The 57025-nt window shown below is 71.8% G+C and carries 46 protein-coding genes (1 of these 46 cut by a window edge); 32 read left to right on the forward strand and 14 right to left on the reverse strand.

Annotated features, from left to right (window positions below):
• Nucleotides 1-102: 102 nt before the first annotated feature.
• On the reverse strand, nt 103-2151 hold the full coding sequence (locus tag ACTIE5_RS16760) for a hydantoinase/oxoprolinase family protein (RefSeq protein ID WP_439550846.1): 2049 nt from the start codon (nt 2149-2151) through the stop codon (nt 103-105).
• Nucleotides 2148-3800: a hydantoinase B/oxoprolinase family protein gene (locus ACTIE5_RS16765; protein WP_439550847.1), complete on the reverse strand. Its 1653-nt coding sequence runs from the start codon at nt 3798-3800 to the stop codon at nt 2148-2150. The genes ACTIE5_RS16760 and ACTIE5_RS16765 overlap by 4 nt, the downstream gene beginning before the upstream one ends.
• Before the next feature lie 150 nt (nt 3801-3950).
• Here ACTIE5_RS16765 and ACTIE5_RS16770 point away from each other — a divergent pair, with 150 nt between their 5' ends.
• The 6 genes from ACTIE5_RS16770 to ACTIE5_RS16795 all read left to right on the forward strand — a co-directional run bounded on the left by ACTIE5_RS16770 (nt 3951) and on the right by ACTIE5_RS16795 (nt 15614).
• Complete coding sequence (locus ACTIE5_RS16770; RefSeq protein WP_439550848.1) at nt 3951-5495, forward strand: hypothetical protein; 1545 nt, start codon at nt 3951-3953, stop codon at nt 5493-5495.
• A 21-nt stretch (nt 5496-5516) separates the two neighbouring features.
• Entirely contained in the window at nt 5517-7013 is a 1497-nt protein-coding gene (locus tag ACTIE5_RS16775; RefSeq protein ID WP_439550849.1) for an AMP-binding protein, read from the forward strand.
• Complete coding sequence (locus ACTIE5_RS16780; RefSeq protein WP_439550850.1) at nt 7010-8428, forward strand: DHA2 family efflux MFS transporter permease subunit; 1419 nt, start codon at nt 7010-7012, stop codon at nt 8426-8428. Before ACTIE5_RS16775 ends, ACTIE5_RS16780 begins: the two co-directional genes overlap by 4 nt.
• Nucleotides 8429-8527: 99 nt before the next feature.
• A complete protein-coding gene (locus tag ACTIE5_RS16785; RefSeq protein WP_439550851.1) occupies nt 8528-13669 on the forward strand; it encodes an MG2 domain-containing protein in 5142 nt (1713 codons plus the stop codon).
• Nucleotides 13669-15339, forward strand: a complete 1671-nt coding sequence (pbpC, locus tag ACTIE5_RS16790) for a penicillin-binding protein 1C (protein ID WP_439550852.1) — start codon at nt 13669-13671, stop codon at nt 15337-15339. Before ACTIE5_RS16785 ends, pbpC begins: the two co-directional genes overlap by 1 nt.
• Nucleotides 15225-15614, forward strand: coding sequence for a hypothetical protein (locus ACTIE5_RS16795; protein WP_439550853.1), 390 nt, complete (start codon nt 15225-15227; stop codon nt 15612-15614). Before pbpC ends, ACTIE5_RS16795 begins: the two co-directional genes overlap by 115 nt.
• Nucleotides 15615-15620: 6 nt before the next feature.
• Here ACTIE5_RS16795 and ACTIE5_RS16800 read toward each other — a convergent pair whose 3' ends face one another.
• Complete coding sequence (locus ACTIE5_RS16800) at nt 15621-16256, reverse strand: RluA family pseudouridine synthase (protein ID WP_439550854.1); 636 nt, start codon at nt 16254-16256, stop codon at nt 15621-15623.
• Between the two features lie 61 nt (nt 16257-16317).
• Here ACTIE5_RS16800 and ACTIE5_RS16805 point away from each other — a divergent pair, with 61 nt between their 5' ends.
• Nucleotides 16318-17232, forward strand: a complete 915-nt coding sequence (locus tag ACTIE5_RS16805; RefSeq protein ID WP_439550855.1) for a PfkB family carbohydrate kinase — start codon at nt 16318-16320, stop codon at nt 17230-17232.
• Between the two features lie 30 nt (nt 17233-17262).
• Here the strand turns inward: ACTIE5_RS16805 and ACTIE5_RS16810 are convergent, their stop codons facing one another.
• The 3 genes from ACTIE5_RS16810 to ACTIE5_RS16820 form a co-directional block, all read right to left on the reverse strand.
• Entirely contained in the window at nt 17263-19833 is a 2571-nt protein-coding gene (locus ACTIE5_RS16810) for an ATP-binding protein (RefSeq protein ID WP_439550856.1), read from the reverse strand.
• A 12-nt stretch (nt 19834-19845) separates the two neighbouring features.
• On the reverse strand, nt 19846-20811 hold the full coding sequence (locus tag ACTIE5_RS16815; protein WP_439550857.1) for a response regulator: 966 nt from the start codon (nt 20809-20811) through the stop codon (nt 19846-19848).
• A 332-nt stretch (nt 20812-21143) separates the two neighbouring features.
• The gene (locus ACTIE5_RS16820; RefSeq protein ID WP_439550858.1) at nt 21144-22010 is read right to left on the reverse strand and encodes a branched-chain amino acid aminotransferase; all 867 of its coding nucleotides are present in this window, start codon (nt 22008-22010) and stop codon (nt 21144-21146) included.
• Nucleotides 22011-22130: 120 nt separating this feature from the next.
• On the opposite strand from ACTIE5_RS16820, the gene ACTIE5_RS16825 reads away from it, so the two are divergent.
• From ACTIE5_RS16825 to ACTIE5_RS16835, 3 genes are all read left to right on the forward strand, one after another.
• Nucleotides 22131-22415, forward strand: a complete 285-nt coding sequence (locus ACTIE5_RS16825; protein WP_439550859.1) for a UxaA family hydrolase — start codon at nt 22131-22133, stop codon at nt 22413-22415.
• A 13-nt stretch (nt 22416-22428) separates the two neighbouring features.
• The gene (locus ACTIE5_RS16830) at nt 22429-23604 is read left to right on the forward strand and encodes a UxaA family hydrolase (RefSeq protein WP_439550860.1); all 1176 of its coding nucleotides are present in this window, start codon (nt 22429-22431) and stop codon (nt 23602-23604) included.
• Nucleotides 23605-23726: 122 nt separating this feature from the next.
• A complete protein-coding gene (locus ACTIE5_RS16835) occupies nt 23727-24308 on the forward strand; it encodes an HD domain-containing protein (RefSeq protein WP_439550861.1) in 582 nt (193 codons plus the stop codon).
• Here the strand turns inward: ACTIE5_RS16835 and ACTIE5_RS16840 are convergent.
• Complete coding sequence (locus ACTIE5_RS16840) at nt 24305-26164, reverse strand: AI-2E family transporter (RefSeq protein ID WP_439550862.1); 1860 nt, start codon at nt 26162-26164, stop codon at nt 24305-24307. The two genes, ACTIE5_RS16835 and ACTIE5_RS16840, sit on opposite strands and share 4 nt — an antisense overlap.
• Nucleotides 26165-26321: 157 nt before the next feature.
• Between ACTIE5_RS16840 and ACTIE5_RS16845 the strand changes: the two genes are divergently transcribed.
• The 5 genes from ACTIE5_RS16845 (at nt 26322) to ACTIE5_RS16865 (ending at nt 31470) form a co-directional block, all read left to right on the forward strand.
• A complete protein-coding gene (locus ACTIE5_RS16845; protein WP_439550863.1) occupies nt 26322-27254 on the forward strand; it encodes a hypothetical protein in 933 nt (310 codons plus the stop codon).
• An 82-nt stretch (nt 27255-27336) separates the two neighbouring features.
• Nucleotides 27337-28329, forward strand: coding sequence for a Bug family tripartite tricarboxylate transporter substrate binding protein (locus tag ACTIE5_RS16850; protein WP_439550864.1), 993 nt, complete (start codon nt 27337-27339; stop codon nt 28327-28329).
• 20 nt (nt 28330-28349) lie between these two features.
• Nucleotides 28350-29378, forward strand: coding sequence for an Ldh family oxidoreductase (locus ACTIE5_RS16855; RefSeq protein WP_439550865.1), 1029 nt, complete (start codon nt 28350-28352; stop codon nt 29376-29378).
• A 17-nt stretch (nt 29379-29395) separates the two neighbouring features.
• Complete coding sequence (locus ACTIE5_RS16860) at nt 29396-30562, forward strand: 2OG-Fe(II) oxygenase (protein ID WP_439550866.1); 1167 nt, start codon at nt 29396-29398, stop codon at nt 30560-30562.
• The gene (locus ACTIE5_RS16865; protein ID WP_439550867.1) at nt 30559-31470 is read left to right on the forward strand and encodes a TrmH family RNA methyltransferase; all 912 of its coding nucleotides are present in this window, start codon (nt 30559-30561) and stop codon (nt 31468-31470) included. The genes ACTIE5_RS16860 and ACTIE5_RS16865 overlap by 4 nt, the downstream gene beginning before the upstream one ends.
• Before the next feature lie 2 nt (nt 31471-31472).
• On the opposite strand, the gene ACTIE5_RS16870 is transcribed toward ACTIE5_RS16865, so the two are convergent.
• A complete protein-coding gene (locus ACTIE5_RS16870; RefSeq protein WP_439550868.1) occupies nt 31473-32771 on the reverse strand; it encodes a hypothetical protein in 1299 nt (432 codons plus the stop codon).
• A gap of 164 nt (nt 32772-32935) precedes the next feature.
• Between ACTIE5_RS16870 and ACTIE5_RS16875 the strand changes: the two genes are divergently transcribed.
• The 7 genes from ACTIE5_RS16875 to ACTIE5_RS16905 all read left to right on the forward strand — a co-directional run bounded on the left by ACTIE5_RS16875 (nt 32936) and on the right by ACTIE5_RS16905 (nt 40008).
• Complete coding sequence (locus tag ACTIE5_RS16875; RefSeq protein ID WP_439550869.1) at nt 32936-33925, forward strand: Bug family tripartite tricarboxylate transporter substrate binding protein; 990 nt, start codon at nt 32936-32938, stop codon at nt 33923-33925.
• 242 nt (nt 33926-34167) lie between these two features.
• Nucleotides 34168-35460 carry a flavin monoamine oxidase family protein gene (locus ACTIE5_RS16880; protein WP_439550870.1) on the forward strand — a complete coding sequence of 431 codons (1293 nt, stop codon included), beginning with the start codon at nt 34168-34170 and terminating at the stop codon, nt 35458-35460.
• Entirely contained in the window at nt 35460-36575 is a 1116-nt protein-coding gene (locus tag ACTIE5_RS16885) for an ABC transporter permease (RefSeq protein ID WP_439550871.1), read from the forward strand. The genes ACTIE5_RS16880 and ACTIE5_RS16885 overlap by 1 nt, the downstream gene beginning before the upstream one ends.
• A gap of 89 nt (nt 36576-36664) precedes the next feature.
• On the forward strand, nt 36665-37402 hold the full coding sequence (locus tag ACTIE5_RS16890; RefSeq protein WP_439550906.1) for an ABC transporter ATP-binding protein: 738 nt from the start codon (nt 36665-36667) through the stop codon (nt 37400-37402).
• Nucleotides 37402-38415: an MlaD family protein gene (locus tag ACTIE5_RS16895; protein ID WP_439550872.1), complete on the forward strand. Its 1014-nt coding sequence runs from the start codon at nt 37402-37404 to the stop codon at nt 38413-38415. Before ACTIE5_RS16890 ends, ACTIE5_RS16895 begins: the two co-directional genes overlap by 1 nt.
• Nucleotides 38412-39008: a hypothetical protein gene (locus tag ACTIE5_RS16900; RefSeq protein WP_439550873.1), complete on the forward strand. Its 597-nt coding sequence runs from the start codon at nt 38412-38414 to the stop codon at nt 39006-39008. The genes ACTIE5_RS16895 and ACTIE5_RS16900 overlap by 4 nt, the downstream gene beginning before the upstream one ends.
• Nucleotides 39009-39348: 340 nt before the next feature.
• The gene (locus ACTIE5_RS16905) at nt 39349-40008 is read left to right on the forward strand and encodes a DUF2939 domain-containing protein (RefSeq protein ID WP_439550874.1); all 660 of its coding nucleotides are present in this window, start codon (nt 39349-39351) and stop codon (nt 40006-40008) included.
• A 44-nt stretch (nt 40009-40052) separates the two neighbouring features.
• Here the strand turns inward: ACTIE5_RS16905 and ACTIE5_RS16910 are convergent, their stop codons facing one another.
• Genes ACTIE5_RS16910 through ACTIE5_RS16920 form a run of 3 tightly spaced genes read right to left on the reverse strand, consistent with a single transcriptional unit; the run spans nt 40053 to nt 42838 of the window.
• Nucleotides 40053-40250, reverse strand: coding sequence for a DUF2783 domain-containing protein (locus tag ACTIE5_RS16910; protein WP_439550875.1), 198 nt, complete (start codon nt 40248-40250; stop codon nt 40053-40055).
• Nucleotides 40247-41851, reverse strand: coding sequence for an FAD-dependent oxidoreductase (locus ACTIE5_RS16915; protein ID WP_439550876.1), 1605 nt, complete (start codon nt 41849-41851; stop codon nt 40247-40249). Before ACTIE5_RS16915 ends, ACTIE5_RS16910 begins: the two co-directional genes overlap by 4 nt.
• Before the next feature lie 6 nt (nt 41852-41857).
• Nucleotides 41858-42838, reverse strand: a complete 981-nt coding sequence (locus ACTIE5_RS16920; protein ID WP_439550877.1) for an MBL fold metallo-hydrolase — start codon at nt 42836-42838, stop codon at nt 41858-41860.
• A 194-nt stretch (nt 42839-43032) separates the two neighbouring features.
• Between ACTIE5_RS16920 and ACTIE5_RS16925 the strand changes: the two genes are divergently transcribed.
• The 3 genes from ACTIE5_RS16925 (at nt 43033) to ACTIE5_RS16935 (ending at nt 45451) form a co-directional block, all read left to right on the forward strand.
• A complete protein-coding gene (locus tag ACTIE5_RS16925) occupies nt 43033-43767 on the forward strand; it encodes a Crp/Fnr family transcriptional regulator (protein ID WP_439550878.1) in 735 nt (244 codons plus the stop codon).
• Between the two features lie 221 nt (nt 43768-43988).
• Nucleotides 43989-44651: a hypothetical protein gene (locus ACTIE5_RS16930; protein WP_439550879.1), complete on the forward strand. Its 663-nt coding sequence runs from the start codon at nt 43989-43991 to the stop codon at nt 44649-44651.
• Complete coding sequence (locus ACTIE5_RS16935) at nt 44651-45451, forward strand: FkbM family methyltransferase (protein ID WP_439550880.1); 801 nt, start codon at nt 44651-44653, stop codon at nt 45449-45451. The genes ACTIE5_RS16930 and ACTIE5_RS16935 overlap by 1 nt, the downstream gene beginning before the upstream one ends.
• On the opposite strand, the gene ACTIE5_RS16940 is transcribed toward ACTIE5_RS16935, so the two are convergent.
• Nucleotides 45429-46727, reverse strand: a complete 1299-nt coding sequence (locus ACTIE5_RS16940; protein ID WP_439550881.1) for a sensor histidine kinase — start codon at nt 46725-46727, stop codon at nt 45429-45431. The two genes, ACTIE5_RS16935 and ACTIE5_RS16940, sit on opposite strands and share 23 nt — an antisense overlap.
• A complete protein-coding gene (locus ACTIE5_RS16945) occupies nt 46724-47398 on the reverse strand; it encodes a response regulator transcription factor (RefSeq protein ID WP_439550882.1) in 675 nt (224 codons plus the stop codon). The genes ACTIE5_RS16940 and ACTIE5_RS16945 overlap by 4 nt, the downstream gene beginning before the upstream one ends.
• 116 nt (nt 47399-47514) lie before the next feature.
• Between ACTIE5_RS16945 and ACTIE5_RS16950 the strand changes: the two genes are divergently transcribed.
• The 3 genes from ACTIE5_RS16950 (at nt 47515) to ACTIE5_RS16960 (ending at nt 51269) form a co-directional block, all read left to right on the forward strand.
• Nucleotides 47515-49017: a DegQ family serine endoprotease gene (locus tag ACTIE5_RS16950; protein WP_439550883.1), complete on the forward strand. Its 1503-nt coding sequence runs from the start codon at nt 47515-47517 to the stop codon at nt 49015-49017.
• A 73-nt stretch (nt 49018-49090) separates the two neighbouring features.
• Nucleotides 49091-49951 (forward strand): isocitrate lyase/PEP mutase family protein, encoded by an 861-nt coding sequence (locus tag ACTIE5_RS16955; protein ID WP_439550884.1) that lies wholly within the window; start codon nt 49091-49093, stop codon nt 49949-49951.
• Between the two features lie 82 nt (nt 49952-50033).
• Nucleotides 50034-51269, forward strand: coding sequence for an MFS transporter (locus ACTIE5_RS16960; RefSeq protein ID WP_439550885.1), 1236 nt, complete (start codon nt 50034-50036; stop codon nt 51267-51269).
• Here the strand turns inward: ACTIE5_RS16960 and ACTIE5_RS16965 are convergent.
• Nucleotides 51266-52162: a LysR substrate-binding domain-containing protein gene (locus ACTIE5_RS16965; RefSeq protein ID WP_439550886.1), complete on the reverse strand. Its 897-nt coding sequence runs from the start codon at nt 52160-52162 to the stop codon at nt 51266-51268. The genes ACTIE5_RS16960 and ACTIE5_RS16965 overlap by 4 nt on opposite strands.
• Nucleotides 52163-52239: 77 nt before the next feature.
• On the opposite strand from ACTIE5_RS16965, the gene ACTIE5_RS16970 reads away from it, so the two are divergent.
• The 4 genes in view from ACTIE5_RS16970 to ACTIE5_RS16985 are tightly spaced (each overlapping or abutting the next) and all read left to right on the forward strand, a layout consistent with a single transcriptional unit that may run on beyond the window.
• Entirely contained in the window at nt 52240-53892 is a 1653-nt protein-coding gene (locus tag ACTIE5_RS16970) for a hydantoinase B/oxoprolinase family protein (protein ID WP_439550887.1), read from the forward strand.
• Nucleotides 53889-54857 carry a Bug family tripartite tricarboxylate transporter substrate binding protein gene (locus tag ACTIE5_RS16975; protein ID WP_439550888.1) on the forward strand — a complete coding sequence of 323 codons (969 nt, stop codon included), beginning with the start codon at nt 53889-53891 and terminating at the stop codon, nt 54855-54857. The genes ACTIE5_RS16970 and ACTIE5_RS16975 overlap by 4 nt, the downstream gene beginning before the upstream one ends.
• Entirely contained in the window at nt 54854-56929 is a 2076-nt protein-coding gene (locus ACTIE5_RS16980) for a hydantoinase/oxoprolinase family protein (RefSeq protein ID WP_439550889.1), read from the forward strand. The genes ACTIE5_RS16975 and ACTIE5_RS16980 overlap by 4 nt, the downstream gene beginning before the upstream one ends.
• Nucleotides 56926-57025: the beginning of a branched-chain amino acid transaminase gene (locus tag ACTIE5_RS16985; protein WP_439550890.1), read on the forward strand. It continues 857 nt past the right edge of the window; the window shows 100 of its 957 coding nt (coding positions 1-100); the start codon lies at nt 56926-56928; its stop codon lies beyond the right edge, outside the window. Before ACTIE5_RS16980 ends, ACTIE5_RS16985 begins: the two co-directional genes overlap by 4 nt.

Consider the following 57025-nt stretch of genomic DNA (forward strand, 5'->3'; position numbering starts at 1 on the left):
CCGCCAGGGGGGAGACCCCCCTGGACCATCGTCAATTGCTGGGTTCCAAGGGCCCCCTTGCGTCTGACGGTCGGTGCCGGGGGGCCGAGCCCCCTTGCGGCCTTACCCCACCATCACCTCCAGCCACCCCCGCGCATCCAGCCGCGCCACATCCCCCGGCAGCAGCAGCACCGTCGTCGTATCGCTCTCCACGATCGCCGGCCCCGCCACGGGTTGCCCCGGCGCCAGCGTCGTGAAGGCGAAGACCGGCAACTCCGCCACGGCACCCTCCACGAAGGCGCGGCGCGTCACGACAGGCGTGGCGGGCGGGCCATCGGGCAGTAGCGGCGCGGGCAGGGGGGGCAGGCGGCCCACCGCGGCCACGCGCGCCGTCACCAGCACCACCTCCTCCCCCCGCAGCGCATAGGTGAACAGCGCCTCATGCCGCGCATGGAAGGCATCCGTGAGCGCGGCGGGCAGGCCCGAAGCGGGCCAATCCACGGCGTCCAGCGGCACGCCGACCTCGAAGACCTGTTCGCCATAGCGCATGTCGGCGCTGCGGCGGATGGCGGGGTCGCCCGCCATCCATTGCGCCATGCGGTCCCGGGCCGCGGCTTCCAACTCGGCGAAGAGCGCGCGGATCGCGGGTTCATCCGGCAGCCCCGCGGCCCCCACGAGGCTGCGGCTGACCTCGTAGCGCAGGTCGGTCTGCAACATCCCCCAGGCGGAAAGCCCCGCCGCCAGCAGCGGCACCGCGACCCTCGACATGCCGAGGTCCCGCGCGACCGCGCTGGCATGCAGCCCCGCGGCGCCGCCGAAGGACAGCAGGGTGAAGCCCCGCGGATCGACGCCGCGCCGCACGGTGGCCACGCGGATGCCATCCGCCATGGCGACATTGGCCAGCGCATGGATGCCCGCCGCACAGGCCATCCGGTCCAGCCCGAGGCGCCCCGCCAGCCGGTCCACCGCCGCTTCCGCCGCCGCCCGGTCCAGGCTGCGCGCCCCGCCCAGGAAGCGGTCGGGGTCCAGGTAGCCCAGCACCAGATTGGCATCCGTCACGGCGGGTTCCTGCCCGCCGCCGCCATAGCAGGCCGGCCCCGGCACGGCGCCGGCGCTGCGCGGGCCGACGCGCATCATGCCCCCCGCGCCGACATGGGCGATGGACCCGCCGCCGGCGCCGAGCGTCACGATGTCGAGGCTCTCCAGCGCGATGCGCTCCCCCCCCACCACGCGGCCGCGCCCGAGTGCGGCTTCCGCATCCTCGATCAGCGCGACATCGGTGGAGGTCCCGCCGACATCGAAGGTGACGAGGTTGCGGCCCAGCCCCGCCCGCGCCAGCGCCAGCCCCGCCGCGACACCGCCCGCGGGGCCGGACAGCGCCGTGCCCGCCGCCAGCCGCGCGGCCTCCGCCACCGGGGCCACGCCGCCATGGGAGAGAATGACGAACAACGGCCCGTGGAACCCCCCCTCCGTCAGCCTGGTTTCCAGCCGCGCGAGATACCCCGCGACGATGGGGCCCACGGCCGCGTTCACCACGGTGGTGGAGAAGCGCTCGAATTCCTTGATCTGCGGCAGCACGTCGGATGAGAGGGTGACATAGACGCCCGGCATGGCGGCGCTGACCGCCGCGCCGGCGGCCTGTTCATGCGCGGGGTCGCGCCAGGAATGCAGCAGGCACACCGCGACACCGGCGACGCCTTCCGCCTTCAGCGTGGCGATGGCGGCATCCAGGGATGCGGCGTCCAGCGCCGTCTCCACCGTCCCATCGGGGCGGATGCGTTCGCGCAAGAGCAGGCGCAGGCGGCGCGGCACGAGCGGCGCCGGGACGGGCAGGCGAAGGTCGTAGCGTTCGGGCTTGAGGCCCTCCCGCATCTCGATCACGTCGCGATGGCCTTCCGTCGTGATCATGCCGATGCGCGCGGTGCGGCGTTCCAGCAGGGCGTTGGTGGCGACGGTGGTGCCGTGCACCAGGCGCTCCGTCACTTCCAGCATCTCCGCCACCGTGACGTGCAGCATCGAGGCCAGCACGGCGAGGCCATCCAGCACGCCGCGGGACTGGTCATCGGGCGTGGTGGCGGCCTTGGCGAGCAGCGTCGCGCCATCCGCGCCGACGCAGACCACGTCGGTGAAGGTGCCGCCGACATCGACGCCGATGCGATAGGGACCCATCATCGGGGGAGATACCCTTCCGCCTTGTCGGCCTCGATCGCCGCGGGATCGCGCATCGTCTTGTCGCCCCAGCCGCCGCCGCCGCCGGACCGCACGATCAGCCGGTCCCCGGGTGTCAGCACCACGCCGGCTTCCTTGGTCTTCAGGTCACGCTCGCCGCCATCGGCATGGCGCAGCGTGTAGTGGTGTGGCGCGCCATCCTCGCCGCCCAGCATCCCCGCCGCGCCATGGCGCACGCCATCGCCGGCGGTGTTCGCGCGGGCCTCGCCCTCCGTCTCGATCCGCAAATCGAGTTCGGCGCCGAGGCCGCCGCGATACTGGCCCTCGCCCCCCGATCCCGGGCGCAATTCGTGGTGGGCGAAGAACAGGGGAAACCGCGCCTCCGCCATCTCCACGCTGCCGAATTTCAGCCCGCCGGCGGAATGCCATTCGCCGACGGAGGACCACCCATCCCCCTTGGCATGGCCGCCGCCGCCGGGCCGGGCATGGAACAGGTGCCAGACAAAGCGCCGCCCGCTGCGGCGCGGGTCCGTGCCCTGGATCGCGACCCGGAAGCGCCGCCCCCAGCCGCCCATGGCGCGGTCCGGGCAGGCCGGCGCCAGCGCCTTGACGATCGCTTCCACGATCTCGTTGGAGCAGTGGCTGGTGCAGAGCGTGACGGCCGCGCCGGGCCGGGCATTCACCACCGCGCCCTCCCGCGCCGTCAGATCCAGCGCGCGGAAGGCGCCGTCATTCTTCGCGACCTCGGGGTCCAGCAGATAGGCCAGCGCCATCCGCGCGGCGGAAAGCGTGTTGGGCCAGGATGAATTGACGAAGCCCCGCACCTGGTCGTCCGACCCCGAGAGATCGACGGAGACATGCCCGCCGCGCTTGCGAACCTTCGCGCGGATGGTGATGTCGGTGGCGCCATGCCCGTCATCGTCGAGCACGGCCTCGCCCTCGTAATCCCCATCCGCCCATTCGCCGATGATGCGGCGCGCATGGGCCTCCGACAGATCGAGGATCGCGTCCACCGCCGCCGCCAGTTTCGCGCCGCCATGGCTGGCCAGCAGCGCATCCATGCGCTTCGCGCCGAGCCGCGCCGCGCCCCACATCGCCATCAAATCGCCGGTGAAGTCGCGCGGGATTCGCGTGTTCAGCGCCAGCATCCGGACCAGGTCGTCGCGCAGCACATCACCCTCGCCGAGGCGGATCGGCGGGATGCGGATGCCCTCCTGCCAGATCTCATGCGCCGCCGGGTTGTAGCCGCCATGCGTCGCGCCGCCGATATCCGATTGGTGCGCGCGCACCACGGCGAGGAAGCGAAGATGCCCCTCCCCGAATACAGGCTGGATGATGGTCAGGTCCGGCAGATGCGAACCGCCATGCCAGGGGTCGTTCAGCAGGTAGCAATCGCCGCGCGCGATCCGCCCGCCGAAGGCATCCAGCACCGCCTGCGCCGCCAGCGGCATGGCGCCGACATGGACGGGGATGTGGTCCGCCTGCGCGACCAGCCTGGCGCGGTCGTCGCACAGCGCGATGGAGAAATCGCGGGAGGAGTTGAGGATCTGGGATGTCGCGGTGCGCAGCAGCGCCTCCCCCATCTCCTCCACCACCGCGCGGAAGCGGTTTTCCAGCACCGCGAGGGTCACGGGATCGGGCGTCTCGGTCATGGGCGCGTTCATGGGCGGGACGGTCCCGCCGCCACCGGCCGCCGTCAAGCCGGGTGCGGGGCGATACCGGCGCGCGCGCACGTGATCGTCTCGGTTCCGAACCCTTGGGCAGGTGGCGCGCTTCGCCCGGGGGAAGGGCATGGGGACCCGATGTACGTCACGCGCATGACCACGGATGCCGCCCAGCCACGGGGCCACGCTTCCCGCCGCTGGGCCGCGGCATCCCTGCTTCTCCTCCTGCTCCCCTTCCTGCTGCGAGCCGTCGCGCTGCCGGCCAGCGTCCTCGATCCGGATGAGGGTCTCTACCTCGTCCAGGCCATCGCCTGGCTGAAGGGGGGATGGCCCTATTTGGCGGTGTGGGACATGCACCCCGTCGGCGCGCCCGGCCTGCTGACCGTCGCGGTGGCGCTGGCGCCGAGCCCGCTGGTCGCGCTGCGCCTGGCGGGCATGGTCACGGTGGCGGCGACTTCGCTGCTGCTGATGCGCCTGGTGATGCGGCTTGGCGCCAGCCGCGCGGCCGGCTTCGCGGCCGGGCTGCTCTATGTGTGCCACACGCTGGTGCTGGGTGGCCTCGCCACCAACACGGAAATCCTCTTCGCGCCCTTCATGGTGGCGGGTGCCACGCTGATCCTGGCGGAGACGCTGGCGCCCGGCGCGCCGCGGCCTGGCCTGGTCTTCCTGGGCGGCCTCTGGTTCGGCTGCGCGCTCTGGGTCAAGCAGGTGGTGGGGCTGGAGGCTTCTTCCCTCTGGCTCACCATGGCGATCGTCGTGCTGGCCGAAAGGCGGGCCGGCATCGCGGGCGTGCTGCTGCTGGCGCTGGTTTTCGCGGTGGGCTGCGCGCTGCCCACCGCCATCACCGCCGGCGCCTATGCTGCCCAGGGCGAATTCGGCGCGTGGTGGAACAGCAACGTCACCGTGCTGATGAACTACGCGGCGGTGGAGGATGGATCGCCCGGCCTGCGGCGCGGCCTGGCGGCGGCGCTGGGCTTTCTCCTGTGGCTGCTGGCCGCGGCGGCGCTGCTGGGCCTGGCCCCGCGCCCCGCGATCCGGCGCGGCGCGCTGCTGCTGCCCTGGCTCGGCGCCGCGGTGGTGCAGGCCGCCGCGCCTGGCAAGTATTTCGACCACTACTTCCTGATGCTGCTGCCGCCGCTTTGCGCCCTCGCGGCGCTCGGCTTGCAGGCGGCGGCCATGCGCGCGGCGCGGCGTGGCGCGCGGGCGGCCGCGGTGGTGGTGCTGGCCGCCGCCATCGCCGCACTGCCCGTCTCCGCCATGCTGCTGCCGCGCCTCGGCCATGGCTTCGGCTGGCGCGGGGCGGACCCCCCCGCCCAGGTCGCCGCCATCGCCCAGGCGGAGATCGGGGCGGAGATCGGGGCGGAGGTGGCCGCCGGCGAAGCTCTGTTCGTCGCGAACTGGCACCCCGTGGTCTATGCCCTGGCCGGGCTGGACCCGCCGACCCGCTTCGCCTTCCCCGGCCATCTGGCCGGCCTGCATGCGGGGCTGACGGGGCTCGACCAGGATGCCGAGCTCGCCCGCGTGCTCGCCCTGCCGCCGCGCATCATCGTGGTCGCGCCATCCCGCTGGTGGCTGGTGCGGCCGGAGGCCCGCGTGATGATCGAGGCCGCGCTGGTCCGCTATGATCGGATCGCGGCCATCCAGGACGGGGAAGGCGTGGTGGAGGTCTGGCGGCGCCGCTGAGGCCGCCGCAAGATGGGGCCCATGCCGCGCCCCGCCACCCTGACCCAGCTCCTCGAATCCACCGCCCGGCGCTGCCCGGATGCGCTCGCCCTTGGCGGGCTGACCTGGGCGGAGGTCGCCGTCACGGTGCGCCGCCTGGCGGGCGGCCTGGCCGAGGCCGGGATCGGCCCCGGCGACCGCGTCGCCCTCTTCCTGCCCAACCGCCCCGACTTCCTGCTGCTGCTTCTGGCGCTGGCCCGGCGGGGGGCGACGGCGATCCTGCTGAACACCCGCTTCCGCTCCGCCGAGATCGGCAATCTGCTGGAACGCGCCGCCCCCAAGGCCATCGCCATCGCCCGGGACTTCCCCGCGGTGAATGCGGAAGCGGTGCTGGAAGCGGTGCCGCCCGCGCAGCGCGCCTCGCTCCGCCTGGTGCTGGTGATGGATGGGCGGGGCATGGACCGCATCCTGGACCTGCCGGTGAAGCGCCGCGCGACGCTTGTTTCGGCGGGTGAGGCCCCGGACCTCGCGACGCCGGATGCCGAATGCCTGACCTTCACCACCTCCGGCACCACCGCCGGGCCGAAGCTGGTGCTGCACCGCCAGGCCTCCATCGCGGGCCATGCGGCGGATGTGGCGGCGCGGATCGGCACGGGGCAGCCGGGTGCGGCGCTGCTGGCCGCCGTGCCGCTCTGCGGCACCTTCGGGCTCGCTTCCGCCATGGCGGCGCTGGCCGGTGGCGCGCTGATCGCCTGCATGGAACGCTTCGACGCGGCGGAAGCCGATGCGCTGATCCGCGCCCAGTGGATCACCCACATGGTCGGCGGCGATGAATTGCTGCTGAAGCTGGCGGAAGCCGCGAATGGCCGCCCCTATGCCCCCTTCACCTTCACCGGCTTCGCCAGCTTCCACGGCCAGGCGGCGCGCGTGATGGAAGTCTCCGCCGCCCTCAACCTGGCCGTCCGCGGCGTCTATGGCAGTTCGGAGGCCCAGGCCCTGTTCGCCCTGCAGGACCCCGCCGGCCCGCATGCCGCGGTGGGCGGCGGTGTCCCCGCCAGTGCCGAGGCCGGTTTCGCGGTGGCCGATGACGCGGAATTGCTGCTGCGCGGCCCCTCGCTCTTCGACCGCTACCTCGGCGACGAAACCGCAACCGCGAATTCCCGCACGGCGCAGGGCTGGTTCCACACCGGCGACCTCGCCACCGCGCAGCCGGAGGGCGGCTTCGCCTTCATCACCCGCCGCGGCGATGCGCTCCGCCTGGGCGGCTTCCTCGTCTCCCCGGAGGAGATCGAGGGTTTTCTCCAGTGCCAGCCCGGCGTGGCGGCGGCGCAGGTGGTGGAGGCGCAGGGCAAGCCCGTCGCCTTCGTCATCCCCGGCGATGGCTATGACGAGGCGGCGCTGATGGCGGCCTGCCAGGCCAGCCTGGCCCGCTTCAAGCAGCCGGAGCGGATCATCGCCATCGAGGCCTTTCCCGTCACCGATGGCCCGAACGGCCCCAAGATCCAGCGCGCCGAATTGCGCCGCATGGCGGCGGGGTGAGCCCACCGGCCAAGGACCGCGACCCGCGCACGGTCGCCGCCATCGTCGCCTCCGCGTTGTTCATGCAGAACCTCGACAGTTCGGTGGTCGCCACCGCGCTGCCGGCCATGGCGCGGGACCTCGGCGTGGATGCGGTGCATCTCTCCGTCGCCATCACCTCCTACCTCGTTGCCCTGTGCGTCTTCATCCCCGTCTCCGGCTGGGTGGCGGACCGCTTCGGCCCGCGCCGCGTCTTCATGGCGGCGATCATCGTCTTCACCTTCGCCTCCGCCCTCGTCGGCCTGTCCCAGGGCATGGGGTCGCTGGTCGCGGCGCGCATCCTGCAGGGCATCGGCGGCGCCATGATGGTGCCGGTCGGCCGCCTGCTGCTGCTGCGCCGCGTGCGGAAGGAGGAATTGCTGACGGCGATGACCTGGCTGACCATGCCGGCGCTGCTCGGCCCGGTCTGCGGGCCGCCGCTCGGCGGGTTGCTGACCGATGCGGTGTCCTGGCGCGCGGTCTTCTGGATCAACCTGCCGGTCGGCGCGCTCGGCCTGCTACTGGTCTGGCGCTTCATCCCGGAGGTGGAGAGCCAGGACCCCGGGCCGCTCGACATCAAGGGCCTCACGCTCTGGGGTCTGGCGCTGGCATTGCTGGTGACGGGGCTGGAGACGATCGGCCGCGGCGTGGTGCCGGGCTGGGCGACCGCCGGGGCCATCGTGGCGGGGCTGATGGCGAGCATCGCCGCCGTGCTGCATTCCCGCGCCTCCGTCCGCCCAGCCGTCGATCTCTCCCTGCTCTCGATCCGCAGCTTCGGCGTGCCGATGGTCAGCGGCACGCTGTTCCGCGCCGGTGCGGGCGCCGTGCCTTTCCTGCTGCCGCTGTCGCTGCAACTGGTCTTCGGCCTGTCGGCCAGCGGCAGCGGGCTTGTCACCTTCGCGACCGCGCTGGGGGCTATCGCCATGAAGCCGATGATCCGCCCGCTGCTGCGGCGCTTCGGCTTCCGCCGCATCCTGATGGTGAATGTCGTCATCGCCGCGGCCGGCGTCGCGGCCTGCGCGGCCTTCACGCCTTCCTGGCCGATGGTCGCGATCTTCGCCGTGCTGGCGCTGGGCGGGCTTTCGCGGTCGCTGCAATTCACCTCCATGGCCACGCTGTCCTTCGCGGATGTGCCGCAGGAGAAGCTGGCCGCCGCCACCGCCATGTCCGGCACCATCCAGCAATTCTCCGTGGCGCTTGGCGTCGTGCTGGGATCGCTGTCGCTGGAGGCGGGGATGTGGATCAGCGGCCAGGCCACGCCGCAACTCGCGGAATTCCAGCTCGGCTTCCTGATCGCGGGGGCGATGATGCTGGTCTCCTTCCTCGGCGTCATGCGCCTGCCGCCCGATGCCGGGGCGCGGGTGTCCGGCCACGGGCCCAGCGCGGGCCGCGGCTGAGACCGCCCCCGCGAAACGCGCGTAACCCTTTCGTCGCTGCCCCGCGGCGCGGGCGCGTGCCATGCTCGCCCCCAAGAACGCCGCCTCACGGAGCCGTCCATGACGTTTCGTCGCCTGCTTGCCCTGCTGCTCATGCTGGGCTGGCTGCTGCCCGGCGGTTTCCTGGCCGGCGGTTTCCTCTCCGGGGGCGCCCAGGCCTTCGAGCTGCCCGGCCTGTCCGGCGATGCGCAGCGCTACGAGGCCGGGCTGACCCGTCGCTTCCCCGCCGGCGGCACCCCCCAGCAGCGCAACCAGGCCGAAACCCGCGCCCGCGCCGCCGAGACGCGTAACGACTGGACCGCCGCCGCCACGGCCTGGGAGGAACGGATCGGCGCCGGCCAGGCAAGCGCCGACCATTGGATGGCCCTCGCCTCCGCCCAGCTTCGCCGCAACCCGCCGGAGGCCATGCGCGCGCTGCAGGCCGGCTGGCAGGCCTTCATGCTGGTCCCCGGCGGCGCGCCCGAAATCCCCTCCCTGGTCGTGATGGCGGAGGCGCTGCGCCGCCTCGACCAGCCCGCCTGGCAGTTGCAGGCGCTGGAGGCTGTGGTGGAACGCGCGCCCGATGACGCGAAGCATCGCGAGGCGCTCGCCAGCGCGCGCCGCGCCGCGGGGCTGCTGGTCCGCCGCTTCCGCACGGAACCGGATGCCGAGCCCGCCCGCGCCTGCCTCGACTTCACCTCCGCCCCCGCGCGGCGGAATGACTGGCAGCCGCAGGATTGGGTGCGGGCCGAACCCACGATCCCCGGCATGGCCGTGGTGCGGGAAGGCGATGCGCTCTGCGTCGCCGGCCTGCCCTGGGGCGCCACCACCCGCCTGACGCTCCGCGCCGGATTGCCCGGGGAGGACGGGCTGCGCCTGCTGCGGGACGTGCCGGTGAATGTCGCGATGCCCAACCGCAGCGCCCGCATCGCCTTCGACAGCCGCGCCTTCCTGCTGCCACGCGGGCAGGAACCCCGCGTGACGGTCGCGACGGTCAACGTCACCGCCCTCTCGCTCCGCCTCATCCGCGTGACCGAACGCAACCTGGTGCCGCTGACGCGGGATTGGCGCCCGGGCCAGCCGATGGAGGATTGGACGGCGGAATACCTTGGCGAGGATATGGGCCGCGTGGTCTGGGAAGGCCGCGCCGAATTGCCCGCCACCACGCTCAACCGCACCAGCCGCAACGCCCTGCCGCTGCCCGACGCCATCCGCAGCGCGGGCCCCGGCCTCTACATCCTGGTCGCGCGGCCCGGTGACGGCCAGGCGCGCGGCGCGGCCTCCGCTTTGCCGATCCTCGCCACGGATCTCGGCCTGACCGCCTGGCGCGGCCCGCAGGGCATCGCCGTGCAGGTCCGCGGCTTCACCGATGCCGCGCCGCGCGGCGATGTGCGCCTGGCCCTCCTGGCCCGCAACAACGACGTGCTGGCGGAAGCGACCACCGGCGCCGATGGCATCGCCCGCTTCAATGCCGCCGCCCTGCGCGGCCAGGGCAACCTCGCCCCCATCGCCATCCATGCCTTCGCGGCCGATGATTTCGCGGCGCTGGATCTGGAAACCGCGTCCTTCGACCTGTCCGATCGCGGCGCCGCCGGCGCGCCGCATCCCGGGCCGCTCGATGCCTTCGTCTGGCTGGACCGCGGCATCTACCGGCCCGGGGAGGTCGTGAATATCGGCGCCCTGCTGCGCGATGCCGGCGGCCAGCCCGTCGATGTGCCCGCGCGGCTGCGCATCAAGCGCCCCAACGGCCAGGTGTTTTTCGAGAGCGTCCCCGCCCGCGTGGCCGGCGCCGCCTTCGTCGCGCCCGTGACGCTGTCCGCCACCGCCCCCGTCGGCGCCTGGACGGTGGAGGTCCTGGCCGACCCGGACGCGCCCCCCATCGGCACGGCCAGCTTCCGCGTCGATGCCTTCGTCCCCGAACGGCTGGAGATCACCGCCGGCCCCGTCACCGGCCAGCTTGTGCCCGGCCGTGCGCTGGAATTGCCCGTGCTGGCCCGCTTCCTCTACGGCGCGCCCGGATCGGGCCTGACCGGCAGCGCCGAACTCCGCCTCTCCACCGACCCCGAGCCCTTCGAGGCCTGGCGCGGCTGGCGCTTCGGCCTGATGGAGGAGAGTTTCGCCCCGGACCTCATCACCGCCGACATCCCGGAGACGGATGCGGAAGGCCGCGCCCGCGTGCCCCTGCTGCTGCCCGCGGCGCCCGACACCACGCGCCCCGTGAAGGCCGACATCACGGTCCTGATGGCGGACCCCGGCGGCCGCACCAGCGGCGCCCGCCTCTCGCTCCCCGTCCGCGCCGCCGGCACGCTGCTGGCCATCCGCCCGGCCTTCGAGGGTGGGGCGGTGAATGACGGCGCCGAAGCCGGCTTCGACATCGCCGCGGTGAACCCCGATGGTGCCGCCATCCCCGCCAATCTCCGCGTCCGCCTGGTGCGGGAGCGTCCGGATTGGCGGATCGTCGTCCGCGAACGTCTGGCGCGCTACGAGACGGTCTGGCGCGACGAGCCGGTGGACAGCACGGAAATCCGCGTCGCTCCCGGCCAGCCCGGCCGCTTCGCGCGGTCGCTTAGTTTCGGCCGCTACCGGATCGAGGTGACGGAGCCGTCTGGCCTCGCCATCGCCAGCTACCGCTTCCGCGCGGGCTGGGCGCAGGCGGAAGCGGCGGAGGTGCCGGACCGCGTCGATGTCGCCGCCGATCGCCGCGCCTATGCGGCCGGCGACACCGCACGGCTGCGCATCACCTCCCCCTTCGCCGGCCGCGCCAGCGTGGCCGTGCTGACCGACAGGCTGCTCTCGACGCAGGAGATCGAGGTGCCGGAGGCCGGCGCGGAAATCTCCATCCCCGTCGATGCCGCCTGGGGCCCTGGCGCGCATGTCGCCGTCACGGTCTTCCGGCCCGGGAACACGCCCGCGGGCCGCCCCGGCCGCGCGCTCGGCCTGGCCTGGATCGGCCTCGACCCCGCCGCGCGGCGGATGGAGGTCGCGATCGAGGCGCCGCAGCTCGCCCGCCCGCGCACCCGCATCGATGTGCCGCTGAGACTGACGGGCGCGACCGGCACGGCGATGGTCACGCTGGCGGCGGTGGATGAGGGCATCCTGCGCATCACCAGCTTCCCATCCCCCGACCCCGTCGCGCATTTCCTCGCCCGCCGCCGCCTCGGCCTCGACATCCGCGACGATTACGGCCGCCTGATCGCACCGGCGGAAGGCGATGCCGCCGTGCTGCGCCAGGGCGGCGATGGCATGGACGCTTCCGCCATGCAGAACATCCCGCAGCGCCTGGTCGCGCTGTTCAGCGGCGCCGTCACGGTGAACGCCGACGGCACCGCGACCGTGCCGCTCGACCTGCCCGATTTCGCCGGCGAACTCCGCCTGATGGTCGTGGCCTGGGACGGCAACCGTATCGGCAACGCATCCCGCCCCATGACGGTGCGGGACCAGGCGGTGGCGGAGGTCATGCTGCCCCGCTTCCTCGCCCCGGGCGATGAGGCCCGGCTCCCCCTGCTGCTGCACAACATCGAACTCCCCGCCGGCGTCTTCTCCGCCACGCTGACGGCCACGGGCGCCATCGAGATCGCGGGCCCCCCGCGGCTCGACCAGTCCCTCGCCACCGGTGCCCGCGCCGCGCCCTTCACCACGCTCCGCGGCACCATGGCCGGGGAGGGGACGATCCGCCTTGCCGTCACCGGCCCCGGTGGCTTCGCCGTGACGCGGGAGAGCACGATCACCATCCGCTCCTCCCGCCCCGCCGTGACGGAGGTCGCGGTGCGCAGCCTGGCGCCGAATGAATCCGCGCCGGTGGCCCTGCCATCCGACCGCTTCATCCCCGGCACCTGGCGCGCCACCGCCAGCTGGGGCGCGCCGGTGCGCTACGACCCGCAGGCGCTGCTGCGCGCGCTGCGCGGCTTCCCGCTGGACTGCCTGGAACAGGCATCCTCCCGCGTCCTGGCGCTCTCCTACGCCCCCGCGAATGCGGATACGGCGCAGGAGGACCAGGCCCTGCTCGGCCGCGCCGTTGCCTCGGTTCTTGATCGCCAGCGCTTCGATGGCCGCTTCGGCTTCTGGTCCGCGGAGGGCTCGGTCCATCCCTGGGCCAGCCTCTACGCGACCGAGGCGCTGCTCCGCGCCCGCACCGCCGGCGCGCCCGTGCCGGAAGCCGCGCTCGCCGCCGCCTTGCGGGCGGCCGACGAGGATGTGGAACAGACCCCGGACAACCCCGAGGAGTTCGCCGCCCAGGCCTATCGCGTGCACATCCTGGCGCTGGCCGGCCGCAATCGCCTTGGTGCCGCGCGGCGCCTGGCGGAGCAGCTGGACCAGCTGCCGACGCCACTCGCCAAGGCGCAACTCGCCGCTGCCTTCGCCCGCGCGGGTGATCGCGGCCGGGCGGAGACGATCTTCGCCGCCGCGCTGGCCAACCCCGCCCGCAACGTCTGGTACGGCGACTACGGCAGCGCAACGCGGGATGCCCTGGCTTCCGCCCTGCTGCTGCGCGAATCCGGCGTGGCGCAGGATCGGCTGCCGGCCCTGATGGCGCGTCTGCCTGGAGCGGACCTCACCCCCGCCACCACCAACACCCAGGAACAGGCCTGGGCCATCGCCGCGGCCTTCGTGCTGGGCCGGGATGGCAGGCCGGTGCGCATCGCGGTCGGTGACCGCGACCTTCCCGTGCAGCCCATCGTGACCCAGGCCCTGACGGCGGCCACCACCGCCCGCAACCGGGGCGATGCGCCGGTGGCGCAGGCCGTGTCCATCACGGGTGTGCCGACCTCCCCCCTGCCGGCGGCCTCGCAGGGCATGCGGGTGGCGCGGCGCTTCTACGACCTCGCCGGTCAGCCCGTGAACCTCGACACGCTGCGCGCCGGCGCCTCCATCATCCTGCTGCTGGAAGCCCGCAACACCACCAATGACCGCATGCAGGCCATGATCACCCAGGGCCTGCCGGCGGGGTGGGAGATCGCGGGCCGCCTCGGCCCGGGCGACGTGCCCGGGATGCCGTTCCTCGGCACGCTGACCGCCCCGGAATCGCAGCCCGCGCGGGATGACCGCTTCGCGGCAGCGGTGGAACTGACGGCCGAACAGCCGCTGGCGCGCCTGGCGGTGCGGCTGCGGGCCGTGACGGCGGGCCGCTTCGAACTGCCGGGGCTGGAGGCGCAGGACATGTACCGCCCCGGTGTCTTCGCCCGGCAGAACGCGGCGCGCATCGTGGTGCTGCCGGCCGAGTGATGCGGCGCATCGGCTTCGCGCTGGTCGCCCTGGTCGCGGCGGTTGTCGCGGCCGATCGGGCGCTGCCGCCCGACCTCTCCCGCCTCACGGCGGGGGTGGAGGTGCTGGACCGGCACGGGAGGACGCTGTCCGTCCTGCCCGCGCCCGGCGGCGTGTGGCGCCTGCCGACCGCGGTGACGGACGTGCCCCGGCACCTCACGGCGATGCTGCTGGCGGCGGAGGACCGGCGCTTCCGCTGGCACCCCGGCGTGGACCCCATCGCCCTGGCCCGCGCCGCCGTGCAGTGGGTTCGCGCAGGGCGCGTCGTCTCCGGCGGATCGACGCTGACCATGCAGGCCGCCCGCCTGCTGGAACCGCGTCCCCGCACGCTGCGATCCAAGCTCATCGAGATCGCCCGCGCCCTGCAGCTGGAAGCCCGCTTCACCAAGGACGAAATTCTGGGAGTCTGGCTGACCCTCGCACCGCAGGGCGGCAACCTCGAAGGGCTGCGCGCCGGGTCGCTCGCCTGGTTCGGCCGCCCGCCCGCGCAGCTGGATGCGGCGGAGGCCGCGCTGCTGGTCGCCCTGGCCAGGCGGCCGGAGGCGCTGCGCCCCGACCGCCACGCGGATTCCGCCCGCCGTGCCCGGGATGCCGTGCTGCTGGCCCGCGCCGCCGGGGCGGGCGCCGTCAATGCCGATGAACGCGCCGTGGCGCTGGCCGAGCCCGTCCCCGCCCGTCGCCTTCCCATGCCCCGCCTGGCGCCGCATCTGGGGCGGGAGGTCGCGCGCGGCGCCGCCCCCGGCGCCCGCATCGCCACCACGCTGGACCGCGACCTGCAACGCGCGGCGGAACGCCTGGCGGAGGAAGCACTGCGCGGTTTCCCCGATCGTGCCGCCCTGGCGCTGATCATCGCCGACGTCGAAAGCCGCCATATCCGCGCGCTCGTCGGCGGCAGCTTCGGCGTGGAGTCGCGGGCGGGGATGCTGGATTTGACGCGCGCCATCCGCTCCCCCGGCTCCGCCCAGAAACCCTTCCTCTACGCGATGGCGTTCGAGGCCGGCGTGGCGCGGCCCGACACCATCGTCAGCGACATCGCGCTGCGCTTCGGCAGCTATGCGCCGGAGAATTTCTCCCGCGAATTCACCGGCCGCGTGACCGCCGCCGATGCGCTGCGCCAGTCGCTGAACCTGCCCGCCGTGGCGCTGCTGCAGGAGGTCGGCGCGCTGCGCTACGCCGCCGCGCTGAAATCCGCCGGCAGCCCGCCCCGCCTGCCGCCGGGCGCGGAGCCCAGCCTGCCGCTGGCGCTGGGCGGTGCCGGCACCACGCTGCGGGAATTGGTGGCGCTGCACGCGCTGCTGGGCGATGGCGGCCGCGCCGCGCCACTGACCGCGCTGCCCGGCCCGCCCGCGCCCCGCACCGATGTGGTCGTCCCCCACGCCGCCGCCGCCGTCGCCGGCATATTGGTACAACCCTTCCCGAATGGCGGCCCGCAGGGGATCGCCTGGAAGACCGGCACGAGCTGGGGCGGGCGGGATGCCTGGGCGCTCGGGCTCGATCAGCGCCATGTCGCGGGCGTGTGGGTCGGCCGGCCCGATGGCACGCCCATCCCCGGCCTCACCGGCCGCGCCGCCGCCCTGCCGGTGCTGGCCCGCAGCTTCGCCCTGCTGCCCGCCGCGCCGCGGCCCCCCTGAACGTCCGCCCCGCCGCCCAGCCCTTCGCCGAGGCCGCCGACCGGCTGCGCCTGCTCTTCCCCATGCAAGGCGCCGTGCTGGCGGAGGGCGGGCCCGTCACCATCCGCGCCACCGGCGGCCGCCGCCCGCTGACCTTCCTGGTGGATGGCGCACCGCTTTCCGCCGAGCGTGCGCGCCGCGAGGCCGCCTGGACCCCGCCCGGCCCGGGCTTCTATCGGATCACGGTGCTGGATGCGGATGGTGTCTCCGCCCGGTCCGAACTGCGCGTGCGGTAGGCCGCGCTACAGCCCGCAGGCCGCGACGGCCGCGCGCATATGCCCCGGCACCGGGGCCTCCACCCGCAGATCGGGCTCCAGCGGCAGCACGATGGCGCGGGCCAGCAGATGCAGTTGCCCCGCGCCGCCGCCATACATCGCATCCCCCAGGATCGGGCAGCCGAGATGCGCGCAATGCACCCGCAACTGGTGGGTCCGCCCCGTCTCCGGCGTCATCTCCAGCAGCGTGATGCCGTCGCCCCGCCCGAGCACCCGCCAGCCCGTGCGCGCGGGGTCGCCCTTGGCGTCCACCACCATCCGCCAGCCCTTGGCCGCGCTGCTGGTCTTCAGCAACCTGGCGTCGATCAAGCCCGAATCGCCCGCAGGCCCGCCCCGCACCACCGCCCAGTAGGTCTTGCCGACGCGGCGCTCGGCGAACAGCGCGTTGATCAGCGCCAGCATCGGCGCCGTCCGCCCCAGCACCAGGCAGCCCGCCGTGTCCTGGTCCAGCCGATGCGCGGGCTGCGGGTCCCGCCGCTTGCCCAGGCGCAGCGCGGGCAGGAAGGATTCCAGGCTCTCCCCGCCCCGGGCGGAGACCGGCAGCCCGCTGGGCTTGTCCAGCACCATCACCTCCGCCCCCAGATGCAGGATGCGCGCGCGCAACCAATCGGGCGGCGCAATTGCCGCTTGGCGGGAACCCCCCTGCGATGGAACCCTGGGCGCCATGACCCTCCCCGATACACGTCCGATTGTCGTCTGCCTCGGCTCCGTCGTGATGGACCACACCTTCCATGTCCAGGAGGTGGTGCAGCCGCCGTCGAAGAATCGCGCCACCTCCTATGCCCTCGGCGCCGGTGGCCTGGCGGCCAATGCCTCCATCGCCGTCAGCCGGCTGGGCGGCCATTGCGTCTTCTGGGGGCGGGTCGGCGATGACCTCAACGGCACGCCCCTGCTGGAGGCGCTGGCCGCGCAGGGCGTCGATGTCGCGCATTGCCGCCGCGCGCCCAATGCGCGCACCCCCGTCTCCGCCGTGCTGGTGGACCCGGTGGGCGAGCGCAGCATCTTCGCCTATCGCGGCGACAACCTCGGCACCGATCCCGCCTGGCTGCCGCTGCACCTGCTGGACACGGCACGGGCTTTCCTCTGCGACCCGCGCTGGCCCGAAGGCAGCGCCGCGGCGCTGGACTATTGCCGCGCGCGGGGCATTCCCACGGTGATCGACGGGGAGAAGAGCGAGACGCGCATCCTGCTCGACCTCATCCCGCGCGTCGATCACGCGGTCTTCTCCCAGCCCGGCCTCGGCAACTACGCGCCCGGCCTGAAGCCGGTGGATGCGCTGCGCAAGGCGATCGCCGATGGCTGCAAGGTCGCCGCCGTCACCAGGGGGGAGAAGGGGACGCTGTGGCTGACGGCCACGGACCCCACGCCGCGCGTGACGCCCGCCTTCCGCGTCCAGGCCACCAACACCACCGGTGCCGGCGATGTCTTCCACGGCGCCTATGCGGTGGCGGTGGCGGAGGGCATGGCGGTGGACCGCGCCATGCGCTTCGCCTCCGCCGCCGGCGGCCTGCGCGCGCGGGACGGCGCGACACCGGACCGCGCGATGCTGGAGCAGTTGCTGGTCGAACAGCCCGGCTGAACGGCTTCTTTCAGCCCGGCTGAAAGCACCCTACGCCTTCAGCTCCGCCATCAGGTCGTCGAAGGCGTTGCCCAGGTCGTCCGCCGCCTCGGGCTCCGGCTCCGCCCGTTCCTTCTGCTCGTCATTCCGCGGGAAGGCCCGGAAGCCCAGCGTCGTCTCGATCGTCGCGTACAATTCCCGCCGCGAGATCGGCTTGCTGACATAGGCCGTCATGCCAAGGCCGAGGTAACGTTCCCGGTCCCCCGACATCGCATTGGCGGTCAGCGCGATGATCGGTGTCTCCTGGTTCGGGCCCGGATTCTCGCGGATCCAGCGCGTGGCCGTGGGGCCGTCCATCTCCGGCATCATCACGTCCATCAGGATCAGGTCGAAGGGCTCCCCCTGCGCGGCATGCACGGCGTGGAACCCGTTCTCCGCGAAGGTCACCTCATGCCCGCCTGGCGCCAGCAGCGACCGGATCACCACGCGGTTCACCTCGTCATCCTCCGCCACCAGGATGTTGAGGTGGTGCACGGGCCCCGCCAGCGGCGCCTCCTCCACCGCTTCGCGATCAGCCTTCGGCTCCTCCGGGCTGACGGGCAGGGACAGGTGCACGACGAATTCGCTGCCCAGCCCCGGGCGGCTGCTCACCTCGATGTGGCCGCCCATCATCTTCACCAGGTCCCGCGTGATGGCGAGGCCGAGGCCCGTGCCGCCGAAGCGCCGCGTCGATGAACTGTCCACCTGCGTGAAGCGGACAAACAGGCGGGAGACCTCCTCCTCCGACATGCCGATCCCCTGGTCCTCCACGCACAACCGCACCAGCACGCGCTCCTCCGGCGCGGCGGGGTCGGGCTCCGCCTCCAGCGTCACGGCGATCTCGCCCTTGTCGCTGAACTTGATGGCGTTGGAGAGAAGGTTGGACATGATCTGGCGCATGCGCGTCGGGTCGATCATCACCGGCGGCAGGGCGGACCAGTTCTGGAACCACAGGCCGATGGATTTCGCCTCCGCCGCATGGCGCATCAGTTCCGACACGTCGCGCGCCAGCACTTCCAACCGCGCCGCCTTCGGCTCCAGCTCCAGCCGCCCGGCTTCCAGCTTGGAATAGTCCAGGATGTCGTTCAGCACGGTCAGCAGCGATGACGCGGACCGCGTGATCACCTCGCACATGTCGCGCTGGTGCTGGTTCAGGCCGGAATGGCGCAGCACCTGGATCATGCCGATCACGCCGTTCATCGGCGTGCGGATCTCGTGGCTCATATTGGCCAGGAATTCGGATTTGGTGCGGCTCGCGGCCTCCGCCGCCGCACGCGCCGCGGCCTGGGCGGCGATCGCGGCCTGCTGTTCCGTCACATCCGTGCAGGTCAGCAGCAGCGCGCCCTGTTCGGTGCGGATCGCCTTGGTCTCCACCCGGCTGCCATCGCCACGGGTGCGGAGGTAGATGCGCTGCCGGTGACCGCGGCGGTGGCCGATATCCGCCTCGCCCAGATGGCGCAGGATGGGCTTGATGCGTTGGCCGCGTTCCAGCAGCCGCGGATCGAGGTCCAGCAGTTCCGCCGCGCGGATATTGGCCACCAGCACGCGGCCATCCCGCCCCGCCATGACCACGCCCTGGTCCATGCCGCGCAGCGTGTCCCGCAGCGCGTGCTCGGACCGGATGCGCCGCCCCCGCTGCAGCAGCAGGAAGGGCCCCACCAGCAGCACCGCCAGGCTCAGCACCAGCCCCGCGATCACGAAGCGGTCGCGCAGGCTTCGGAAATCGGCGAAGGCGGATGCCATGTCCACGCCCACCGCCACCACCAGCGGATGCTCATCCACCTGGCGGAAGCTCAACAGCCGCTGCACGCCATCCAGCTGCCCGTCATCCAGGATGCTGCCCTGGGGCGATGCCGCGAAGGCGCGCGCCATCGGCGCGGGCAGGGTCTGGCCGATCAGCTGGCTCTGCGGCTGGGTGCCGCGCGGTGCCCAGGCGCGGATGATGCCATCCGTCCCCGCCAGCAGCAGCCCGCCCGCGCCGAGTTCCAGCAGGTCATAGGGCGCCGACAGCATGTCGGGGTCGAGCGAGATGACCATCACGCCGCCGAAGGCGCCATCGCGCGCCCGCAGCGCCCGGGTGAACTGGATGGTCTGCCGCTGGCTGACGCGGCCCATCACCGGGCGGCTGATGAACAGCCGGTCCTCCGTGGCGCCGAGATGGACGCGGAAATGCTCGCGGTCCGACAGGTCGACCGGCGTCGTCACCGTGGCGCCATTGAGGCCTGACGCCAGCAGCCGCCCATCCGGCCCGATCATCGCGATCTGCACCGTGGGCCCGCCGCCGGCGAAATAGGCGTCCGTCCATTCCAGCAGGCTGAAGCCCGCGGGATCGTGGCGATAGGCGGACTGCATGAAGCGCAGCGCCTGGTCCAGCTGGTCGATGCTGCGGATGATGTGCTGTTCGACGCTGCGCGACAGGTTCGCGGTATCGCGCTCTGCCGCGGCCTCCGTCTGCCGCGCCATCTCCCGCAATTGCAGCGCGATGCCGATCCAGATCAGGGCCAGCACCAGCGGCAGCGCCAGCCAGGGCCTGTACCGGACGAGGATGCTGGCGCGCCGCGGCGCGGGGGAGACGGTGTTCATGCCAGCATGTCCCTACCGGTCCTTCTCGGCGAATTCCGCCTGGGTCAGCCGGATGCGGCGTTCCACGATCAGCCGTTGCTGCTCCGACGCCAGCAGCACGTCGGACTGGTGGCCGCGGCGCTGGCGTTGCGCCGCTTCCGCTTCCGCAGCCTCGGCCGCGGCCACGATGCGGGCGTGCAGCGGCTGCGCGAAGGCGGCGATGTCCGCCAGCACCTTGGCGCCAACGGCCCCCGCCGTGCCGCGCACGTTGCGGTCCACGATCAGCCGCATCACCTTGAAGCCGCTTTCCACCAGGCGGATCAGGTCGGGCCTGAAGGCGTCGCCATCATCCAGGATGCGCTCGGCCTCCTGCAGCACGTCATGCACTTCGCCGGCGACCGACCCCAGCAGCGCATAGCCCAGCGTGCCGGCCTGGCCCTTCACGACATGCAGACGCCGCACCAGGTCCTGGATGGTCATGTTGAAATGCTCGGGCCGCGCGGGCAGGCGCGCAGCGATGCTTTCCAGCGTCTGGATCTCGTTCGGCAGCCGCTTCTCATAGGCATCGGCGAGGGCGGTCAGCACATCCTCCGGCACATCAGCCGTGCCGACATTCAGCCCCAGCACGCCGGCGACGCGCTTGATGACGGCCTGCGGCGTGATCGGCTTGACCAGCCAGGCGGACACCTTCAGCACCCGCCCCGCCCAGGCATCCTCCGGCCGGTTGTTGGCCGTCAGCATCACCACCGGCTTGTTGGCGCCTTCCGGCAATTCCCGCAGCCGCTTCACGAAGGTCAGCCCATCCACCGGCGCCATCTGGCAATCGCAGGTGATGAGGTCGATCTGCGACTGGCGGACGATGTTCAGCGCCTGCTCCCCGTTGGAAGCCTGGCGGACCTGGTTGCAGCCGGCGGCACGCAGCGCAGAGGTGATGACCGACCGCATGGTCGGGTCGTCATCCACCACAAGGATCGACAATCGGGCGAATTCGGTGGGCATGGCGTTCCCTGGCAATCCCGTGCGCCCAAGAGGGTGGCGCGCGGGGTTGGGTGGGGATGCCTCGGGCCTGGCGGGGCCAGGCCGGCATCCCCTGCCGTAGATCGGGGACGCCCGTAACTGTGATCTTAACGCGGCGGGGAAGCGTTCACCGTCGCGTTACCCGGATCGGTGTCATACCAACGGCACGACGGAATGACCTGCGGCCGGCGAAGCCGGCCGAGGCCGCGAATGCGGCCCGCCGCTTATGCGGCGAGCCAAGCGGCCGGAGGCCGCGCCCGGCGCATGAGGGCAGGAAAAACATGCCAACGAGTCGCTGCAAGCGGCCGTTGGTGTCAGCCGACCTTGGGCAGCACGCGCCAGTGCTGCGCCGCCCAGTCGAAGTAGAGTGTCCTCGCCTTCTGCGCGAGCGGCCCCGGCTGCATGTCCCGCCCTTCGTAATTGGTGCAGGGCAGCACCTTGCCGTAGTTGCCGGTGGAGAAGATCTCGTCCGCCTGCAGCAGTTCCTCCGGCTTCACGGCGCGTTCCTCCACCACCACGCCGGCTTCGCGCAGCAGGGTGATGACGCGGTCGCGGGTGATGCCGGCCAGGAAGGTGCCGTTCGCCACGGGGGTGATGACGCGGCCATCCTTGGCCAGCATCAGGTTGGCGCTGGCGAATTCGGCGACATTGCCGATGGGGTCGCAGACCACCGCGTTCTCGAACCCCTTCTGCTGCGCGAACAGCGCGGCGCGGGACCCGTTGGGATACAGCGCCGCGGCCTTGGCATCGGTCGGCGCCTGGTCCGGCGCCGGGCGGCGCTGCGGCGCCAGGCAGGCGGAGAAGCCCTTGTAGGGCGGCAGCGGGCTGTCATAGATCGCCAGGACGAAATCCGTGCTGTCGGGGTCCGGCCGCGCGGCGCCGAGGCCCTTGCGGACGAAGAACATGGGACGGATGTAAAGCTCCGCCTCCGGCCCCATCCGGCGGATGCCTTCCCGGCACAATTCCTCGATCTGTTCCGCCGTCAGGGTCGGCTTCATCAGCATGTTGGTCGCGGATCGGACGGCGCGGGCGCAATGCCGGTCGAGGTCCGGCGCCACGCCGCCGAAGGACCGCCCGCCATCGAAGATCACGGAGCCCAGCCAGAAGGCGTGGTCCATCGGGCCGAGGATCTTCGGCTCCTCCTCGAACCAGGTGCCGCCGTACCAGTATACGCCCGCCATGGCGTCCGATCCCTTGTGAAGGTGTTTCCCGCACCGATGCATGGCACATGCAGGGGGGGTGGTTGAAGGGGGCGGGGGACCCGCCTAGGCTCCCCCCGGTATGAATCTGGGGGGAAAGCGATGACGATACATTTCGTCGTCCATGACGAAGGTGACAGCGTGGGCGTCGTGGTCGTGGAAGGCCTGACGGCCGGCACGCCGCTGACCGGCTGGATCATGGACCAGGACAAGATGATCGAGTTCCAGGCCAGGAACGACATCCCCATCGGCCACAAGCTGGCGATCCGGTCGATCGCCAAGGGCGACACCATCATGAAGTACGGCATCGATATCGGCCGTGCGGTGGCCGATATCGGCGCGGGCGAACACGCCCATGTCCACAACGTCAAGACCAAGCGCTGGTAAGGGGGACGGCATCATGGGCATCGACCTGAAGGGCGCCTCCTTCGAAGGCTGGCGGCGCGAGAATGGCCGCATGGGCGTGCGCAACCACGTCCTCCTCCTCCCCGTGGACGATCTGTCCAACGCGGCGTGCGAGGCTGTGGCGAACAACATCAAGGGCTGCATGGCGATCCCGCACGCCTATGGGCGGCTGCAGTTCGGCTATGACCTCGAACTCCATTTCCGCACGCTGATCGGCACGGGGTCGAACCCCAATGTCGCGGCCGTGGTCGTGATCGGGATCGAGCCGGGCTGGGCCGGCAAGATCGCGGAAGGCATCGCCGCCACCGGCAAGCCTGTCGAGTTCTTCGGCATCGAGCAGCATGGCGACATCAACACCATCGCCCGCGCGTCGCGCGCCGCCTACCGCATGGTGAAGCACGCCTCGAAGCTGAAGAAGACCAAGGCCCCCGTGGTGGACCTCTGGGTCTCCACGAAGTGCGGGGAAAGCGACACGACCTCCGGCCTCGCCTCCTGCCCCACCAACGGCAATGCCTTCGACAAGCTGTGGGAGAACGGCAATACGCTGGTCTTCGGCGAAACCACGGAGCTGACGGGTGGCGAACACCTGGTCGCCGCGCGCTGCCGCACGCCGGAGATCCGCACGCAGTTCCAGGCGATGTTCGACCGCTACCAGGCGATCGTCGAGAAGAACAAGACGAGCGATCTTTCCGACAGCCAGCCCACCAAGGGCAACATCGAGGGTGGCCTGACCACCATCGAGGAGAAGGCCCTCGGCAACATCCAGAAGATCGGCAAGAAGTGCCTGGTCGATGGCGTGCTGGACAAGGCGGAGGCGCCGACGGGCAGTGGCCTCTGGTTCATGGACAGCAGCTCCGCGGCGGCGGAGATGGTGACGCTCTGCGCCGCCTCCGGCTACGCGGTGCATTTCTTCCCGACGGGCCAGGGCAACGTGATCGGCAACCCGATCGTCCCCGTCATCAAGATCACCGCCAACCCGCGCACCCAGCGCACCATGTCCGAACACATCGACGTGGATGTGACGGGCCTGCTGCAGAAGCGGATGAACATGGACGATGCCGGTGAGGCGCTGCTGGACTGCATGCTGCGCACCGCCGATGGCGAACTCACGGCCGCCGAGATCCTCGGCCACCGCGAATTCAGCCTGACCCGCATCTACGAAAGCGCCTGAGTCCCCTGGCTGGCCGCTAGTGACGACGGTCCAGGGTCGTCTCGACCCTGGCGGATGGGGTCTGGGGAAGGCAGCGCCTTCCCCAGTGTCCCCCCATCGCCTCACCGCGCTATACCGGCGCCATGACCCCCGCCATCCTCGCCGATCTCCGGCACCGCCATGCGGAGCCGCACCGCGCCTGGCATGACTGGAACCGCGTGGCCGGCATCCTCGCCATGGCGGAGGACATCGCCGCCGCCATCGCCGACAGGCCCGCCTTCATCATCGCCACCATGTTCCACAGCGCCGTCTTCGACCGCGCCGTGCCGGGCCAGGCGGAAGCCTCCATCGCGCTCATGCGCCGCCACCTCACGCCCCTCATGCCGCCGCATATGCTCGATCGGGCGGAGGCGCTGATCCACGCCGTCACGCGCCAGGAACTGCCGGAGACCGACGATCCCTCGCTGCGTGGCGATGCCTGCCTGCTGCTCGACATGGACCACGCGATCCTCGGCGAGCCGCCTGCCCGATACGATGCGTATGAAGCGGCGATCCGCCGTGAATTCGCGCATCTGCCGGATGACCGCTTCGAGTTCGGCCGCATCGCCGCGCTGCGCATGCTGCTGTGGCGGGATCGCATCTACCGCACGGACCGCTTCTACCTGGACCGGGAGAAGCGGGCGCGCCGCAACATCGAGGCAACGCTGCGCCGGCTGGAGGGCTAGCCGAGCCGCATCGCCGCCCTCACCGCGGCAGCGATGCCGGGTTCCACCGCCACCGCTTCCTCCGCCCGCAGCGCGGCGGGCAGCCTTGCCTCCGGCCCCGCGCAGGCGATCATCGCGCAGATCTGCGCCCCCGGCATGCGCCGCCGCAGCCGCCGCAGCAGATAGCGCGCGGCGGCGGAGGAGGAGCCGCCCTCCAACGCGCAGAGCCAGGCCTGGCGCACCTGGCCCAGGTCGAAGCCCGTAACGTCGCCGCGCAGCAATTCGGGCGGCGCCACCACCGCGCCGATGCCGCGCTTGCGCAGCACCTGCGCCAGCATCATCGCCGCCGCATCGTCGAAGGGGCCGCGCCCGGGCAGGCAGACCACGCTGCCTGGCAGCGCCAGGCCAGGGGGCGTCGTCGTTTCGGGCGTCCGCGTTTCTTCCGGGCGCGCCTGGCCTTCCTGCAACTCCGCCACCGGGCGTTCCGGCCTCTCCTCCTCCTCCTCCTCCAGGTCTTCCAGCAGCGCGGCGACGCGGGCATGCACGGCCTGGACGCGTTCCTCCGCCACGCCGCCGCGCAGCGCATCGCCCTGCGCCAGCGCCAGCGCGGGCAGCGCCACGGCGTCGTAGTAGCCGGACAGCGCGCCATCCCGGAGAATCGTCTCCGCCTGTTCCTCCAGCCCGTCGGCGTCGCCCATCAGGGCGCGCTGGTAGAAGGTCTCGGGCGGGTCCAGCGGGGGCCTGTCCCCCAGCGCCACCTCCAGGAATTCCAGCCGGTCCACATGCTTGCCCAGCACCACCAGGCAGACCGTCAGCGGCACCGCGACCAGCAGGCCGACGGGGCCCCAGAGCCAGGTCCAGAAGGTGGCGGCGGCGATGATGGCGATGGGCGACAGCCCCGTGGAATGGCCGAAGACCATCGGCTCCACCACCTGCCCCATCGCGCCTTCGCCGATCGCGAACAGGACCAGCACCATGATGGGCATGGTCCAGCCGGGATCGGTGGCGAGTGCGAGCAGCAGCGGGAAGGCGACGGCGACGAAGGTGCCGACGAAGGGCACGAAGCGCATCAGCCCCGTCAGGATGCCCCACAGGATCGGCTGCGGCACGCCGATCGCGAACAGCGCCATGCCCATGAAGGCGCCGAAGGCCGCGTTCAGCGCCGTCTGCGCCAGGAAGAAGCGCGAAAGCCGGTAGGCCGCGTCATCCATCGCGGCCACCGTGCGATGCAGGTCCCGCGCGCCCACCAGGCGGATCACGCGGTCGCGCAGATCCTCCCGGTACAGCAGCACGAAGATGACCAGCACGATGACGATGCCGGCGGTGGCGAGCGGCGTGACCAGTGGCGCCAGCACGTTCTGCAGCGTCTCCAGCGCCGCCGGGTCGGGCTGGCGGATCTCCACCGGGATGGGCTGCACCGCATCGGCGTTCAGCCCGCGCGGTACCACCTGCCTCGGTTCCCGTGCCACGCCGTTCGACAGGCCGCGCAGCATCTCCTGCGCACGCTCCACAAGCCCGCCGCTGGCATTGATGGAGGCCAGCTTGCGCGTCACCTCCGCCTGGTAGGCCGGCAGTTGCGCCGCCAGTTCGGCCAGCTGCCGCCCCATCACCAGGCCGAGCGACGCCAGCACCATCACCGCCGCCAGCACGGACAGGATCACCCCCGCCACGCGCGGCATGCCCCAGCGCCGCAGCGCGCGCGCGATCGGCGCCAGGATGAAGGACAGCAGGATGGAAAGCGCGAGGGGCACCAGCAGATCCCGCGCGAAATAGAGCACGGCGATGATGACAAGCGCCGCCTGCGCGACCGTCGCGCCATCCTGCGGCACGCCGGCCGCGGGGATGCGGCGGCGGGAGGAAGCTGGGAACTCTGGCATCGGGTCTGGGTGGTCCTCGGCGCGGCCTGCCCGTCCGGAACGCGCGCGCACCGGTCGGGTTCTCCGGCCCCGTGCGGATCGGCTATAGGCGCGGTGCGGGCCGCGCTGGGGCGGCCAGGCAGCCAGGGGGACCGCGGTGCCGGACAGCCTGCCCGACATGCATGCCCCCCCGATCGCCGGGGAAGCCCTGCGGGAAGGCCAGCACCCCGGCGACTGGATCGCGGGCCGCGGCTATGCCGCCGGCGCGCCGCTGCCCTGGTGGGTCAAGCTCGGCGTGAAGCTGGTGGTGGGCAGCCTGCCCGTGCCGCCGCGTGCCTGGCGCGCCATGGGGCTGCGCCGCCATTCCTTCCGCGCCCTGCACCCGGACCGGCTGGTGGAGCCCGTCGCCACCCGCGCCGGCCGCTTCGCCACCCTGGCCGGCCGGCCGGCGCGGACGATGCTGGAAATCGGCCCGGGCGCCATGGTGCTGCGCGCGCCCATCGCCGCCGCGCTCGGCCTTGGCCCCATCTGGTACCTGGATGTGGAGGATGACGCACCGCGCGACCTCGCCCCCTATCGCCAGGCCGCCGAAGCCGCGCGCTTGGCGGGGCTGTGCCCGCCCGACCTCTCCGGCTGCGCCACCGCCGCTGATGTGCTGGCCGCCTGCGGCGCGCGCGCGCTGATCGGCGGGCCGGAGCAACTGGACGCCATCGCCCCCGGCTCCGTGGACCTGACGGTGTCGGAGGTGGTGCTGGAACATGTGCGGCGAGATGCGATGGTGCCGCTGCTGCGCGCGCTGCGCCGCGTGACCGCGCCCGACGGGCTGGCGATGCATGTCGTGGATTTCCACGACCATCTCGGCGGCCGCCTGCGCCATTTGTCCTTTCCCGATGGTTTCTGGGAAGGCCCGGCGGTCGCGCGGTCCGGCCTCTACTGCAACCGGCTCGGCCTGTCGCAGATCCTCGGTGCCTTCGGGCAGGCCGGCTTCGCCACCACCGTCACCGGCCGTGGCCTCTGGCCCCAGCCGCCCGCCCGCGCCCCCGCCCGGCTGGGCCGCGCGCCCATGGATGACCGGATCTGCCACGCCGCGATCGAGGCGCGTCCCGCCTGAGGTAAAGCCCCCCATCCTTATGCTGGACGCCACGCCCGCGAAGGGGCCAGAGTTTCCCCAATAGAAAACCAGGGGAGGCTTCATGCACCGCCACAGGCTCGGCCGCCGCGAGGCCCTCGGCTTGGCTACAACCCTGGCCCTGCCGGGCCTGGTGCGCGCGCAGGGGGCGGCAGCCTTCCCGGACCGTAACCCCCGCTACATCGTGCCCTTCCCGCCCGGCGGCCTCACCGACATCATGGCCCGCTTCCTGGGGCAGAAGCTGTCGGAGGCCTGGGGCAAGGCCGTCCTGATCGACAACCGCGCCGGCGGCAACGCGCTGATCGGCGCCGACATCGCCGCCAAGGCGCCGCCCGATGGCCACACGCTGCTCGCCATCACCCTGACCCACGCCGTCAACGCCACCATGTTCCCCAACGCGCCCTACGACTTCCGGCGCGACTTTCACGTCATCTCCCTGCTCGGCTCGCTGCCCCTCGTCGTGGTGGTGAATGCCGAGAAATCGCCGGCCCGCGACCTGGCCGGCCTGGTCGCCCAGATGCGCACCACGCCGATGAGCGGGGGTTCTTCCGGCAACGGCTCTCCCCCGCATCTCGGCCTGGAATTGCTGCGCCGCGTGACGAATGCCGGGGACCGGCTGACGCACGTGCCCTATCGCGGCGGCGCGCCCTCCGTCACCGACCTCGCCGGCGGCACGCTGGATGTCATGGTCTCCAATCTGCCCGAGTGCCTCGCGCAGATCCGGGGCGGGCGTCTCCGCGCGCTCGCCATCACCAGCGCGGAGCGCCACAAGCTGGTGCCGGAGGTGCCGACGGTGCGCGAACTCGGCATGCCGAACCTCGAGATCACGAATTGGACCGCGGTGCTGACCCAGGCCGCCGTGCCCGCCCCCCTCAAGACCCGGCTGGAGCATGACATCCTGGCCGCGATGCGCGACCCCGACATGGTCCGGCGGGCGGAGGAAGCGGGCTTCCAGGTGCTGGGCTGGGACAGCAACCGGTCCACCCGTTTCGTGGCGCAGGAGACGGATCGCTGGGCCAGTCTTGTGACGGAGGCGCAGATCAGGCCCGATGCCTGAAACCGCGTGAAGATCCGCCCATGCCCCGCCTGAGCCTCGACGATGCCCGCACCCTGGCGGAGGCCGCGCTGACCCGCGCCGGCGCCAACCCCGCCATGGCCCGCGCCACCGCCGCCGCGCTGGTGGCCGGTGAGGCCGAGGGCCAGGCCGGCCATGGCCTGTCCCGCGTGCCGCAATACGCCGCCTTCCTGGCCAATGGCCGGGCGGATGGCGCGGCGGTGCCCGCGGTGGTGGCGGAACGCGGCGGCGCCGTGCTGATCGATGCGCGCCACGGCCTGGCCTATCCCGCCGTCGCGCTGGCGGTGGAACAGGCGGCTTCGCGGGCGAAGACCCATGGCATCGCCTTCGCCGGCATCACCAACAGCCACCATGCCGGCGCCATGGGCCTGCCCGTGGCCGCGCTGGCCCGGCAGGGGCTGGTGGCGCTGGCCTTCACCAATTCCCCGGCCGCCATGCCCGTGCCCGGCGGCCGCCGCCCGCTGATGGGCACCAACCCCGTCGCCGCCGCCTTCCCCCGGCGGGACGCCGCGCCGCTGGTCATCGACATGGCACTGTCGGAAGTGGCGCGCGGCAAGATCATGGTCGCGGCCAAGGCCGGAAAACCCATCCCCCTCGGCTGGGCGCTGGATTCGGATGGCAACCCGACCACCGACGCCCAGGCCGCGCTCGGCGGCGCCATGCTCGCCATGGGCGGCACCAAGGGCGCGCTGCTGGCGCTGGTCGTCGAACTCCTCTGCTGCGCCCTGACCGGCAGCGCCTTCGGGTTCGAGGCCGATGGCTTCTTCCAGGATGAGGGCAACCGCCCCCGCCTCGGCCAGTCCCTGATCGCCATCGACCCCGGCGCGTTGGCAGGGGAGGGCGCCTTCCTCGACCGCGTCGAATTCCTGCTGGCCGCCATGCAGGCGGACCCCGGCGTCCGCCTGCCCGGCAGCCGCCGCAACGCCCTGGCCGCCCGCGCGGGGGATGAGGGGCTGGAGGTTCCGGCCCCGCTGCTGGCCACGCTGCAAGGCCTTGCGGGCCAGACGACGGATGCGGCATCCGTCGCCTGACGAAACGAGGACGCGCCATGCCGATCCCCGCCTACACGCCCCCCGCCTATACACCGGGCGAGCCCATCCCCGCCTTCCACAGCCGGTCCAGCACCAACCCCCGCTACGCCTTCGACACCACGGCGGGCCGCTGGCTGATGGTGCTGATCCCGGGATCGATGGGCCAGCCCGGCTTGGCCGACCGCCTGGCCGCCATGGTCGCCCCCCATGTCGCCATGCTCGACGCCATCCGCGCCTACATGCTGGTGATCGGCACGGATCCGGAGGATGAGCGCCTCGGCCGGCTGAAGGACGGCACCGGCCGCCGCGTGCTGTGGGATGATGACGGCGCCGCCCGCCGCGCCTTCCGCGCGCAGGAGCCGGACGGCACGCTGCGCCCAGGCTGGGTGCTGCTGGACCCCATGCTCCGCGTCTTCGCCATCTGGCCGCTGGACAAGGGGGCGGAGGCGATGGCGACGCTGGCCGCCCTGCCGGACCCCGCCGACCATGCCGGCGTGCCCCTGCATGCCCCCGTCCTGATCGTGCCCCGCCTGTTCGAACCCGCCTTCTGCCGCCGCCTGATCGACCTCTATGAGACCCAGGGCGGGGGGGAGAGCGGCTTCATGCGGGATCAGGGCGGCAAGACCATCGGCGTGATGGACCCCGGCCACAAGCGCCGCAAGGACGCGATCATCGAGGATGAGGCCCTGAAAGCCGCCATCCGCGCGCGGCTCACCGCCCGCCTGGTGCCGGAGATCCAGCGCGCCTTCCAGTACAGGGTCACGCGCCTCGAACGCTATATCGTCGCCTGCTACGACAGCGCCGATCAGGGCTTCTTCCGCGCCCACCGCGACAACACCACCAAGGCCACCGCCCATCGCCGCTTCGCCGTCACCATCAACCTGAACACCGGGGATTATGAGGGTGGCGAACTCTGCTTCCCCGAATTCGGCCCCCGCACCTATGTCGCCCCGGCGGGCGGGGCTGTGGTGTTTTCCTGCTCCCTGCTGCATGAGGCCCGGCCGGTGACGGCCGGGCGGCGATACGCCTTCCTGCCTTTCCTGTATGATGACGAGGCCGCGGCGATCCGCGAGGAGGGTGCAAGATTCCTGGTGACCAACGACGCGGCCCCCCCGGGTCTCCCCCCGCCGGAGGCGGGCGAGGCCCATCTGGCGGCGGCCGAGGCTCCTTCTCCGGTGGCGTGAAGGGCAATTTCGAGCGTGATGAGCGCGGCCCGGCCGGCTGGGCGGAGCGCCGCCTGCCGCCGGAGGGCAGCCATGCCAGCGGCCGCGGCTACGGCCCCGCCGGCCCGGCCGGCGGGCTGACGCCCCGCCCCCGCCCCAACCCCGGCGGCCCGCCGGAGGGTGGCTGGCGCGACAGCGACCTCGACCGCCTCTGCGGCCCCGCCGCCGTCACCGCCGCCTTCGCCGTGCGCCCCGATGCCGTGCTGCGGCTGTTCTATACGGAGACGCGGAAGCGGGAGGCCGGGCCGGTCTGCGCCATCATGGCGAAGAACCGCCGCCCCTACCGCGAAGTGACGCCGGAGGAGATGATCCGCGTCGCCGGCACGGAGCATCATGGCGGCATCTGCGCCATCGCCGTGCCGAGGGAGGTGCCCGAACTCGGCGTCGGACCCTTCCCCAAGGGGCTGCTGGCGGCGCCCGTGCTGCCGCTGCTGGACGGCATCGGCAACCCCCACAACCTCGGCGCCATCGCCCGTTCCGCCGCCTTCTTCGGCTGCGCCGGCCTGCTGCTGTCGGGCGATCCGCGCCAGGCGGGCCTGTCGGATGCTGCCTTCCGCACGGCGGAGGGGGGGCTGGAGTATCTCCAGCTGATGAAGCTGGCGAACCCCGCCATCGCGCTGCGGGCGCTGGCGCCCAAATTCACGACGGTGGCCGCGGTGGCTGCCGGCGGCGTGGCCCCATCCGAACTTCCCCGCAACAAGCCGTTCGTGCTGGTGCTGGGCAATGAGGAACGAGGCCTGCCGGGCCTGACCATCGCCGCCTGCACCCACCGCGTGACCCTGCCGGGCAGCGGGCATGTGCAGAGCCTGAACGTCTCGGTCGCGGCGGCGGTGCTGATCCATGCGATGGGGATGAGGGGGAGCAGTTAGCGTCAGCGCGCCTGCGTTGCTGGAGGAGCCACCAAGGGCATTGGGCGCACCCCCGGCGCCGGTGCACGTTGTGCGGCGGTGCGCCGCGCTTCGGCGTCAATCCGGTCTATCTGATGGGCATTTTCGTTTGTCGTGATGAGGTAGCGCCAACAGTTGCGTACCGCGTCCGCCCGCGCATCGTCACGGGGCTGAGTGTTGCGCTGATTTGATGATGCGCTCGCCTGGTCAGCGCGGATGTCGCTGATTTCACCGGCGATCACGTCGTGGCAAAGCTCGATCGTTGTCTGCTGGCCGCGGACCGCGGTTTCAACGATGGCGCGCACCGCGTCCGAGACGGCAACAGCCGCTTCCGCGCGCCCCGGCCTGTCCGGTACGGCCCCCGAGGGAACGGCGCCGCCGGAAGCGTTCGCAGACCCGGATTCGGCATTGGCAAGGGCCTCCTGCGCCCGCTGCTGCGCCACGCGCGCGGCATCGCGGATCGCCGTCGCCTGCTGCAGCCGCGCATCCATCCGCGCCTTTTCCTGCGCCGTCGTGTCGCGCGTCCGTTCCAGTGCGGCCTTGTTGGTTGAGCCGGCCTGCTCTGCCTGGGCGACGGCGGCGGCGGCCTGGTCAGCCGCCGCGGCGGCCCCGGCCTGATCCTCGGCCGCCTTCGTGACGGCCTCCTCGGCCCGCTGCGTCGCCACCCTCGCCGCGTCCAGATTGCGCTGCGCGGCGATCACTGCCCGGTCTGTCGTGGCACTGGCCGCCGTCGTCAGCGCGACATTCTGCACCTGCACGGCGCCGGTCAGTTGCTCGATCGCCAGCAGCGCGACCATTGTGTTCTGGAAGCGGCGCAACTGCCGGTGGACCTCGAAGCCGCTGATGGCGCGGTTCGCATACGCCTCGCAGATGCGATAGAGCAACTCCGCCTGCGCCTGGGTCAATTGCGTACGCAAGGCGATGCTTGCAGCGGACTCGGCCAAGGCCGCCGCGATGGTCCCCGTTGCGCGCGGCAATTCCAGCCCGCCGCTGAGGCTGCCACTCTGCGCGGAGAAGGTGTCCGGGCTCTTTTCCGCGCAGATCGTCGCATAGGCCTCGCGGACCGGTTGGTTGTTCCGGTCCAGATGAAGATTGCCATCCGGCCGGGTCACGAATTCCCGACGGAGGATGGTATTGATCGCACGCTGTTCCGTATCGATCAGTGTCGTCCTGGCCACTGTGCCGTCACGCCCGGCCATGTCTTCGGCGCGGTAGATCGAGTTGAGATTCGCGCAGCCTGACAGGAATGTCAGGGCAAGCGGAAGGATGGTCGCGCCACGCATCGATCTTGCTCCGCAATCACCGAAGCCTACCGATTAATTTTTCAATAAAGCAATGAAAATCCTCGGCGGCGGCGATGAGCTCCCCGTCGCGCCGCGTGACTTGCCCAGCCCGGCCGGATCGGCGCACCCTTTCCCCAATCACGCAGGGCAGGGGCACCACCATAATGAACAGGCGAACCATCCTTGGGGCCGCCGGCGCACTCCTCGCCGCCCCCGCCTTGGCGCAACCCGTGGCGGGCGGCCGCACCGTCCGCCTCATCGTGCCCTTCCCGCCGGGCGGCGCGGTGGACATCCTCGCCCGCCTCCTCGCCGAACGGCTCGCCCCGGCGCTCGGCCAGGCGGTGGTGGTGGACAACCGCGGCGGCGCGGGCGGGCTGCTCGGCGCCGATGCGGTGGCGAAGGGGGACCGGGACGGCACCGTGCTCGGCGTCATCAGCGTCACCACCCTCTGCGCCGTGCAGTACATGACGGCGCGCATGCCCTTCGACCCGGCGCGGGACCTCGCCCCCGTCAGCCAGATCACGGATGGCGCGCTGCTGTGTGTCGTCAACGCCGACACCGCCCGCCGCCATGGCTGGACCGACTTCCGCAAGCTGGTGGAATGGAGCCGCGCGCACCCCGAGCAGGTGAAGATGGGCTCCTCCGGCCCCGGCACGAACAGCCACCTGAACATCGAGGCGATCAACAACTTCGCCGGCGCCAAGATCCTGCACGTGCCCTATCGCGGCGGCGGCCCGGCCATCAATGACCTGCTGTCGGGCACCATCGACATGATGTTCGACGTCATGCCCGCCCTGATGCCGCATGTCGAAAGCGGCAAGTTCCTGGCCTTCGCCGTCAGCAGCAAGGCGCGGCTCGGCATCCTGCCGGATGTGCCGGGGATGGGCGATTTCGCCGATCTCGGCCTGGCGGAGCACAACCTGGTCAACTGGAACGCCATCATGACGGCGGGCGGCACCCCCGCCCCGGTGGTGGCGCGGCTGCACCAGGCCATCCAGGCGGTCGCCGCCGATGCCGCCTTCCGGGACCGGCTGCGCCCGCTGGGCTACGGCACCGTCACCAGCCCGACGCCGGCGGCGCTGACCGAATTGGTGGAGCGCGAACGCCCGCAATGGCGCCGCCTGGTGGAGATCAGCGGCGCCCGTCTGGACTGATACGGGACGCTGGCAATCCGGCTTGCGTTCCTGTTATGTTCATATCGTCACCGCCCGAGAACCGCCCGGCCACCCGGAAAGCACCGCGAAAACGGTGCTAAAGGTGCTAAAAAGGCTAAATCGGGTTAGAAACTCAACTGTCACGCACCGCTGGCCCGTTCCCGCCGATACGGGGGCCATGACGATCACGCCTGCGTCGCGGGGCGCTTGCCGGGCGGCCCCGGCCCCCACATGGACGGTGAATGCCCGATAGCCTCCCCGACCTCCTCGTCATCGGTGCCGGTGCCGCCGGCATCGCCGCCGCCCGCACCGCGATGGAGGCCGGCCGCGGCGTGCTGGTGCTGGAAGCCCGCGGCCGCCCCGGCGGGCGGGCACTGACGGATACCGCCAGGCTCGGCCTGCCCTATGACCTCGGCGCCACCTGGCTGCACCAGGCCGTGACCAACCCGCTGGTGCCGCTGGCCGAAGGCCTCGGCGTCACGCTGCATGATTCGGACGCGCTGCGGCGCGAACGCAGCCAGATCGGCGCCCGGCCCGTGACGCCGGCGGAGGATGCCGCCTACAGCGCCGCCTGGGCGGAGGCCGAGGCGCGGATCGCCGCCGCTGCCCCCGATGGCGCCCCCGATGGCGCCGCCAATGGCGCCCCGGATTGCAGCCTGGCCGAGGGCATGGGCGCCACCGGGCCCTGGGCGCCGACGATCGAGGGCTGGCAGGGCGACATCATCTCCGCCGCCCCGGCATCCCGCGTCAGCCTGCGGGATTTCCACGCCAACGCCCTGGATGGCGGCAACCGCCTGCCGGAAGGCGGCTTCGGCGCGCTGGTCGCCCGCCTGGCGGAAGGCCTGCCCATCCTGTTCGACGCCCCCGTCACGCGCCTGGCCTGGGGGGGGAGGGAGGCCGTGGCGGAAGGCCCCTTCGGCACCATCCGCGCCCGCGCCGTGGTCGTCACCATCCCGACCAGCCTGCTGGCCGGCGGTGCCATCCGCTTCGACCCGCCCTTGCCGGCGGAGACAATGCAGGCCGCGCATGACCTGCCGCTCGGCCAGGTGGTGAAACTCGGCTTCCGGGTGGAGGGGGAGGAACGCTTCGGCCTGCCGCCCTTCAGCTCCGTGGACCGCCAAATCGCGCCGGGGGAGCCGCTGGTGGCGATGAGCCTCTTTCCCTTCGGCCGCCCCGTCATCTCCTGCCATGTCGGCGGCGATGCGGCGCAGGTGCTGGAGGCCGAGGGCGATGCGGCGGTGGAGGCCTTCATGCGGGGGGAGATCGCCGCCCGCTTCGGCGCCGATGCCTGCAAGGTGCTGCGGGAGCGTCCCATCGTCTCGGAATGGGGACGGGACCGGTGGTCTCGCGGCGTGTACAGCTATGCGCGAATTGGCCGCGCCGACGCGCGCGCCACCCTGGCCAGGCCCCTCGCGGGCGGCCGGCTCTGCCTGGCGGGCGAGGCCACGGATGTGGGTATGGCCGGCACCGTCGGCGGCGCCTGGCGGTCCGGGGTGGGGGCGATGCGAAGCGCGATGGCGGCATTGGCGGGGTGATGGCGAAGCAGGCGCAGGCATTGACGGGGCTGGAGATGCGGGGGGATGGCACCGGCCGTGCCGCCCTGCTGTCCGGCCGCGTCGATACCGAAGCCGCCGCCCGGCTCTGGGAACCGCTGATGGCGGAGGCCCGAGGCAACCAGGGCCTGGTGCTCGACCTCTCGAAGGTGGAGGCGGTGGACACTACGGGTGCCACGCTGGTGCTGACCGCCGAAGCCGCCGCCGGCGCGCGGATCGAAGGCGCGAGCCCGCCGGTCCTGGCCGTGCTGGACCGCGTGCGCGCGGCGCTCGCCGCCCCGCGGCCGAAGCCCGTCGTCTACAGCTTCGCCCCCATCACCGGCATCGGCCGGCGGGTGGTGGCGGCGGGGCACAACGCCTTGGATGCCCTGGGCTTCGTCGGCGAATTGCTGGTGGTGCTGGCGGCGACCATCATCCGCCCGCATCGCCTGCGCTTCCGCGAATTGCTGCGCCATTTGGATGAGGCCGGCACGCGCGCCTTCGGCCTGGCGGTGCTGCTGGGCTCGCTTCTCGGCGTCATCCTGGCCTTCCAATCGGCCATCCCGCTGCGCCGCTTCGGGGCGGAGATCTTTGTGCCCAATTTGGTCGGCATCTCCCTGCTGCGCGAACTCGGCCCGCTGATGGCGGGCGTGGTACTGGCGGGGCGGACGGGGTCGGCCTACGCCGCCGAACTCGGCACCATGACGGTGAATGAGGAAGTGGCCGCGCTGCGCATCATGGGCATCGATCCCATGGCGCTGCTGGTGCTGCCCCGCGTGCTGGCGGGGATGCTGGTGATGCCGGTGCTGTCCCTGCTGCTGACGCTGGCGGGCCTCATCGGCATGACGCTGATCATGGGCATGCTGGGCTTCCCGCTGACCACGGTGACGCAGCAGCTGGCGGCGACGATCACGCTGGGGGACCTGCTGGGCGGGCTGTTCAAGGCGCTGTTCTTCGGCCTGGCCATCGCCGCCATCGGCTGTCGGGCAGGGCTCGGCGCCGGCCGCGGGCCGCGCGCAGTGGGCGATGCGGCGACGGCGGCGGTGGTGGGCGGCATCGTCGCCATCGTGCTGCTCGATGGTGGCTTCGCCGTGCTCTACGAGAGACTTGGGCTGTGACCGGCGACGCCCCCGCGCTGCTGCGCCGGCCCGGCGAGTCGCCGAAGCCCGAGGCCGCGAAGCCTGAAGCGCCCGCCTTCGGCCCCGCGGTGATCGAGGCCGCGCACCTCACGGCGCGCTTCGGCACCAACACCCTGTTCCGCGACGTCAGCTTCGAGGTGAAGCGGGGCGAGGTCTTCGTCATCCTCGGCGGCTCCGGCTGCGGCAAATCGACGCTGCTGAAGCTGATGATCGGCCTGGTGCCGCCGGCCGAGGGCGCGGTCTCCATCCTCGGCACCGATGTCTGGTCGACCGAGGGCGAGGCGCGGCTCGGCCTGCTGAAGCGCATCGGCGTCATGTGGCAGCAGGGCGCGCTGTTCGGCTCCCAGACGCTGCTGGAGAACGTGATCATGCCGCTGGCCGAGCACACCACCCTGCCCCCCGCGGCGCGGGAGGAGGTGGCCCGCGCCAAGCTCGGCCTGGTGGGTCTCTCGGAGGCCGCGGCGCGCCTGCCGTCGGAGGTTTCGGGCGGCATGCTGAAGCGGGCGGGGATCGCGCGGGCCCTCGCCCTCGACCCCGCCATCCTGTTCCTGGACGAGCCCTCGGCCGGGCTCGATCCCATCACCTCGGCGGGGCTCGATGAGCTGATCCGGGACCTCTCGCGCGCCCTCGGCACCACCTTCGTGGTGGTGACGCACGAACTGGCCTCGATCCTCGCTATCGGAGACCGCTGCATCATGCTGGACCGGGAGGCCAAGGGAATGATCGCGGAGGGTGACCCGCGCGACCTGCGGGACCACAGCACGCACCCCACGGTGCGCGCCTTCTTCCGGCGGGAGGCCGCGTGATGGCGGCACGGGGGCTCTATCTGCGGGTCGGCGTGCTGGCCATCGCCGGCATCGTGCTCGCCGTCGGCTTCGTGGTCTTCCTAGCCGGCGGCCGGGGCCTGCAGGCGACGGAAGTGTTCGAGACCTATATCGAGGAATCGGTCCAGGGCCTCGATGTCGGCGCGCCGGTCCGCTACCGCGGCGTGCCGGTCGGCCGGGTGACGCAGATCGGCCTGGTCGCCGCCGAATACCGCCGGCCGCAGGGCGCCGATTTCAACGCCGGCTTCCAGCTGGTCTTCGTCCGCTTCGGCATCGATCCGGGCCTGGTGGGGGAGACGCCGTCGCTGGCGGATGCCGTGCAACTCGGCCTGCGGGCGCGCATCCGGGCGCAGGGCATCACCGGCGTGAACTATGTGGAGCTGGATTTCGCCAATCCGCAGCGCTTCCCGGTGCCGGAACTGCCCTGGCAGCCGCGCAACCCGGTGCTGCCGGCCATCCCCTCCACCGTCGCGCAGGTGACGAGTGCGGCGGAATTCATGGTGCAGCGCCTGCAGGGCGTGCCGATCGAACAGATGGCGGCCGACCTCTCCGCCCTGCTGGCCAACCTCAATCGGCAGACCGGGGATGGCGATGCCGCCGTGGCGCTGCGCGAGGTCGCGCGCACCATGACGCTGGTGCGCGCGGCGGTGGAGGACAGCGACCTTGCCGGCGCGCTCGGCGAATTGCGCGCCGCGGCGACGGATGCGCGGAACCTGCTGGCGGGGCCGGAAATGCGCGGCGCGGTGGCGAATGCGGGCGCGGCGGCGGCGGAGCTGCGACGCAGCGCCCAGCGCCTGCCCGGCGCGGTGGAAGGAATGGAACGGACGATGCGCGCGGCGCGGGAGACCACGGTGGATGTGCAGGCAGAATTGCTGCCGATCCTGATCGACCTGCGGGCCACCACGGCCAGCCTGCGGGCCATGGCGGACCAGCTGAGGGCCGCCCCCTCCCAGGCGCTGTTCGGCGCGCCGCCGACGCCGGATCGCCGCAGATGAGGCGCCGCCTTCTCCTCGCCGCTCCCGTCCTGCTGGCGGGATGCAGCATCCTGCCGGATCGGCCCAACGTGCCGGTGCGGCGCTACGCGCTCAGCCCCCGCCGGCCCGTCACGCAGGATGCGCCGCGCGGCGCGCCGGTGCTGCTGCAGCGGCGGATGCGGGCGGTACCGGGGTTGCAGGACCTCGGCCTGCGGCGGGCCAGGCCCGATGGCGCCTATGAATTCCTGCCCTATGAGGAATGGATCGCGCCCCCCGCCGATCTGGCCGATGCCGCGCTCCGCGCCTGGCTCCAGGCCAGCGGCCGCTTCGCCGCGGTGGTGCAGGCGGGGACGCGGGCGGATGCGGACCTCGTGCTCGAATCCCAGCTGACGGTGCTGGAAAGCGTGCCGCAAGCCGGGGAGGCCCGCGCCGCCATCGCCGCCGTGCTGCTGCGGGAGGAACGGCTATCCTCCCGCATCCTGGGCACGCTGGAGGCCTCGGGCACGGCGCCGCTGCCCGCCAATGCCACGCCGCCGCAGCAGGCCCAGGCGCTGGAAGCCGCGCTCGGCCGGGCCTTCGCTGATCTGGAGGCGCGGCTGGTCCTGCCGCGCTGATCGCTCCCGAAAGCGTGATCGCGGCCTGGGCGCCGCGATGCGCCGGGGGTGTCGTGGGGTGAAATCGCGCGGGAGGGGCGCAATCTCGATTTTGCGACCGTTCCCCATCTCGCGTTAACGGTTTTCCCAGGAATTGCCGTGCAATCTCAGGTTCAGAAACAGGGGCTCATCCTGTCTCGTTCCTGACGCAGCCAAGACGGCCCCCCTCACCATCCGCCCCTTGGGTTGGTGAAGGATGTGTCGCGCCGGGAAACACACCAAAAAGTTGCGTTAACGGCCTTGCTTGGCGTTAGCACAACTTTAACGTGCAGGTCTGACGATGAAAACGCGGCAACGGGCCATGATGTCGGATAGCGAGTGGGACGAGGTCTGGAGCGACTACGACGCCCGCCAACCCGCGGCGGCGCCGGTACGTGCCGCCCTGCCGGCGCGCCCCGCCTTCGTCGCACCCGCCGCCCGGCAGCCTTTACGGATCGCCATCCCCGCGCGGCTGGGCCGCAGCATGGGCTGGGCCCTGCTGCCGCTGATGGCGCTGGCCTGGATCGCCGCCCCCTATGCCACGGCCTGGCACCTGGCCACCGCGCTGGAGGGAAGGGACCATGAGACGCTGGCCCGCCATGTGAACCCCGCCGCCCTGCAGGACGCCGTGCGCACCGCGCTGAACCCCGCGGTGGCGGAGGGCGAGCAGGCCAACGCCTTCCTGGCCGCCATGGCGGATGACATCGCCGCCGCCTGGGCCACCCCCGCCGCGCTGGCGGACGTGGCGCGCGCCCGCGGCGTGCGCCCCGGCACCACGACCGATGGCGTGCGCCGCGCCATGCCCGTGGGCCTGACGAAGTTCGAGATGCCGATGCATGGCGCGGCATCCCCCATGACCCTGCAACTGGAACTGAAGCAGGAGGGCCTCGCCCCCCGCTGGCAGGTCACGGGCGTGCGGCTGGACCAGGTGGCGCCGGCGGCCGGCCCGGGCCCGGCGCTGCGCCTGAGCTCGATCCGCTGATGCCGCCTCTCTGGCCCAGCTGGCTGGACCGCATGGGGGCTTCCTCAGCGCTGGTCGGTGTTCCGCGCCAGCGCGATCGCCTCCCGCAGCACGGCCATGTCGCCGATATGGTTGGCGAGGATGAGGGCGAGGCGCGTATCGAAGCGTCGCGCGGCTTCCGCATCCAGCCCGCGATGCGCTTCCATGATGAGGGCGAGGAAGCCGTCGGCGTCCTGCAGCCGGGGTGAGGTATCGAGGTTCATGTTGACCTCCCCATCGCGCGGTCGATCGCCGCGCTGACCGACGCATCATCCGGCGCGGCGAAGCGGGCCGCGATGTGCTGATCCGGCCGGACCAGCACGGCCCCGCCGGGCGGCGCGCCATAGCGCGCGGCGGCCAGGCCGCTGTGGTCCCACAACGCGCCGGGCGTTTCCTCCGCCGTCACGAACAGGGTTCGCAGCCCCGGCAGGGTCGGCGACCAGACGGCATCGAAGACGATTAGCGCAAAATCGCCGCCGAGGTGATGGAGCAGCCAGTCCGGCGCGCTGTCCCGCATCACCGGTGCATCCGGCGCGGGCGCACCAAGCAGGACGCCTTCGGGCCAATGTCCGGAATCCGTGCTGTTCAGCGGGCTGCCCGAGAGCGTCGCGGGGCGGGACAGGCGACCGGAATTGACCAGGGGGCGGGCGAAGGCGTGGTCCCGCGCCAGTTCCAGCACCGCATCCCGCCAGGCCCGCGCGGCATCCGATTTGGGCGTGATGAAATCCGTGCTGCGGGTGGAGTTCAGGATATTCTCATCCGTCGCCGGCACGCGTTCGGCATCGTAGCTGTCGAGCAGCCGCGCTGGCGCCTCCCCCCGCAGCACGGCGGCGAGTTTCCAGGCGAGGTTGTCCGCATCCTGCACGCCGCCATTGCCGCCGCGGGCGCCGAAGGGGCTGACCTGATGGGCGCTGTCGCCGGCGAAGATCACGCGGCCATGGCGGAATTTCTCCAGTCGCCGGCAGCGGAAGGTGTAGACGCTGACCCATTCCAGCTCGAAGGGCACATCGGGGCCGAGCATCGCGCGGACGCGGGGGATGACGCGGTCCGGGTGCTTCTCCGCCTCCGGGTCCGCATCCCAGCCCAGCTGGAAATCGATCCGCCAGACATCGTCGGGCTGCTTGTGCAGCAGCACGGACTGCCCGGGGTGGAAGGGCGGGTCGAACCAGAACCAGCGCTCCGTCGGGAAGCTGACGCCGTTCTTGATGACGACGTCGGCGATCAGGAAGCGGTCGCGGAAGACCTGGCCGGTGAAGGGCAGGCCCATCGCCTCCCGCACCGGGGATCGCGCGCCGTCGCAGGCCAGCAGCCAATCCGCGCGCAGCCGGTAGGCGCCGCCGGGGGTCTCGACCGAGAGCGCCACGTCGCTGTCGCCGGGCTCGATCGCGGCCACGCGGTGCTTCCAGCGGAGGTCGACGCCGGCCTCCACGCAGGCCTCCACCAGCCATTCCTCGACGTAGTATTGCTGGAGGTTCACGAAGGCCGGGTATTCATGGCCTTCCTCCGGCAGCAGGTCGAAGGCATAGGCCTCCTGGTCCCGGTGGAAGACGCGGCCGGTCTTCCAGGTCACGCCCTTGGCGCGCAGCCGGTCGCCGAGGCCGAGCCGGCCATAGATCTCCAGCGTCCGCTTGGCGAAGCAGATGGCGCGGCTGCCGGTGGAGACGGTGTCGTCATCATCCAGCACCGTCACCGCGATGCCCTGGCGCGCGAGATCGAGTGCCAGGGTCAGCCCGACCAGGCCCGCGCCGACCACGACGACGCGGCGCGATTCATCGCCCGAGGGCGGCGGCGGCGCGGCGTAGCGGGGGTTGGCGTAGGTCGCCACGACGGATCAGGAATGCACTTCGGCGGATTTCATCGCCGTGCCGTGTTCCAGCGCCTTCCACATCTCCACGTCCCGTTCCGCCGTCCAGATGCGGGGATGGTCCAGGCCGCCGGCCTCGTCGAAGGCGCGGGTGACGTTGAAGGGCATGCAGTGCTCGAAGATCACCCAGGACCCGTATTTCGGCCGCATGAAGCCCATCGTGTCGTCGTAGATGTCCTTCAGGCCCCAGCCCTTGGCGACGCCTTCGCGCACGCGGGTGAAGAGGTCCGTGGTGAAGGATCGCGTGCCCTCGATCGCGTCGCGGCAATCATCCTTCGTCATCAGGGCGCGGCCGCGGCCGGGGACCATCTTTTCCGCCCCTAGCGCCGCGACAGCGTCCAGCGTGCGGGACCAGTCGGCGAAATGGGCATCGCCGCAATAGGGGGTGGCGCCGAACTCCACCGTGTCCCCGGCGAAGAGCACCTTCTCCTTCGGCAGCCAGACCACCGTGTCGCCGGCGGTGTGGCTGCGGCCGACATGGATGATCTGCGCCTCCCGGTCTCCCAGCCAGATCGTCATGCGGTCCTTGAAGGAATGGGTCGGCCAGGTCAGGCCGGGGATGCTTTCCTTGCCGCGGAACAGGCGCGGGAAGCGGCCGATCTCGCTGTCCATGTCCTGCTGGCCGCGTTCCACGATCAGGTCGCGAGTCGTCTCGCTGGCGATGATGGTGGGGTTCCCGTAGCCGCTGGCGCCCAGCACCCTGACAGCATGGTAATGCGTCAGCACCACCTGGCCGACATGGCGCGGCGTGACGGTGGCGATCCGCGCCATCACATCTTGTGCCATCGCCGGCGTCGCCTGGGCATCCACCACCACGACGCCATCCGGCCCGACGATCACGCCGGAATTGGGATCGCCCTCCGCCGTATAGGCAAACAGGCCCGGACCGAGTTCATCGAAGGAAATAATCTTGTCGGAAAGGTCGTTCGCCGATGCGAATCCGGACATGTCGCTTCCTCCACCCTTGCTGCAACCGTGGCATGGCGCCGGCGAGTGACTAGCGCAAGCCTGAGGCATTGCAACGACTTTCCCATTTCGGGAGCGTTTCGCATGACTGAAAACACCATTCCATTCACGAACCTGCGCGGCTACCCTTCAAGTGTTGGATGGCGCCGGCGGGGTGCCTGATCGACGGGGAAACAATGAGCCGTAATGCGAGCCTGACGCCTTTGCCTGGCTCCTGCGCTGCCTGTGCCGTCCGGCCCTTCGCCCTGTTCCGGGTGGTGCCGCAGGCCAGGGTGGGTGAGATCGCGAAGGTCCGGTCGGGCGTGCGCCTGGTCCGTGCCGCGGAAGCGATCCATGACAGTGTCTTCACCCTCTATGCCGGATGGGCCTTCTCCTGGACCGCGACGCCGGATGGCCGCCGCCAGGTGCTGGATTTCCACCTGCCCGGCGACCTGGTGGAGCGCACCGAGGATGGGGCGGAGGTGGAGGCGCTGACCGATGCCTCCTTCTGCGTCCTCGCCCGTGATCGCCTGTGCGAATTCATGGGCCGCGACCCGGGCCTTGCCATGTCCTATGCCGAGGGCCTGACCCGCGACCGCGCCCGGATGCGCGAACGCCTGACCAGCCTCGGCCGGCGCGATGCCGCGGGGCGCGTGGCGCATCTGTTGCTGGAACTGCATGGCCGGCTGATGCGACGCGGCGGCGCCGATGCGAAGGGGGCGGCGGTGCCGCTGAAGCAGGCGCATCTGGCGGATGCGCTGGGGCTGTCGGTGGAACACGCCAACCGGGCGCTGGCCGCCATGCGCAAGGACGGCATCGCGACGCTCAACAAGGGGCGGCTCGAGATCCTGGACCGCGAGGCGCTGGAGGAGATGGCCGGCTGGTCCGGCCCCGCCCGGCCCGGCCTGCTGGCGCGGACCGTGGCCGTCTAACGGCCCGGGTGTCTGGGTCCGTCTAATGGCCCGGGTGTCTGGGGCCGTCTAACGGCCCGGGTGTCTGGGGCCGTCTAACGGCCCGGGGGCCTGGGGCCGTTTGACGGCCCGGGGGCCTGGGGCGGTTTGACCCCGCACCCTGGCGGCTTGCCCGCCGGGCGGGCTAGCTTTGGGCACGGGCGGTTCACGCGGACCGCCCCGACCCCTGCCGGATGCCCACCATGATCCTGCCGCGCCGCCTCACCGCCCTGATCCCGCTGCTCCTGGGCCTTCTGGCCACGACCCTGGCCGCGGTCCCGTCCCTCGCCCAGCAGGGCGATCCCTCCTTCAACCTGGTCAATCGCAGCGGCCAGGTGATCAACGAGATCTATGTCTCCGCGACGCGGGAGCCGAATTGGGGCCGTGACCTGCTCGGCCAATCCACCCTGGCCAATGGCGCCACCTTCCCCGTGCGCATCGCCCCGGCGGCGGGCTGCCGGCAGGACATCCGCGTGGTCTATGCGGATGGGCGGCCGGAGGAACGGCGGAACCAGGATACCTGCACCATCACGGAGATGGTCTTCGGTACCGCCGCGCCCCGCGCGCCCAATGCCGGGCCGGTGCCGGCGCCTTCCCCTGGTGCCACGCAGGGGGGGAACCCCTCCTTCAACCTGGTCAATCGCGGCCGCGCGCAGATCCGGGAGATCTATGTCTCCTCCTCCCGCGACAATGATTGGGGGCCGGACCGCCTGGGCCAGAACACCCTGCCCATCGGCCAGCATTTGCCGGTCCAACTGCCCCAGGGCGATTGCGTGAATGACATCCGCATCGTCTGGATGGATGGAAGGCCGGAGGAACGCCGCGCGATCGACACCTGCCAGCTGGTGAACGTGGTCTTCCCGTGATGGCGTCGCTGGCCGATCAGTATCGCGCGCTGCGGGATCGCCGCCGCGCCGGCGACCCGCCGGATTTCGAGGCGCTGCTCCGCCGCTTCTACACCGGCTTCCTGAAGCCCGGTGACACCGCGATCGATGTCGGTGCCTTCAAGGGCAAGCACACCATCCCCATCGCCGCCGCCATCGCCGGCCCCGGCGCCGCGCTGCATGCGATCGAGCCCAATCCGGACATGGCGGCCGCGCTGCGCGCGCGCATCGCCGGCGATCCCGCGCTGTCCTTCGTGATGCTGCATGAATGCGCGGCGGCGGCGGAAAACGGCATCGCCGAATTCATCATCGCCGTGGAGGCGCCTGGCTATAGCGGCCTGCGCCAGCGGGACTACGACCAGCCCGATGTCACCACGCAGCGCATCGGCGTGCATACCGTGCGGCTCGACTGGCTGCTGCCGCATCTGCCGAGCCTCGCCTACATCAAGCTCGACATCGAGGGGGGGGAATTCGATGCGCTGCGCGGGGCCGCGGGCCTGCTGGAACGCCACCGCCCCGCCATCAGCTTCGAATTCGGCCGCCGCGCCTATGGCGTCTATGGCGTCGAACCGGCGGAGGTCTTCGACTGGTTCGAGGCACGGCGCTACGTGCTGTTCGACATCATCGGCAACCCGCTCCGCCTGAAGGACCGCTTCCTGCGCGCCGATCGCCTGCCCGGCGTCTTCGATTTCCTCGCGGTACCGGCGGAGAACCGCGCCCTGGTCCAGCTGGCGCAGGCGCAGCAGGACCCGCCGCCCGTCACCACGCCGCCCGCACCCTGAGGCCCGGGGCCGCATCCTCCAGCGTGATGCGAAGCCCGTGCAACTCCGCCACCGCCGCCACCAGCGCGAGCCCGAGCCCCGTGCCGGGCGTGGCGCGGGAGGCATCGAGGCGGTGGAAGCGCCGGAATACCGTGGCGCGCGCATCCTCCGGGATGCCGGGCCCGTCATCGGCGATGGTGATCGCCCGATCCTCCAGCGCCAGGCGCACCGTGCCATCGGCGCGGCCGTGACGGATGGCGTTCTCCACCAGATTGGCCAGCATCTGCGTCAGCAATTCGCGGTCGCCCTGGATGGTCGCGCCGTGGTCAATCTGCGCGACCAGCAGCTGCCCGCGCTCCATCGCCGCGGGGGCGTAGAGTTCGGCAACCGTCGCGCAGACATCATCCAGTGCCACCGGCGCGAAGGCGGCGCGGCGGGCGCCGCTCTCGACCTCCGCGATGCGGAGCAGGGCGGCGAAGATGTCGAGGATGCGGTCGCATTCCGCGACGGCTTCCTCCGCCCCCTCCATCGATTCCAGCCGGCGGCGGAGCCGCGTCAGGGGCGTGCGGAGGTCATGGGCGATGTCGTCGCTGACCTGGCGGAGCGCGGCCATGGTGATCTGCAGCCGGTCCAGCGTGGCATTCACGCGCCGTGCCAGCCGGTCGAACTCATCGCCCCCGGGGCGGGCGGCCAGGCGGGTTTCCATCCGCCCTTCCTCCACCTGCGCCAGCGCGCGTTCCATGCTGGCGGCGCGCCGCGCGACGCCGCGGCCCACCAGCAGCCCGCCGCCCAGCGCCAGCAGGATGGCGGCACCGCCGACCCAGCCCGCCGCGCCCAGCAGCTGTGCTTCCAGCGCCCGCACCGGCGCCAGATCCCGCCCCACCAGCAGGAAGTGGTTGGCGGGCAAGGCGGTGCCGAGGGCCAGCATCACGCTCTCCTCCCGCGCCGTATCGACCTCGATGCTCGCCCAGCCCGCCTGGCGGGGGGCGGAGGCGAGGTTGCCGGCGATGCGCCCGCCATCGGCGCCGGAGAGCAGGAAGAACTGGGTTCCGCTGCGATCGGCGGCGATCCGCGCCTCGATCGACAAGGCGAGGGAGGGCACGCCGCCCAGCCGCGCGGCGTTGAGCAGCACGCCGACATCGCGTTCGATCTCGGACGCGATCTGCCGCACGGCGAAGCGCGACGTCGCCCAGTAGCCGATGCCCGCCAGCATCAGCGTGCCCAGCAGCGTGAGCGCGAGGTGCAGCAGCGTGACGCGGAAGCCCGTGGTGCCGGCCCAGCGGCGGAGCGCGTTCATGGATCGGGTGGCCGGATGGTGTAGCCCGCGCCGCGCAGCGTCTGGATCAGGTGCGGTTCGCCGAGCTTGGCGCGCAGCCGGCTGACATGGGTTTCGACCACGGAGGTGCGCGGGTCGAAGTGGATGTCCCACACGCCTTCCAGCAGCATGCTCCGCGTCACCACGCGGCCGGCATGGCGCAGCAGGTATTCCAGCAGCCGCCATTCCCGCGGCTGCAATTCGATCCGCTGTCCCGCGCGCGTGACGGTGCGGCGCAGCAGATCCATCTCCAAATCCGCCACGCGCAGCACGGTGGTCTCCGCGGCCATGGCGGCGGGGCGGCGGCCGAGCGCATGGACGCGCGCCAGCAGCTCCGGCAGCGCGAAGGGTTTCGCGAGATAGTCATCGGCGCCGGCGTCCAGGCCTTCCACCCGGTCGCCCAGTGACGCGCGGGCCGTGAGCATCAGGGCAGGGGTGGCGATGCCGGCGGCGCGCAGCGCGCGGATCAGGCCCAGGCCGTCGAGGCCCGGCAGCATCCGGTCCACCACCAGCACCTCGAACTGCCCGCCGATGGCCTCCATCAGCCCCTGCTTGCCATCGGCGACATGGCTGACCAGATGCCCCGCGCCGCCCAGTGCGCGGGCGATGTCAGCGGCCGTGCCCGCATCATCCTCCACCAGCAGGATCCGCAACCCCCGCGCCTCCTTACCAATCCGTATGCCTGCCGCGAACAGCCCGTGAGGGCGGTGCGCTACCTCCATGACACGCCAGCCCAGACAGGGTTGGACGCTTCACGGAGGCATCTACCATGAGCGACAAGTCCCAGCCCGCCCGCAAGGCCCCCGGCGGGAAGCGGCATTTCTGGGCCGCCGGTTTCCTGGCCCTCGCCTTGGGCACCACCGCGCTGACGACGCTGCCCATGGCCGGCAGCGCCCAGACCACGCCGAGCGCCCCCGCCATCGTCCTGCCGCACCAGCGCGGCCCGCAGGGTTTTGCCGATCTCGCCGCCCGCGTCGCGCCTTCCGTCGTGCGCGTGACGGTCACGGGCCAGATGGAGGCGACGCCGGCGGCGGTCGAGATGCCGCCGGAGTTGCGCGGCACGCCGCTGGAACAGTTCTTCCGCCAGTTCGAGCGGGGGCAGCGCGCGCCCCGGGGCGAGCCGCGTGGCGAACAGCGGCGCAGCGTCGGCCAGGGCAGCGGCTTCATCATCGATGCCGGCGGCTACATCGTCACCAACAACCATGTGGTCGGTGACGCCGCCTCGGTGAAGGTCGAACTGACGGATGGCCGGGAACTGCCGGCCCGCGTGATCGGCACGGACCCGCAGACGGACCTGGCATTGCTGAAGGTGGAGGCCGGTGGCCCGCTGCCCGCGGTGACATGGGGTGACAGCGACGCGCTTCGCGTCGGCGACTGGGTGGTGGCCATGGGCAATCCCTTCGGCCTGGGCGGCAGCGTGACGGCGGGCATCGTCTCGGCGCGTGGGCGCCAGATCGGCGCGGGCCCCTATGACGACTTCATCCAGACCGATGCACCGATCAACCCCGGCAATTCCGGCGGCCCGCTGTTCAATGCGAATGGGGAGGTGGTGGGCATCAACACCGCCATCTACGCGCCGTCCGGCGGCAATGTCGGCATCGGCTTCGCGGTGCCGGCGCGCATGGCGCGGCACGTCATCACCGACCTGCAGCAGGATGGCCGCGTGGCGCGGGGGTGGCTTGGTGTCTCCATGCAGCCGCTGAACGCGGAACTGGCCAGCGCGCTGCGCCTGCCGGATACGCGCGGCGTGCTGGTGGCGGGGGTGGAGCCCGGCAGCCCCGCGGCCCAGGCCGGCGTGAAGGCGGGCGACGTGGTGGTCGGCATCGATGGCCGCCCGGTGGCCGCGGCGCGGGACCTGGCGATCGCGGTGGCGGAGGCATCGCCGCGCAGCACCGCGACCCTGACCCTGCTGCGCGACGGCCAGCGGGTGGAACAGGCGGTCACGATCGGCCAGCGGGAGGCCCCGCGGCAGGAAGCCCGCGCCGGCGGGGCGGAGGCGCCGCGCCAGGCCTCGCTCGGCCTGCGCCTGTCCACCGGCAAGGCGGGCGATGGCGTGACGGTGGCCGCGGTGGAGCCCGGCAGCATCGCCGCGACGCGCGGGATGCAGGCGGGCGACGTGATCCTGCGCGCCGGGGAGCGTGACGTACGCCGCCCGCAGGATGTGACGGAAGCCGTCGCCGCCGCCCGCAGCGCCGGCCGCCCGGCCATCGCCTTGCAGGTGGTGCGGGATGGCGGCCGGGCCTTCATCGCCCTGCCGCTGAACGCGGGCTGACGAAGGGGGGCGGGGTTCCGGCCCCGCCCCTCCCGTGGCTACCCTGCCAGGATCATCCGGGCAGGGAAACTCCATGAACGCCACCGCACGCCGCCAGGCCTTCCGCGCCATTCTGGCGGGGGAGGCCTGCGTGCACCCCGCCTCCGTCTTCGATGCCATCTCAGGCCGCATCGCCGCCGAGATCGGGTTCGAGTCGGCGATCCTGGGGGGCTCCGTCGCGTCCCAGGCCGTGCTCGGCGCGCCGGACCACATCATCCTGACGCTGACGGAACTGGCAGACCTGGTGCGGCGCATCGCGCGGGGCGGCGCGCCGCCGCTGCTGGTGGATGCGGACCACGGCTTCGGCAATGCGCTCAGCGTGATGCGCACGGTGGAAGAACTGGAGGTCGCCGGCGTCGCGGCGCTCACCATCGAGGACACGCTGCTGCCCCGCCCCTACGGTCCCGAGGGCACCGCGTTGCTGCCGCTGGAGGAGGGCCTGGGCAAGATCCGCGCGGCGCTGGCGGCGCGGAGCGATCCGTCGCTCGTCATCGTGGCGCGGACCGGCGCGCTGGGCGTGACCTCCACCGAGGACGCGATCGTACGTGCCCGCGCCTATGCAGGGGCCGGTGCCGACGGCATCTTCGTCACGGGGCTGTCCGATCTGGCGCAGTTGGATGCGCTGCGGGATGCGACGGGCCTGCCGCTGCTGGTCGGCAGCGCCAAGGCGGGGATCGGCGGGGCGGCTGTGCTGGCGGCGCATGGCGCGCGCGTGGCGCTGCAGGGCCACCACACCTTCCCCGCCGCGGTGAAGGCGATGCGGGACACGCTGCAGGCGCTGCGCGATGGCACGGCGCCCAAGGACCTGCCCGGCATCGCCGATGGCGCGACCATGAAGCGGCTGCAGCGCGAAGCGCATTACGACGCGGCGATCCGCGACTTCCTCGGGGGGTAGGCGCGCGCTGCCATTCCCGCATACTGCGCGGAATGACGGAGGAAACGACACGGGCAGGGCGCGCAGGCGCCGGTGCGCGCGCATGATGCGCCTGCCCGGCCTGGCGCCCTTCCGCCAGAAGGGATTCCGGCGGCAATTCCCCGCCGATATCGCGACATCCTGGGGCTTCGAGATCGAGACCCTGGTGCTGGGCTGGTACATCCTGGTCAGCACGGGTTCGGTCGTGTGGCTGACCGCCTTCGCCTCCGTGCAGTATCTCGGCACGCTGGTGTCGCCGATGTTCGGTGTGATGGGCGACCGGCTGGGCCATCGCGGCGTGCTTTGCGTCATGCGCGGGCTCTATGCGGTGCTGGCTTCCGTGATCGGCGTGATGGCGCTGACGGGGGCGATGACGCCAGTGGCCGTGATGGCGGTGGCCGCCGTGGCGGGGCTGGTGCGGCCTTCCGACATGGGCATGCGCAACGCGCTGATCGCGGCCAGCGTGCCCGCGGTGCAGATGCCGGCTGCCATGGGCATCTCCCGCACCACGGCCGACACGGCGCGCGTGATGGGCGCGCTGGCGGGGGCGGGGCTGGTGGCGATGCTCGGTATCGGTGCGACCTATTGCGTCGTCGTGGGGCTGTACCTGACGAGCCTCTGCCTGACGCTGGCGGTGCCGGCGCCACGGCGCATCACGTCGGCACCGGCCTCCCCCTTGCGGGAATTGCGCGACGGCTTCGGCCATCTGCGGGAAACCCCGCCGCTGATGGCGGCGATCCTGCTGGCCTTCCTGGTGAATCTGCTCGCCTACCCCGTCTCCGGCGGGCTGCTGCCCTATGTCGCGCGGGAGGTCTATGGCGTGGACCGCACCGTGCTGGGCTACCTCATCGCCTGCTTCGCGGGGGGCGGGTTGCTGGGGTCGATCGTGATGATCGGGCGCGGCGGCGTGGCCTATCCGGGACGCGTGATGCTGGTGGCCTGCGCCATCTGGTTTCCCCTGCTGATCGCCTTCGCCACCGTCACCGATCCCCGCACGGGCCTGGTGCTGATGGGCCTGGCCGGCTTCGTGCAGAGTTTTGCTCTCGTGCCCATGTCCGTGATCCTGCTGCGCTGCGCGGAGGAACGCTTCCGGGGCCGCGTGATGGGGCTGCGGATCCTGGCGGTCTATGGGCTGCCGCTGGGGCTGGTGGTGGCGGGGCCGCTGATCGAATGGATGGGCTTCATGCGCACCATCACGATGTATGCCGGGCTCGGGCTGATCTGCACGGGGGCGATCGCGCTGCATTGGCGAAAGCATCTCTGGCCCTCCGACGCGCCGGCCAATACCGCGCTGCGCTAATCCGTGCCCAGGCTCCGCGCCAGCCATTCCGAAAACGCCTGCACGGTGGATCGCCGCGCGGCCATTTCCGTCATGACGAGGTGGTAGCCCGTGCCATCCTCCATCACGCCGTCGAAGGCCCGAACCAGGCGCCCTTCCGCGATGGCGTCCCGCACCAGCACGCCCCAGCCGATGCCGATTCCCTGGCCGGCCTCGGCGGCGGCCAGGGCCATCGCCGTCTCGTCGAAGCGGGGGCCTGCGGCGACCAGGGAAGGGTCGATCCCCGCGGCCTCCGCCCAACTGCGCCAGTAGGGCCGCTCCGCGTAATGCAGCAGTGTCGCGCAGGGCAGGGCCTGCGCCGGGTCACCGGGCAGCGTGGCGCGGAGCGTCGGCGTGCAGACCGGCATCATCTGTTCGCGTGTCAGGCGCCGCACGACATAGTCCGGCCAGTCGCCCTGGCCGGTGCGGATGGCGACATCGACATCGGCACCAAGCCGCTGCGCGAAGTAGCGATGCGTCTCCAGCCGCAGGTCGATCCAGGGATGGGCGCGGGCGAAATCGCCGATGCGCGGCGCCAGGACCCGCATGGCGAAGCTGCGCGCGGCGTTCACCACCAGGGTGGTGCGGCTGCGCGGCTGGCCGATGCGGAACAGCCCGCTCTCCAGCGTCTCCAGCCCCCGCCTGGCGTAATCCGCCAGCACGTCGCCGGCCTCGGTCAGCCGCAAGCCGCGCGGGCCGCGGGTGAACAACGGCTCCGCCAGCCTTTCCTCCAGCGCCTTGACCTGCCGGCTGATGGCGCCCTGCGTCACGCCAAGCTCCGCCGCCGCGCGGGCCATGTTGAGGTGGCGCGCCGCCGCATCGAAGGCCCTGAGTGCCTGCAACGGCAACCCGGCCATGCCTTGAGCTGAACTCATGGCTGGAGAGCCTATCCCGCGCCTTTCCCCCCCGCCATCCCCGCCCCAGACTGCGCCCCAACCACCAAGGACGCCGCATGACCGCCCAAGGCCCCGCCTTCGATCCTGTCACGCTCCAGATACTCTGGAGCCGGCTGATCTCCATGGCGGATGAGGCCGCGGCGGCGCTGCTGCGCACCTCCTTCTCCACCATCGTCCGCGAATCCAATGATTTCGCGACGGTGCTCATGGACGCGGAGGGCAACAGCCTGGCGGAGAACAGCATCGGGATTCCGAGCTTCGTCGGCCTGCTGCCGAAGACGCTGCGCCACATGCTGGCGGAAATCCCGCTGGACGAACTGCGCCCGGGCGATTGCCTGATCACCAACGACCCGTGGATGGGCACGGGCCATCTGCTCGACATCACCATGGCCCAGCCGATCTTTCGCGGCGACAAGCTGGTGGGCTTCGCGGGCGCCACGTCCCACATGCCCGATATCGGCGGCACCCTCTGGTCCGCCGACTGCACGGAGGTGTTCGAGGAAGGGCTGCGCATCCCGCCCTCCAAATTCCTGATCGAGGGCAAGGAGAATCGCGAACTCGCCCGCATCATCCGCGGCAATGTCCGCGTGCCGGACCAGGTGATGGGCGACATCCAGGCGCAGGTGACGGCCACCAGCGTCTGCGCGCGGCGCGTGCTGGAATTCCTGGACGATACGGGGCTGGAGGATCTGGTCGCGCTCTCCGCCACGCTCCAGGCCCGCGCCGATGCCGCCATGCGCAAGGCGATCGCCGCGCTGCCGGACGGCACCTGGCACGGCACCGTCTACGCCGACGGGTACGAGGACCAGGAGACGCGCATCCAATGCGCGCTGACCATCGCGGGCGACCAGCTTTCGGTTGACTACGCTGGCACCTCGCCCCAGATCGCACGCGGCCTCAACAGCGTGATGAATTACACCTACGCCTACACCGTCTATCCGCTGAAATGCGCGCTGGACCCGCTGACGCCTAGGAACGAGGGCAGCTACCGCGCCGTCAGCGTGGTGGCGCCGGAGGGCAGCATCCTCAACCCGCGCTGGCCGGCGGCGGTGAATGCGCGACACCTGACGGGGCTGTTCCTGTCCGGCGCGCTGTACCAGTGCCTGGCGCAGATCGTGCCGGGGATGGTGGTGGCGGATAGCGCGAGCCCGGCGCCTCGCCCGGTCTATACGGGCCGGGACAATAATGGCGACCGGTTCAGCCAGGTGCTGTTCGGCAGCGGCGGCATGGGCGCGGCGGCGCATCGCGATGGCCTCAACACCACCGCCTTCCCCACCAATTCCGGCTCCGGCTCCATCGAGGCCTTCGAGGCATCGGCGCCGATCCTGGTGTGGAAGAAGGATCTGATGCCCGACAGCGGCGGCCCCGGCCAGTTCCGCGGCGGCCTTGGCCAGGAGATCGAGCTGGAGGTGATGACGCAGGAAAGCGTGCGCCTGTCCCTCATCGCCGATCGCATGAAGCATCCCGCCGGCGGGCTCGATGGTGGGGAGGCCGGCGCGCCGGCGCTGGTGCAATTGCAGGATGGCCGCAAGCCGCATCCGAAGTCCCGCAGCACGCTGCAACCGGGGGACCGGCTGCTGATGCATCTCGGCGGTGGCGGCGGCTATGGCGACCCGCGGGCGCGCGATCCGGCAGCGGTGAAGCGCGACCTGGCTGATGGCTATGTCTCGCCCGAAGGGGCGCAACGCGATTACGGGGTGATGCCATGAGCAACTTCACACGCCGTGCCTTGGTGGCCACCACGCTGTTCGCGCCCGCCGTGGCGCGGGCGCAGATTACGCGGCCCGTGCGCCTGATCGTCCCCTTCGCGGCGGGCGGCGGGTCCGACACGCTGGCGCGGCTGCTCTCCGTGCCGCTGAGCGAACGGCTCGGCCAGCCCGTGGTGGTGGAGAACCGCGCGGGCGCGGGCAGCCAGATCGGGGCAGAGGCGGTGATGCGCAGCGCGCCGGACGGCACGACGCTGCTGCTGGGCGATACGCCCTTGGCCACCATCCCCGCCGTGCAGGTGGCCGGCGGCCGCCCCGCGCCCTTCGATGCCGCCCGCGACTTCACAGCGGTCTCGGCGCTGGCCATCGCGCCCGCGCTGGTGGTGGTCGGCGGGCAATCCCGCTTCCGGACACTGACGGAGTTGCTGGCCGCCGCGCGCGCCAACCCGGCGGCGATCGACTTCGCCTCCGCCGGGGTCGCCAGCTCCACGCACCTGATCCTGGAACTGCTGCAGATGAGGGCCGGCGTGCGCGTGACGCATGTGCCCTATCGCGGCGCGGCGCCGGCGGTGCAGGACGTGCTGGCGGGGACGGTGCAGGCGACGATCATGGCGCTGGCGACGGCCGCGCCGCTGGTGCAGTCCGGCCAGATCCGCGTGATCGGCATCGCTGCGGAGCAGCGCATCGCCGCCATGCCCGATGTGCCGACACTGAAGGAACAGGGCGTCGATCTCGTCTCCGGCTTCTGGTGGGGCGTGCTCGGGCCGCTCGGCATCCCCGATCCCGTGCTGGCGCAACTCGTCACGGCCATCGAGGCCTCCATGGCCAGCGAGGCCATGACATCGCGCCTGCCCGCGCTCGGCCTCAATCGCCTGGCGCTCGGCCCCGCCGATTTCCGCGCGATGCTGGCTTCGGAGACGCGCCGCTGGGGAGAGGTTGTGCAGGCCGCGGGGATCAAGCCTGAATGAGTGCGCCCCCTATCCGCATCGGCGTCGATGTCGGCGGCACCTTCACCGATTTCGTGCTGGTCGATGAGGCGCGGAGCCGCGTCCTCACCGGCAAGCGCCTGACCACCCCGGACGATCCCGGCCGCGCCATCCTGGAAGGGCTGGACCGGCTGCTGGCGGAAGCCGGCGTCGGCTTCGGCGATGTCCGCCAGATCGTCCATGGCACCACGCTGGTCACCAACATCGTGATCGAGCGCAAGGGCGCGCGCATCGGCCTTCTCACCACGCGCGGCTTCCGCGACAGCCTCGAGATGGGGCGGGAGATGCGCTACGATTTGTACGATTTGTTCCTCGACAAGCCGGAGCCATTGGTCCCGCGCCCGCGCCGCCTGGCGGTGACGCAGCGCCACGATGCACACGGCACCGAACGCCTGGCGCTGGCGGAGGATGAGGTGCGCGACGCCGCGCGTGCACTGAAGGCGCAGGGCGTGGAAGCGGTGGCCGTCTGCTTCCTGCACAGCTACCTCGACCCCGGCCATGAACGCCGCGCGGGCGCGATCCTGGCGGAAGAACTGCCCGGCGTGCCCGTCACGCTGTCCTCCGACGTCGCGCCGGAGATCCGCGAATATGAGCGTGCCAATACCGCCTGCGTGAACGCCTATGTCACGCCGCTGATGGACCGCTACCTGGCAGTGCTGGAAGCCGCGCTGAAGGCGAAGGGGCTCGGCGGGCCGCTGCATTTGATGCTTTCCGCCGGCGGCATCGCGACCGTCGGCTATGCCCGCGCCAACCCGGTGCAGCTGATCGAAAGCGGCCCCGCCGCCGGCGCCACGGCGGCGATGCATCACGGTCGCATCGCCGGCGTCGCCGACATGATCTCCTTCGACATGGGCGGCACCACGGCCAAGATGTGCCTGGTGGAGAAGGGGGAGGCCGAGCATTCATCGACCTTCGAGGCCGCGCGCGTCCGACGCTTCCGCAAGGGATCGGGCCTGCCGCTGAAGGTGCCGGTGATCGACCTGATCGAGATCGGCGCCGGCGGTGGTTCCATCGCGCAGGTCAGCGCCATGGGGCTGCTGACGGTCGGCCCCGAAAGCGCGGGATCGGTCCCCGGCCCCGTCTGCTATGCCCGTGGCGGCACGCATCCCACGGTCACGGATGCCGACCTGCTGCTGGGCTACCTCTCCCCCGAGTATTTCCTCGGCGGCGAGATGGCGCTGGACCGCGCCGCGGTGGAACGCGCGATGGAGGAACATCTCGCGCGCCCGCTCGGCCTTTCCGTGCTGGAAGCGGCTGCCGGCATCCATGCCATCGTGAACGAGAACATGGCGGCGGCAACACGCATGTATGTCGCTGAGAAGGGCAGGGACCCCCGTCGCTACGCCATGCTCGCCTTCGGCGGCGCGGGGCCGGTGCATGCCTATGGGCTGGCGAAGCTGCTGAAGCTGTCACGGGTGATCGTGCCGCAGGGCGCGGGCGTGGCTTCCGCGCTCGGCTTCCTTGTCGCGGCGCCGGCCATCGATCTCGTGCGATCCGGCGTGCAGCGCCTGAACGCGGTGGACTGGGCCTCCATCGCGCAAAAATTCGCCGCGATGGAGGCCGAGGCGCGGGCGATGCTGGAGGATGCGGGCGCCGCCCCGGGCGACGTGACGTTCCGCCGCAGCGTGGACATGCGCTACGCCGGCCAGGGCTTCGACATCGCCGTGCCGCTGCCCGCCGCGATCGATGCCGCCAGCGTCGAGACGGCCTTCCTCGACACCTACCAGCGCCTGTTCGACCGCCGCATCACGGGGGTGCCGATGGAGGTGCTGTCCTGGCGCCTCAACGCCACCGCATCCCGCCCCGGCGTGCCGGAGGCCAGTGCCGCTGGTGACGGCCATTCGTTGAAGGGCGAGCGCCCCGTCTGGTTCCCCGAGACCGGCATGGCGCCCTGCCGCGTGCATGACCGCTACCGCCTGCGGCCCGGCGAACGCCATGCGGGGCCGGCGGTGGTGGAGGAACGCGAATCCACCATCGTCATCGGCCCCGATGCGACCTTCATGGCCGACAGCCACGGCAACATCCTCATCGACATCCAGGGAAACGCCCCATGACCAAATCCGCCAGCCACGCATGGCTCGATGGCAAGCTGGTGCCGTGGAGCGACGCGACGATCCACATATCCACCGAGGCCGTGCTGCGCGGTGAGA

Source organism: Falsiroseomonas sp., from assembly GCF_051859025.1.
GTDB lineage: Bacteria > Pseudomonadota > Alphaproteobacteria > Acetobacterales > Acetobacteraceae > Falsiroseomonas.

Bases quoted from the DNA above. Each gene is read 5' to 3' on its own strand.
- ACTIE5_RS16760 (WP_439550846.1), bottom strand. From the start codon at position 2,151: ATGATGGGTCCCTATCGCATCGGCGTCGATGTCGGCGGCACCTTCACC.
- ACTIE5_RS16765 (WP_439550847.1), bottom strand. From the start codon at position 3,800: ATGACCGAGACGCCCGATCCCGTGACCCTCGCGGTGCTGGAAAACCGC.
- ACTIE5_RS16770 (WP_439550848.1), top strand. From the start codon at position 3,951: ATGTACGTCACGCGCATGACCACGGATGCCGCCCAGCCACGGGGCCAC.
- ACTIE5_RS16775 (WP_439550849.1), top strand. From the start codon at position 5,517: ATGCCGCGCCCCGCCACCCTGACCCAGCTCCTCGAATCCACCGCCCGG.
- ACTIE5_RS16785 (WP_439550851.1), top strand. From the start codon at position 8,528: ATGACGTTTCGTCGCCTGCTTGCCCTGCTGCTCATGCTGGGCTGGCTG.
- pbpC (WP_439550852.1), top strand. From the start codon at position 13,669: ATGCGGCGCATCGGCTTCGCGCTGGTCGCCCTGGTCGCGGCGGTTGTC.
- ACTIE5_RS16805 (WP_439550855.1), top strand. From the start codon at position 16,318: ATGACCCTCCCCGATACACGTCCGATTGTCGTCTGCCTCGGCTCCGTC.
- ACTIE5_RS16810 (WP_439550856.1), bottom strand. From the start codon at position 19,833: ATGAACACCGTCTCCCCCGCGCCGCGGCGCGCCAGCATCCTCGTCCGG.
- ACTIE5_RS16815 (WP_439550857.1), bottom strand. From the start codon at position 20,811: ATGCCCACCGAATTCGCCCGATTGTCGATCCTTGTGGTGGATGACGAC.
- ACTIE5_RS16820 (WP_439550858.1), bottom strand. From the start codon at position 22,010: ATGGCGGGCGTATACTGGTACGGCGGCACCTGGTTCGAGGAGGAGCCG.
- ACTIE5_RS16825 (WP_439550859.1), top strand. From the start codon at position 22,131: ATGACGATACATTTCGTCGTCCATGACGAAGGTGACAGCGTGGGCGTC.
- ACTIE5_RS16830 (WP_439550860.1), top strand. From the start codon at position 22,429: ATGGGCATCGACCTGAAGGGCGCCTCCTTCGAAGGCTGGCGGCGCGAG.
- ACTIE5_RS16835 (WP_439550861.1), top strand. From the start codon at position 23,727: ATGACCCCCGCCATCCTCGCCGATCTCCGGCACCGCCATGCGGAGCCG.
- ACTIE5_RS16840 (WP_439550862.1), bottom strand. From the start codon at position 26,164: ATGCCAGAGTTCCCAGCTTCCTCCCGCCGCCGCATCCCCGCGGCCGGC.
- ACTIE5_RS16845 (WP_439550863.1), top strand. From the start codon at position 26,322: ATGCATGCCCCCCCGATCGCCGGGGAAGCCCTGCGGGAAGGCCAGCAC.
- ACTIE5_RS16850 (WP_439550864.1), top strand. From the start codon at position 27,337: ATGCACCGCCACAGGCTCGGCCGCCGCGAGGCCCTCGGCTTGGCTACA.
- ACTIE5_RS16855 (WP_439550865.1), top strand. From the start codon at position 28,350: ATGCCCCGCCTGAGCCTCGACGATGCCCGCACCCTGGCGGAGGCCGCG.
- ACTIE5_RS16860 (WP_439550866.1), top strand. From the start codon at position 29,396: ATGCCGATCCCCGCCTACACGCCCCCCGCCTATACACCGGGCGAGCCC.
- ACTIE5_RS16870 (WP_439550868.1), bottom strand. From the start codon at position 32,771: ATGCGTGGCGCGACCATCCTTCCGCTTGCCCTGACATTCCTGTCAGGC.
- ACTIE5_RS16875 (WP_439550869.1), top strand. From the start codon at position 32,936: ATGAACAGGCGAACCATCCTTGGGGCCGCCGGCGCACTCCTCGCCGCC.
- ACTIE5_RS16880 (WP_439550870.1), top strand. From the start codon at position 34,168: ATGCCCGATAGCCTCCCCGACCTCCTCGTCATCGGTGCCGGTGCCGCC.
- ACTIE5_RS16885 (WP_439550871.1), top strand. From the start codon at position 35,460: ATGGCGAAGCAGGCGCAGGCATTGACGGGGCTGGAGATGCGGGGGGAT.
- ACTIE5_RS16895 (WP_439550872.1), top strand. From the start codon at position 37,402: ATGGCGGCACGGGGGCTCTATCTGCGGGTCGGCGTGCTGGCCATCGCC.
- ACTIE5_RS16900 (WP_439550873.1), top strand. From the start codon at position 38,412: ATGAGGCGCCGCCTTCTCCTCGCCGCTCCCGTCCTGCTGGCGGGATGC.
- ACTIE5_RS16905 (WP_439550874.1), top strand. From the start codon at position 39,349: ATGATGTCGGATAGCGAGTGGGACGAGGTCTGGAGCGACTACGACGCC.
- ACTIE5_RS16910 (WP_439550875.1), bottom strand. From the start codon at position 40,250: ATGAACCTCGATACCTCACCCCGGCTGCAGGACGCCGACGGCTTCCTC.
- ACTIE5_RS16920 (WP_439550877.1), bottom strand. From the start codon at position 42,838: ATGTCCGGATTCGCATCGGCGAACGACCTTTCCGACAAGATTATTTCC.
- ACTIE5_RS16925 (WP_439550878.1), top strand. From the start codon at position 43,033: ATGAGCCGTAATGCGAGCCTGACGCCTTTGCCTGGCTCCTGCGCTGCC.
- ACTIE5_RS16930 (WP_439550879.1), top strand. From the start codon at position 43,989: ATGATCCTGCCGCGCCGCCTCACCGCCCTGATCCCGCTGCTCCTGGGC.
- ACTIE5_RS16935 (WP_439550880.1), top strand. From the start codon at position 44,651: ATGGCGTCGCTGGCCGATCAGTATCGCGCGCTGCGGGATCGCCGCCGC.
- ACTIE5_RS16940 (WP_439550881.1), bottom strand. From the start codon at position 46,727: ATGAACGCGCTCCGCCGCTGGGCCGGCACCACGGGCTTCCGCGTCACG.
- ACTIE5_RS16950 (WP_439550883.1), top strand. From the start codon at position 47,515: ATGAGCGACAAGTCCCAGCCCGCCCGCAAGGCCCCCGGCGGGAAGCGG.
- ACTIE5_RS16955 (WP_439550884.1), top strand. From the start codon at position 49,091: ATGAACGCCACCGCACGCCGCCAGGCCTTCCGCGCCATTCTGGCGGGG.
- ACTIE5_RS16960 (WP_439550885.1), top strand. From the start codon at position 50,034: ATGATGCGCCTGCCCGGCCTGGCGCCCTTCCGCCAGAAGGGATTCCGG.
- ACTIE5_RS16965 (WP_439550886.1), bottom strand. From the start codon at position 52,162: ATGAGTTCAGCTCAAGGCATGGCCGGGTTGCCGTTGCAGGCACTCAGG.
- ACTIE5_RS16970 (WP_439550887.1), top strand. From the start codon at position 52,240: ATGACCGCCCAAGGCCCCGCCTTCGATCCTGTCACGCTCCAGATACTC.
- ACTIE5_RS16975 (WP_439550888.1), top strand. From the start codon at position 53,889: ATGAGCAACTTCACACGCCGTGCCTTGGTGGCCACCACGCTGTTCGCG.
- ACTIE5_RS16980 (WP_439550889.1), top strand. From the start codon at position 54,854: ATGAGTGCGCCCCCTATCCGCATCGGCGTCGATGTCGGCGGCACCTTC.